This is a genomic window from Methanobrevibacter sp. (assembly GCF_015062985.1).
GTDB lineage: Archaea > Methanobacteriota > Methanobacteria > Methanobacteriales > Methanobacteriaceae > Methanocatella.
Map to the genome: position 1 here is coordinate 1 of NZ_SUTI01000001.1, position 57295 is coordinate 57295.

65 protein-coding genes (1 of these 65 cut by a window edge) are annotated in these 57295 nt (G+C 36.2%); 50 read left to right on the plus strand and 15 right to left on the minus strand.

Features of this window, described 5'->3' with window-relative positions; genetic code table 11:
* The 12 genes from E7Z77_RS00005 to E7Z77_RS00060 form a co-directional block, all read left to right on the plus strand.
* Positions 1–2229: Cna B-type domain-containing protein (locus tag E7Z77_RS00005; RefSeq protein WP_292748762.1), on the plus strand; the 2229-nt coding region annotated here is incomplete at its 5' end.
* A gap of 93 nt (positions 2230–2322) precedes the next feature.
* Positions 2323–3165: a GHMP kinase gene (locus E7Z77_RS00010; RefSeq protein WP_292748764.1), complete on the plus strand. Its 843-nt coding sequence runs from the start codon at positions 2323–2325 to the stop codon at positions 3163–3165.
* On the plus strand, positions 3158–3673 hold the full coding sequence (locus E7Z77_RS00015) for an SAM-dependent methyltransferase (RefSeq protein WP_292748767.1): 516 nt from the start codon (positions 3158–3160) through the stop codon (positions 3671–3673). Before E7Z77_RS00010 ends, E7Z77_RS00015 begins: the two co-directional genes overlap by 8 nt.
* Before the next feature lie 181 nt (positions 3674–3854).
* Positions 3855–4649, plus strand: a complete 795-nt coding sequence (locus E7Z77_RS00020) for a 2-amino-3,7-dideoxy-D-threo-hept-6-ulosonate synthase (protein ID WP_292749154.1) — start codon at positions 3855–3857, stop codon at positions 4647–4649.
* Between the two features lie 8 nt (positions 4650–4657).
* Complete coding sequence (locus E7Z77_RS00025; protein ID WP_292748770.1) at positions 4658–5788, plus strand: 3-dehydroquinate synthase II; 1131 nt, start codon at positions 4658–4660, stop codon at positions 5786–5788.
* A 9-nt stretch (positions 5789–5797) separates the two neighbouring features.
* Complete coding sequence (thpR, locus tag E7Z77_RS00030; RefSeq protein ID WP_292748773.1) at positions 5798–6355, plus strand: RNA 2',3'-cyclic phosphodiesterase; 558 nt, start codon at positions 5798–5800, stop codon at positions 6353–6355.
* Between the two features lie 4 nt (positions 6356–6359).
* On the plus strand, positions 6360–7724 hold the full coding sequence (gene cca / locus E7Z77_RS00035; protein ID WP_292748776.1) for a CCA tRNA nucleotidyltransferase: 1365 nt from the start codon (positions 6360–6362) through the stop codon (positions 7722–7724).
* A gap of 4 nt (positions 7725–7728) precedes the next feature.
* Entirely contained in the window at positions 7729–9105 is a 1377-nt protein-coding gene (locus E7Z77_RS00040) for an MATE family efflux transporter (RefSeq protein WP_292748777.1), read from the plus strand.
* Positions 9106–9392: 287 nt separating this feature from the next.
* Positions 9393–9944, plus strand: coding sequence for a DUF2284 domain-containing protein (locus tag E7Z77_RS00045; RefSeq protein ID WP_292748779.1), 552 nt, complete (start codon positions 9393–9395; stop codon positions 9942–9944).
* A gap of 9 nt (positions 9945–9953) precedes the next feature.
* Complete coding sequence (gene npdG / locus E7Z77_RS00050) at positions 9954–10640, plus strand: NADPH-dependent F420 reductase (RefSeq protein ID WP_292748781.1); 687 nt, start codon at positions 9954–9956, stop codon at positions 10638–10640.
* A gap of 10 nt (positions 10641–10650) precedes the next feature.
* The gene (locus tag E7Z77_RS00055; protein ID WP_292748783.1) at positions 10651–11139 is read left to right on the plus strand and encodes a hypothetical protein; all 489 of its coding nucleotides are present in this window, start codon (positions 10651–10653) and stop codon (positions 11137–11139) included.
* A 149-nt stretch (positions 11140–11288) separates the two neighbouring features.
* The gene (locus tag E7Z77_RS00060; protein WP_292748785.1) at positions 11289–11681 is read left to right on the plus strand and encodes a zinc ribbon domain-containing protein; all 393 of its coding nucleotides are present in this window, start codon (positions 11289–11291) and stop codon (positions 11679–11681) included.
* Here the strand turns inward: E7Z77_RS00060 and E7Z77_RS00065 are convergent.
* Positions 11678–12304, minus strand: coding sequence for a CatA-like O-acetyltransferase (locus E7Z77_RS00065; protein WP_292748787.1), 627 nt, complete (start codon positions 12302–12304; stop codon positions 11678–11680). The genes E7Z77_RS00060 and E7Z77_RS00065 overlap by 4 nt on opposite strands.
* 74 nt (positions 12305–12378) lie before the next feature.
* Here E7Z77_RS00065 and E7Z77_RS00070 point away from each other — a divergent pair, with 74 nt between their 5' ends.
* Both E7Z77_RS00070 and E7Z77_RS00075 read left to right on the plus strand, forming a co-directional pair.
* Complete coding sequence (locus tag E7Z77_RS00070; protein WP_292748790.1) at positions 12379–13710, plus strand: FAD-dependent oxidoreductase; 1332 nt, start codon at positions 12379–12381, stop codon at positions 13708–13710.
* Between the two features lie 21 nt (positions 13711–13731).
* Complete coding sequence (locus E7Z77_RS00075) at positions 13732–14712, plus strand: Mrp/NBP35 family ATP-binding protein (RefSeq protein WP_292748793.1); 981 nt, start codon at positions 13732–13734, stop codon at positions 14710–14712.
* Here E7Z77_RS00075 and E7Z77_RS00080 read toward each other — a convergent pair.
* Both E7Z77_RS00080 and msrA read right to left on the minus strand, forming a co-directional pair.
* Positions 14699–15094, minus strand: a complete 396-nt coding sequence (locus tag E7Z77_RS00080; RefSeq protein ID WP_292748795.1) for a hypothetical protein — start codon at positions 15092–15094, stop codon at positions 14699–14701. The two genes, E7Z77_RS00075 and E7Z77_RS00080, sit on opposite strands and share 14 nt — an antisense overlap.
* 11 nt (positions 15095–15105) lie before the next feature.
* Positions 15106–16023: a peptide-methionine (S)-S-oxide reductase MsrA gene (gene msrA / locus E7Z77_RS00085; protein WP_292748798.1), complete on the minus strand. Its 918-nt coding sequence runs from the start codon at positions 16021–16023 to the stop codon at positions 15106–15108.
* A gap of 96 nt (positions 16024–16119) precedes the next feature.
* On the opposite strand from msrA, the gene E7Z77_RS00090 reads away from it, so the two are divergent.
* Positions 16120–16317, plus strand: coding sequence for a hypothetical protein (locus tag E7Z77_RS00090; protein ID WP_292748801.1), 198 nt, complete (start codon positions 16120–16122; stop codon positions 16315–16317).
* A gap of 8 nt (positions 16318–16325) precedes the next feature.
* Entirely contained in the window at positions 16326–16592 is a 267-nt protein-coding gene (locus E7Z77_RS00095) for a hypothetical protein (RefSeq protein WP_292748805.1), read from the plus strand.
* Here E7Z77_RS00095 and E7Z77_RS00100 read toward each other — a convergent pair.
* From E7Z77_RS00100 to E7Z77_RS00115, 4 genes are all read right to left on the minus strand, one after another.
* Positions 16584–16862, minus strand: a complete 279-nt coding sequence (locus E7Z77_RS00100) for a hypothetical protein (RefSeq protein WP_292748808.1) — start codon at positions 16860–16862, stop codon at positions 16584–16586. The genes E7Z77_RS00095 and E7Z77_RS00100 overlap by 9 nt on opposite strands.
* The gene (locus E7Z77_RS00105) at positions 16863–17306 is read right to left on the minus strand and encodes a hypothetical protein (protein WP_292748811.1); all 444 of its coding nucleotides are present in this window, start codon (positions 17304–17306) and stop codon (positions 16863–16865) included.
* Between the two features lie 2 nt (positions 17307–17308).
* A complete protein-coding gene (locus E7Z77_RS00110) occupies positions 17309–17797 on the minus strand; it encodes a hypothetical protein (RefSeq protein ID WP_292748813.1) in 489 nt (162 codons plus the stop codon).
* Between the two features lie 198 nt (positions 17798–17995).
* On the minus strand, positions 17996–18943 hold the full coding sequence (locus E7Z77_RS00115; RefSeq protein WP_292748816.1) for a ketopantoate reductase family protein: 948 nt from the start codon (positions 18941–18943) through the stop codon (positions 17996–17998).
* Between the two features lie 189 nt (positions 18944–19132).
* Between E7Z77_RS00115 and E7Z77_RS00120 the strand changes: the two genes are divergently transcribed.
* Positions 19133–20575, plus strand: coding sequence for a zinc ribbon domain-containing protein (locus tag E7Z77_RS00120; protein ID WP_292748819.1), 1443 nt, complete (start codon positions 19133–19135; stop codon positions 20573–20575).
* A gap of 231 nt (positions 20576–20806) precedes the next feature.
* Positions 20807–22540: a Na+/H+ antiporter NhaC family protein gene (locus E7Z77_RS00125; protein WP_292748821.1), complete on the plus strand. Its 1734-nt coding sequence runs from the start codon at positions 20807–20809 to the stop codon at positions 22538–22540.
* A 172-nt stretch (positions 22541–22712) separates the two neighbouring features.
* On the opposite strand, the gene E7Z77_RS00130 is transcribed toward E7Z77_RS00125, so the two are convergent.
* Positions 22713–23420, minus strand: coding sequence for a PD-(D/E)XK nuclease family protein (locus tag E7Z77_RS00130; protein WP_292748824.1), 708 nt, complete (start codon positions 23418–23420; stop codon positions 22713–22715).
* Positions 23421–23507: 87 nt separating this feature from the next.
* Here E7Z77_RS00130 and E7Z77_RS00135 point away from each other — a divergent pair, with 87 nt between their 5' ends.
* Genes E7Z77_RS00135 through E7Z77_RS00145 form a run of 3 tightly spaced genes read left to right on the plus strand, consistent with a single transcriptional unit; the run spans position 23508 to position 24849 of the window.
* Positions 23508–24008, plus strand: coding sequence for a hypothetical protein (locus tag E7Z77_RS00135; protein ID WP_292748826.1), 501 nt, complete (start codon positions 23508–23510; stop codon positions 24006–24008).
* A gap of 27 nt (positions 24009–24035) precedes the next feature.
* Positions 24036–24578, plus strand: coding sequence for a flavodoxin family protein (locus E7Z77_RS00140; RefSeq protein WP_292748828.1), 543 nt, complete (start codon positions 24036–24038; stop codon positions 24576–24578).
* Between the two features lie 34 nt (positions 24579–24612).
* Positions 24613–24849, plus strand: coding sequence for a 4Fe-4S binding protein (locus E7Z77_RS00145; protein ID WP_292748831.1), 237 nt, complete (start codon positions 24613–24615; stop codon positions 24847–24849).
* Here the strand turns inward: E7Z77_RS00145 and E7Z77_RS00150 are convergent.
* Both E7Z77_RS00150 and E7Z77_RS00155 read right to left on the minus strand, forming a co-directional pair.
* The gene (locus E7Z77_RS00150; protein ID WP_292748833.1) at positions 24842–25645 is read right to left on the minus strand and encodes an NAD(+)/NADH kinase; all 804 of its coding nucleotides are present in this window, start codon (positions 25643–25645) and stop codon (positions 24842–24844) included. The two genes, E7Z77_RS00145 and E7Z77_RS00150, sit on opposite strands and share 8 nt — an antisense overlap.
* 169 nt (positions 25646–25814) lie before the next feature.
* Entirely contained in the window at positions 25815–26111 is a 297-nt protein-coding gene (locus E7Z77_RS00155) for a putative quinol monooxygenase (protein ID WP_292748835.1), read from the minus strand.
* 121 nt (positions 26112–26232) lie between these two features.
* Between E7Z77_RS00155 and E7Z77_RS00160 the strand changes: the two genes are divergently transcribed.
* The 3 genes from E7Z77_RS00160 to E7Z77_RS00170 are packed head-to-tail and all read left to right on the plus strand — an operon-like array spanning position 26233 to position 28388.
* Positions 26233–26925: a hypothetical protein gene (locus tag E7Z77_RS00160; RefSeq protein WP_292748837.1), complete on the plus strand. Its 693-nt coding sequence runs from the start codon at positions 26233–26235 to the stop codon at positions 26923–26925.
* Position 26926: 1 nt separating this feature from the next.
* Positions 26927–27928: a GGGtGRT protein gene (locus E7Z77_RS00165; RefSeq protein ID WP_292748839.1), complete on the plus strand. Its 1002-nt coding sequence runs from the start codon at positions 26927–26929 to the stop codon at positions 27926–27928.
* Between the two features lie 40 nt (positions 27929–27968).
* The gene (locus E7Z77_RS00170; protein ID WP_292748842.1) at positions 27969–28388 is read left to right on the plus strand and encodes an NUDIX domain-containing protein; all 420 of its coding nucleotides are present in this window, start codon (positions 27969–27971) and stop codon (positions 28386–28388) included.
* Positions 28389–28528: 140 nt separating this feature from the next.
* Here E7Z77_RS00170 and E7Z77_RS00175 read toward each other — a convergent pair whose 3' ends face one another.
* The gene (locus tag E7Z77_RS00175; protein ID WP_292748843.1) at positions 28529–29326 is read right to left on the minus strand and encodes an amidohydrolase family protein; all 798 of its coding nucleotides are present in this window, start codon (positions 29324–29326) and stop codon (positions 28529–28531) included.
* A 115-nt stretch (positions 29327–29441) separates the two neighbouring features.
* Here E7Z77_RS00175 and E7Z77_RS00180 point away from each other — a divergent pair, with 115 nt between their 5' ends.
* On the plus strand, positions 29442–29831 hold the full coding sequence (locus E7Z77_RS00180; RefSeq protein ID WP_292748845.1) for a zinc-ribbon domain-containing protein: 390 nt from the start codon (positions 29442–29444) through the stop codon (positions 29829–29831).
* A 16-nt stretch (positions 29832–29847) separates the two neighbouring features.
* Here E7Z77_RS00180 and E7Z77_RS00185 read toward each other — a convergent pair whose 3' ends face one another.
* A complete protein-coding gene (locus E7Z77_RS00185; protein WP_292748846.1) occupies positions 29848–30498 on the minus strand; it encodes a hypothetical protein in 651 nt (216 codons plus the stop codon).
* A 195-nt stretch (positions 30499–30693) separates the two neighbouring features.
* On the opposite strand from E7Z77_RS00185, the gene E7Z77_RS00190 reads away from it, so the two are divergent.
* The 10 genes from E7Z77_RS00190 (at position 30694) to E7Z77_RS00235 (ending at position 39180) form a co-directional block, all read left to right on the plus strand.
* The gene (locus E7Z77_RS00190; protein ID WP_292748848.1) at positions 30694–31644 is read left to right on the plus strand and encodes a malate dehydrogenase; all 951 of its coding nucleotides are present in this window, start codon (positions 30694–30696) and stop codon (positions 31642–31644) included.
* 109 nt (positions 31645–31753) lie between these two features.
* Positions 31754–32197: a D-aminoacyl-tRNA deacylase gene (gene dtd, locus E7Z77_RS00195; protein WP_292748850.1), complete on the plus strand. Its 444-nt coding sequence runs from the start codon at positions 31754–31756 to the stop codon at positions 32195–32197.
* A gap of 73 nt (positions 32198–32270) precedes the next feature.
* A complete protein-coding gene (locus E7Z77_RS00200) occupies positions 32271–33164 on the plus strand; it encodes a hypothetical protein (protein WP_292748852.1) in 894 nt (297 codons plus the stop codon).
* A 9-nt stretch (positions 33165–33173) separates the two neighbouring features.
* Positions 33174–33749 carry a zinc ribbon domain-containing protein gene (locus tag E7Z77_RS00205; RefSeq protein WP_292748854.1) on the plus strand — a complete coding sequence of 192 codons (576 nt, stop codon included), beginning with the start codon at positions 33174–33176 and terminating at the stop codon, positions 33747–33749.
* Positions 33750–33758: 9 nt separating this feature from the next.
* Positions 33759–34901 carry a toxic anion resistance protein gene (locus E7Z77_RS00210; RefSeq protein WP_292748856.1) on the plus strand — a complete coding sequence of 381 codons (1143 nt, stop codon included), beginning with the start codon at positions 33759–33761 and terminating at the stop codon, positions 34899–34901.
* Positions 34902–34939: 38 nt separating this feature from the next.
* The gene (locus E7Z77_RS00215; protein WP_292748858.1) at positions 34940–35359 is read left to right on the plus strand and encodes a hypothetical protein; all 420 of its coding nucleotides are present in this window, start codon (positions 34940–34942) and stop codon (positions 35357–35359) included.
* Between the two features lie 187 nt (positions 35360–35546).
* Positions 35547–36005, plus strand: coding sequence for a pyridoxamine 5'-phosphate oxidase family protein (locus E7Z77_RS00220; RefSeq protein WP_292748860.1), 459 nt, complete (start codon positions 35547–35549; stop codon positions 36003–36005).
* Between the two features lie 12 nt (positions 36006–36017).
* Positions 36018–37094 (plus strand): acyltransferase, encoded by a 1077-nt coding sequence (locus tag E7Z77_RS00225; RefSeq protein WP_292748862.1) that lies wholly within the window; start codon positions 36018–36020, stop codon positions 37092–37094.
* Between the two features lie 26 nt (positions 37095–37120).
* On the plus strand, positions 37121–38515 hold the full coding sequence (locus E7Z77_RS00230) for a glycosyltransferase family A protein (protein ID WP_292748865.1): 1395 nt from the start codon (positions 37121–37123) through the stop codon (positions 38513–38515).
* Between the two features lie 5 nt (positions 38516–38520).
* Positions 38521–39180: a uracil-DNA glycosylase gene (locus E7Z77_RS00235; RefSeq protein ID WP_292748867.1), complete on the plus strand. Its 660-nt coding sequence runs from the start codon at positions 38521–38523 to the stop codon at positions 39178–39180.
* Between the two features lie 6 nt (positions 39181–39186).
* Here the strand turns inward: E7Z77_RS00235 and E7Z77_RS00240 are convergent, their stop codons facing one another.
* Positions 39187–39753 carry a hypothetical protein gene (locus E7Z77_RS00240; RefSeq protein ID WP_292748869.1) on the minus strand — a complete coding sequence of 189 codons (567 nt, stop codon included), beginning with the start codon at positions 39751–39753 and terminating at the stop codon, positions 39187–39189.
* A 119-nt stretch (positions 39754–39872) separates the two neighbouring features.
* Here E7Z77_RS00240 and E7Z77_RS00245 point away from each other — a divergent pair, with 119 nt between their 5' ends.
* The 8 genes from E7Z77_RS00245 to E7Z77_RS00280 all read left to right on the plus strand — a co-directional run bounded on the left by E7Z77_RS00245 (position 39873) and on the right by E7Z77_RS00280 (position 47481).
* Entirely contained in the window at positions 39873–40478 is a 606-nt protein-coding gene (locus E7Z77_RS00245) for a TetR/AcrR family transcriptional regulator (RefSeq protein WP_292748871.1), read from the plus strand.
* Complete coding sequence (locus tag E7Z77_RS00250; RefSeq protein ID WP_292748873.1) at positions 40475–41104, plus strand: N-acetyltransferase; 630 nt, start codon at positions 40475–40477, stop codon at positions 41102–41104. Before E7Z77_RS00245 ends, E7Z77_RS00250 begins: the two co-directional genes overlap by 4 nt.
* On the plus strand, positions 41105–41836 hold the full coding sequence (locus tag E7Z77_RS00255) for an NAD(P)H-dependent oxidoreductase (RefSeq protein WP_292748875.1): 732 nt from the start codon (positions 41105–41107) through the stop codon (positions 41834–41836).
* Between the two features lie 105 nt (positions 41837–41941).
* Positions 41942–42391, plus strand: coding sequence for a MarR family winged helix-turn-helix transcriptional regulator (locus E7Z77_RS00260; RefSeq protein WP_292748877.1), 450 nt, complete (start codon positions 41942–41944; stop codon positions 42389–42391).
* Between the two features lie 15 nt (positions 42392–42406).
* Positions 42407–43786, plus strand: a complete 1380-nt coding sequence (locus E7Z77_RS00265; RefSeq protein WP_292748879.1) for an MFS transporter — start codon at positions 42407–42409, stop codon at positions 43784–43786.
* 16 nt (positions 43787–43802) lie between these two features.
* Positions 43803–45194, plus strand: coding sequence for an MFS transporter (locus tag E7Z77_RS00270; protein WP_292748881.1), 1392 nt, complete (start codon positions 43803–43805; stop codon positions 45192–45194).
* Positions 45195–45291: 97 nt separating this feature from the next.
* Positions 45292–45672, plus strand: coding sequence for a hypothetical protein (locus E7Z77_RS00275; RefSeq protein ID WP_292748883.1), 381 nt, complete (start codon positions 45292–45294; stop codon positions 45670–45672).
* Positions 45673–45693: 21 nt separating this feature from the next.
* On the plus strand, positions 45694–47481 hold the full coding sequence (locus E7Z77_RS00280; protein WP_292748886.1) for a YhgE/Pip domain-containing protein: 1788 nt from the start codon (positions 45694–45696) through the stop codon (positions 47479–47481).
* Between the two features lie 24 nt (positions 47482–47505).
* On the opposite strand, the gene E7Z77_RS00285 is transcribed toward E7Z77_RS00280, so the two are convergent.
* Positions 47506–48027 carry a YgjV family protein gene (locus E7Z77_RS00285; RefSeq protein WP_292748888.1) on the minus strand — a complete coding sequence of 174 codons (522 nt, stop codon included), beginning with the start codon at positions 48025–48027 and terminating at the stop codon, positions 47506–47508.
* A 294-nt stretch (positions 48028–48321) separates the two neighbouring features.
* Between E7Z77_RS00285 and E7Z77_RS00290 the strand changes: the two genes are divergently transcribed.
* Positions 48322–49776 carry an NAD(P)/FAD-dependent oxidoreductase gene (locus tag E7Z77_RS00290; protein ID WP_292748890.1) on the plus strand — a complete coding sequence of 485 codons (1455 nt, stop codon included), beginning with the start codon at positions 48322–48324 and terminating at the stop codon, positions 49774–49776.
* A gap of 11 nt (positions 49777–49787) precedes the next feature.
* Here the strand turns inward: E7Z77_RS00290 and E7Z77_RS00295 are convergent, their stop codons facing one another.
* Complete coding sequence (locus tag E7Z77_RS00295; protein ID WP_292748892.1) at positions 49788–50417, minus strand: hypothetical protein; 630 nt, start codon at positions 50415–50417, stop codon at positions 49788–49790.
* A 266-nt stretch (positions 50418–50683) separates the two neighbouring features.
* Between E7Z77_RS00295 and E7Z77_RS00300 the strand changes: the two genes are divergently transcribed.
* The 6 genes from E7Z77_RS00300 to E7Z77_RS00325 form a co-directional block, all read left to right on the plus strand.
* Positions 50684–51991 (plus strand): adenylyltransferase/cytidyltransferase family protein, encoded by a 1308-nt coding sequence (locus tag E7Z77_RS00300; protein WP_292748894.1) that lies wholly within the window; start codon positions 50684–50686, stop codon positions 51989–51991.
* 19 nt (positions 51992–52010) lie between these two features.
* Positions 52011–53663: a LicD family protein gene (locus E7Z77_RS00305; RefSeq protein ID WP_292748896.1), complete on the plus strand. Its 1653-nt coding sequence runs from the start codon at positions 52011–52013 to the stop codon at positions 53661–53663.
* A gap of 60 nt (positions 53664–53723) precedes the next feature.
* Positions 53724–54956, plus strand: coding sequence for a hypothetical protein (locus E7Z77_RS00310; RefSeq protein ID WP_292748898.1), 1233 nt, complete (start codon positions 53724–53726; stop codon positions 54954–54956).
* An 8-nt stretch (positions 54957–54964) separates the two neighbouring features.
* The gene (locus E7Z77_RS00315) at positions 54965–56026 is read left to right on the plus strand and encodes a histidinol-phosphate transaminase (protein ID WP_292748900.1); all 1062 of its coding nucleotides are present in this window, start codon (positions 54965–54967) and stop codon (positions 56024–56026) included.
* A gap of 87 nt (positions 56027–56113) precedes the next feature.
* Complete coding sequence (locus tag E7Z77_RS00320; protein ID WP_292748902.1) at positions 56114–56902, plus strand: GNAT family N-acetyltransferase; 789 nt, start codon at positions 56114–56116, stop codon at positions 56900–56902.
* 34 nt (positions 56903–56936) lie between these two features.
* Positions 56937–57295 carry the 5' portion of a hypothetical protein gene (locus E7Z77_RS00325; RefSeq protein WP_292748904.1) on the plus strand. It continues 133 nt past the right edge of the window, so only the first 359 of its 492 coding nucleotides appear in the window; the start codon lies at positions 56937–56939; the stop codon falls past the right edge of the window.

Here is a 57295-nt window from a genome sequence, read left to right on the forward strand (position 1 = left end):
AGTGTGAATGTTACTAAAGTTTGGAATGATAGTGATGATCATGATGGTTTCAGACCTGATAATGTGACCTTTGTGTTATATGCTGATGGTGTTGAGAACGCTACTATTGTTTTAGATGAAGGTAATCATTGGACTGGTAGTTTCACTGATTTGTCTATTTATAAAGATGGTAAAGCGATTGTTTACACTGTTGATGAATTGTCTGTTGCTAATTACACTAAGTCTGTAGTTAATGACAGTTTTGCAAACTATACTATCATGAACACTTATGTGGTTAATTTCACTAGTGTGAATGTTACTAAAGTTTGGAATGATAGTGATGATCATGATGGTTTCAGACCTCAAAATGTGACCTTTGTGTTATATGCTGATGGTGTTGAGAACGCTACTATTGTTTTAGATGAAGGTAATCATTGGACTGGTAGTTTCACTGATTTGTCTATTTATAAAGATGGTAAAGCGATTGTTTACACTGTTGATGAATTGTCTGTTGCTAATTACACTAAGTCTGTAGTTAATGACAGTTTTGCAAACTATACTATCATGAACACTTATGTGGTTAATTTCACTAGTGTGAATGTTACTAAAGTTTGGAATGATAGTGATGATCATGATGGTTTCAGACCTCAAAATGTAACTTTCGTGTTATATGCTGATGGTGTTGAGAACGCTACTATTGTTTTAGATGAAGGTAATCATTGGACTGGTAGTTTTACTGGTTTATCTATTTATAAAGATGGTAAAGCGATTGTTTACACTGTTGATGAATTGCCTGTTGCTAATTACACTAAATCTGTAACTAACAGCAGCCTTGCAAACTACACTATTACTAACTCACGTATTGTTGAGTATACTAGTGTTAATGTTACTAAAGTTTGGGACGATGAAGATGATCATGATGGTTTCAGGCCGGATAATGTGACTTTTGTGTTGCTTGCTGATGGTATTCCTGTTGATAGTGCTGTTTTAAGTGGTGCGGGTAATGTTTGGTCTGCTAGTTTCAATGACTTGCCTGTTTATAGTGATGGTAAAGTGATTGTTTACTCTATTGAGGAAATGAGTGTAGATAATTATAATTCTAGTGTAACCAATGATAGTCTTGCTAATTACACTATTACTAACTCACGTATTGTTGAGTATACTAGTGTTAATGTTACTAAAGTTTGGGACGATGAAGATGATCATGATGGTTTCAGGCCGGATAATGTGACTTTTGTGTTGCTTGCTGATGGTATTCCTGTTGATAGTGCTGTTTTAAGTGGTGCGGGTAATGTTTGGTCTGCTAGTTTCAATGACTTGCCTGTTTATAGTGATGGTAAAGTGATTGTTTACTCTATTGAGGAAATGAGTGTAGATAATTATAATTCTAGTGTAACCAATGATAGTCTTGCTAATTACACTATTACTAACTCACGTATTGTTGAGTATACTGGTGTCAACGTTACTAAAGTTTGGAACGACAATGACAATCAAGATGGTGTCAGACCTCTCAATGTGACTGTTGTATTGTTTGCTGACGGTGTTGAAGTTAACAGAACCGTGTTATCAGAGGGTAATGGTTGGAAAGCATCATTCAATGAATTGCCTGTTTATAACAATAATGGTACTGTCATAGCTTACACCATCGAGGAGTTAGAGGTTGCAAATTATACTGTCAGTATTTTTAATGACACCGCTTACAACTTTACAATTAACAATACTCATAAACATGTCTTTAAACCTGATATGAGTGTAAGCAAAATCTCATTAAATAAAACAGTATATCTTGGAGACCAAGTCGGATTCATCGTTGTTGTTACAAATACCGGTGATTGTGATTTAACTGGAGTTTATGTAATAGATAATGACTTTAGTGAAGGTATTGTTTTAGACCATGTGATTCTAAACGGCAATTGGACATTTGATGGTAAGGATAGATTTAGTTATATGAAACCTTTAGCTGTAGGAGAATCTGCAAACTTTACAATTTTCTTTAATACAACCAGTGTTGGATTCAAAGTTAATAATGTAACTGCAGGTAATAATATGACTAATAAGACAGTCAGCAGCACAAATAACACTACTGTTGTTGAAGAAGTTCCTGATCAACCAGTTGCTCCGGTTCATGATGTGCCTAAAGCAGCTAAAGAAGCAGTTTCTGAAAATAATGCTACCGGTAACCCATTACTGATGTTACTGTTAGCCCTATTAACATTATCTGTCAATGTGTCTAGACGTAAAAAACAATAAAAATTTAAAGTTATGTGATTTATTCACATAACGCTTTTTTTCTTTTTTAAAATTATAATAAATTTTAATAATTTCAATTAACAATTAATTAATATGAGTGTTTTTGTTCCGGGTCATATTACCGGTTTTTTTAATATTGAAAATCATGATTCCAAATTGAAAAATGGGTCATGCGGTGCAGGATTTTTACTCACTGAAGGTGTTAAGACAAGTATTGTCAAATCTGATAATTTTGCTTATGAAGTTAATCAGGGTGATGATACTGTAATAAATGAAGTCTTAAATATTTTAAACCTTGACGAGACTGATTTTAAAGTTATTCAGGAGATAACCCTTCCTATCGGTGCGGGATTCGGCACATCAGCCGCATCAGCATTAAGTTTGTCTTTGGCATTGAATGAATTTTTAGACTTGAATTATTCCCTAGAAATCTGTGGCCAGATTGCGCACATGGCTGAAGTCAATTTGGGATCAGGTTTGGGGGATGTCATTGGCCAAACGGGAAAAGGATTGGTCCTAAGAACAAAACCTGGAGCACCTGGAATCGGTGAAATCGAATCATTTGAAGAGGATGTTTATGTAGCCTGGAAAACTTTTGGCGCAATCGAAACATCTGAGATTATTCAAGACCCTAAACATAAGGAAATAATTTCCGAGGTTGGTTTGAAGTATCTGGAATTATTTGAAAAAGATGCCAATGTGGAAAACTTTCTGGCTTTTTCAAACAAGTTTGCACTTGAGACAAAATTAGCGACAGATGAAGTGAAAAATCAAATTAACTATTTTAATTCTATGGATGATATTTTAGGTAGTTCCATGGCAATGCTTGGAAATACTGTATTCGCATTTGCATATGATGAAGATGCATTCAAAAATCTGGACATTGAAGACTTGCATATAGATAAAATTAATAATATTGGTATTGTTTATGATTAAATTGAGTTATGATATAAAAGAATACAGGAGGCAAATCTCTGATTTGGTTAAAAATGGAGATACAATCATAGAATTGGGCTGTCATGTTGGTGGAACTACAAAAACCTTTCCTAAACAGTGCAATGTCATAGCAATTGACAATTCACCTGAATCAGTTGAGCAAATGAAGGGATTTGACAATGTAAGATTTATTTCAGGGGATGTTAGGCGCCATGAAGTGATTGCCGAGGTTTTTAAAATTGTTCAGTCATGTGATTTACTTTCAATAGATCTGGGCGGCGGATATCATCCGGATACGGTTTTTAAAGTGTTTTATATATGGTCATCCACTTTCAAACCGAAACATACACTAATTCGAAACAGGGGTCTTTTGGAATTTTTCAATTCAGTTGAAACCAGCGGTGAGGATTACAAATCTGATGAGGGTTATCTTGAAACATATCATGATTCAGGCATTCCTCCGTTAATCAAGGAGTTTGACTTGTGGACTCCATCACTTAAGGAATAGTTTTATTCGTGTTTTTGAAAAGATTTTCTAACATTTTCAGTTTTTAAAAGTATTTTTGTCAAGAGTTTTAATTTTTGTTAATTAATTTTGTAAAAATCTTTAATTTATTTCAAAATCTCTTAAATTAATATTTATATATCAGTTTGATGAAAAATATAATTCATAAGTATAACGAGGTTAAATAATGATAGGTAAGAAGATTCGTTTAGAAAGAATCATAAACAGAAATACTGGAAGAACTGTAATTGCACCAATGGACCATGGTGTATCAAGCGGTCCGATTCCAGGAATTATTGATATGGATGAAACTGTTGAAGAAATTTCCCAAGGCGGAGCAGACGCAATATTAATGCACAAAGGTATTGTAAAACAGGGACATCGTGGTTACGGTAAGGATATAGGTTTAATTGTACATTTATCAGCAAGTACATCCCTTGCACCGGATCCAAATGATAAAGTAACAGTAACAACAGTTGAAAAGGCAATCCAACTTGGAGCAGATGCAGTGTCAATCCATGTAAACCTTGGAAGCGAAACAGAAAGCCAGATGTTACAGGAATTAGGTGCAATAGCTGAAACTTGCGACTACTGGGGAATGCCTCTTCTTGCAATGATGTACCCAAGAGGACAAAAAGTTGAAAACGAACATGATGTGGAATTCGTAAAACATGCTGCACGTGTAGGTTCCGAACTTGGAGTTGACATAGTTAAAACAAACTACACAGGTGACCCTGATTCATTCAAGGAAGTTGTTGAAGGAGCAATCGTTCCTGTTGTTATCGCAGGCGGTCCAAAAATAGACACCGATGAGGAACTGCTTCAGATGGTTAAAGATTCCCTTGAAGTTGGAGGCGCAGGCGTAGCGTTCGGACGTAATCTTTTCCAAGCTGAAAATCCTGGCAAGATTACCCGTGCAATTTCAGAAATCGTCCACCATGATGCAGAAGTGGATGAAGCTTTAAAGTTCTTAGAATAGGTGGTTAGATGCAAAACAAATTCGCTTGGATAAGCACTCCTGATGAAGAATGGGATGACAAAAAAGAAATGATTACCACAGCATTGGAATCAGGAATAGACCATGTGCTTGATTTCGATGACATAGAACAAATCAGAAAACTCGGCAATGTTAAAATAATTGCAAATAATGATGATGCCGATATCTATCTGGTTGGTATTAATGGTGAAGGAGATGGCTTTGTTGAATTGAAAGAGGATTTCACAGATTCAACTGATATTGCAAATGCAAAAAAAGCAAAAAGCGAAGGAAAAACTGTATGTGCATATATAATAATCACAGATAAAGCTCATGAACAATTGGCCGTTAAGTTAGGTTCAATCGTAGATTACATAATTCTTGTTGGAACTGACTGGACAATCATTCCGCTTGAAAATATCATTGCAGACCTTCAAAAGGAGGATGTCGAAATCATCGCTGCTGTACGTGACTTGGATGGTGCCAAAGTTGCATTGGAGACATTGGAACATGGAACCGACGGAATCATATTTGAAGCAAATGAATTCAATACTATCAAGAAAATTGCTCAGGAAGTCGTTGAAGCGTCACAAACAAAATATGAATTGAAAATAGCTACAGTGACAAATGTAAAGCCACTGGGGTCAGGTGACAGAGTATGTGTCGATACAACAGACATGATGAAGCCTGGAGAAGGAATGCTGATTGGTTCATATTCCAAATCAATGTTTTTAGTGCATTCAGAATCTCTTGAAAGCGAATATGTTGCTTCACGTCCATTCAGAGTTAATGCTGGTCCTGTACAGGCATATGTGATGGTTCCGGGCAACAAGACAAGATACCTATCCGAGCTTGTAGCAGGAGATGAGGTGCTGATTGTAAATACCGAAGGGGAAACCAGAACAGCATATGTCGGAAGAAGCAAAATCGAAAGAAGGCCATTAATTCTGATTGAAGCTGAATATGAAGGTCAAATTATAAGAACACTCCTGCAGAATGCAGAAACCATCAGGATAGTCGATGAAAATGACAACCCATTATCAGTGGCAGACATAAAACCGGGAGATAAGGTAAAGGTCTACATTGAGTCAAATGCACGTCATTTTGGAATCGCTATTGATGAAACAATTATTGAACAGTGAGGTTAGGACATGTCACAGGTACGGGCATTTTTGGCTATAGATTTGGATGATGATTTAAAACCAAAAATTAACAGGATAATTAAAGAATTTAAACAGATTGATACACGAATCAAATATGTGGAATTAACAAACCTACATTTAACCTTGAAATTCTTCGGAGAAATTGATACTGCCGGTTTGGAATTGTTGGAAGAAAAGATAGCTAAGGTCGTATCTGAATTCAAACCATTCGATATAAAGATTAAAAGTTGCGGAGCTTTTCCAAACAATAACCATATTAAGGTTATATGGGTTGGAATTGAAGACGATTCCGTAATAAGGGATCTGCATGATAAGCTGGACAAGGAATTCAGCAGCTTAGGATTTGATAAGGACAAGAAATTCTCTACACATTTGACTATTGGCCGTATGAAATCCGCTAAAAATAAAAATCAGGTAAAGTCAACCATTGAAGAGTTCAGTGATGTTGAAATTGGCGAGATGACCGTAGGCAGTATTGCTTTGAAAAAGTCTACATTAACACCATCAGGACCAATATATGAGGATATAAAAGTATTTGAATTGTGATGTCATGGATTATAATTTAATATTAGATGATATAAAGCCGACAGAGGACGAAACAGAAAAGATTACAGAAGTCTCCTCAAAAATAATAAATTATCTTCAGGATTTATGTGATGAGGATAACCTTGGTGCAAAAGTGGCTTTGGTAGGTTCGGTAGCCAAAAACACCGCACTCAAAGGCAAATCCGACATTGACATTTTCATCGCATTTCCTTTGGATACGGATAAGCAATTCTTGAAGAATAAGGGTCTGGAATTGGCTCACAGCTGCTGTGATGAATTTCAAGTTGATGCTGAACATCATTTTGCATCACATCCGTATGTCACAACCGATATTGAAGGTTTCGAAGTAGATATCGTTCCATGCTATGCAATCGAAAACGGAGACCAGCTCAAGTCTGCCGTAGACAGAACCATTCTTCACACCAGATATGTTAAGGCCAATTTGGATGAAGGCCAGGAAGATGAGGTCCTGCTTTTAAAGCGATTCATGGCAATGACAGGAACATATGGTTCCGAATTTAAGGTTGGCGGATTTGCAGGTTATCTTTGTGAACTTCTGATTATTCATTATGGCACATTTGAAAATACTTTGAAAAATGCTATAAACTGGAAATATGGACATAGCATAGATCTGGAAGGATATGGAACTTCAAAGGATTTCAAAGACCCGTTAATAGTAATAGATCCGACAGATAAAAACAGAAACGTCGGTGCAGCATTAAGATTGGATAAGCTGGCCGAGTTCATCCAATCAGCACGCAATTACATATTTTCACAAAATAAGACTGATTATTTTTATCCATTAAAACGTGATTTGAATAAGGATGCTATTTTAAATGAATTCAAATCAAGAAACGGGGAAGTAATAGCCATCAAATTCAGAATCCCGGATATTCCGCTTGATACGCTGCATCCTCAACTTAGAAAGACAACGGAAGCCCTTGAACGCAAATTAAACAATGAGGAATTCAACGTATTTAAGGCAGATTACTGGAGTGATGAGCTATTGAGCTGTGTGATTCTTTTGGAAATGGCTTCATCAACTTTAAATGACATTAAGGTCAATGTCGGACCTAAAGTTTTCATCAGTCAGGCTTGCGAAAACTTTGCAGCTAAATATGGTCGTGAAAACTGTTATGTTCAAGGCGATTTTTTAGTTCACACCCAGAAAAGGGAATTCTGCAATGCCTTAACTCTCATTGAGCATATTTTCACTAGAGAGCACATAGGGTTAATCAAGGTTGGCAAAAACCTTAAAAAGAACATAATTGAAACTTATGAATTCATTGACATTTATGAGATTGATAATGAGGGATTTTTGGAATTTTTGGATGATTTCATAAAACCCGGTCAGCACATTGTAAGGTGAACTAATGGCACAAGACAAAACTGAAGAGATAGATTTAATCGTAAACCATCCCAAAAAGGCAATCAACAAGTTGGCATTACCTATCATTATCAGCAACCTGTTCATGACTCTCAACAATATTATCGATGGAATATGGGTTTCAGGTTTGGGGCCCGAACCACTTGCTGCAGTAGGATTTGTAACACCATTGTTTTTTGCGTTTGTAGGGGTTGCAAACGGTCTGGGTGCAGGTTCAAACAGCCTTATTGCAAGATGCATAGGCGCTGAAAAGTATCATGATGCCGGAAACAGTGCAATCCACTCCATAATGCTATGTTTTATCGTAACTGTCATTTCAACAGTTCTTATTCTGATTATTTTAAAGCCTCTGCTTATGATGATGGGTGCCGGAGAGGTAATCGGTCTGGCTTTATCCTACGGATACATTGTTCTTGGAGGGGTATTTTCACTCTTCATTCCGGCGATGCTGGCGGCAATATTTCGTTCTCAAGGAGAAATTGAAAGGGCATCCTATCCGTTAATGCTTACGGCAATAATAAACATGATTCTGGATCCGATTTTCATTTATGTTTTGGGTCTGGGCATTACCGGAGCGGCAATTGCAACAGTTCTTGCGGCAACACTTGCAATGCTTCCGATGATTTACTGGATGTTCTATAAAAAGGACAGCTTTTTGGAAATCAGGTTAAGAGAATATAAAAGGAACCTTTCAATCTATAAGGAAATATTGGTCGTAGGAATTCCGGCAAGCCTGGAACAGTTCATTCTTTCTTTCGTTTCAATCCTGATGAACTACTGGTTAACATTATTGTCCGGAACAATAGCTGTAGCTGCATATACCGCAACATGGAGGCTGATTTCAATTGGAATATCCCCTTTAATAGGTATTGGAGTTGCGGCATTGACAGTAGGTGGAGCAGCCTACGGTGCACGTAACCTTGTAAATCTGAAGACCGCTCTGAATTATGGCGTCAAGTTAGGTTTGATTTCATCAATAATCATCTGCTCATTCTTCTTTATATTTGCAGAACCGCTGTCATTCATTTTCTCATATTCTGCAAGCAGTTCCGTTTTGGCCTCCCGTGTGGTTGAGGCTTTAAGAATCTTATGTTTCTTCATATTGTTCATGCCGTTGGGTATAGTGGCAGGTAATATCTTCCAATCAATGGGAAAAGGAACAATCTCCTTAATCTTGACAATACTTAGAACATTCATTCTGGAAGTGGTGTTTGCAGCTTTATTCGCATTCGCATTTAATTTGGCCGATGTGGGCATTTATATTGGAATTGTCTGTGGTATGGCATTGGGTTCAATTGTAGGATATGCATATATCAATTACTATCTGAATAGGCATAAGAGTTATTTCAAACAGCAGGAGTAATATTTTTTATTCCTTATTTTAAATTTTGTAAAAAATTAGCGATATTATTTTTAACAGTTAATGTTTCTTTCATTGGATTTTCATATTGTGTGTATATTTTATATTTTTAAGTATAACATTTAAATCCAAAAGTAATATGATAATGATTTTTTTTGATTTTTTTTAAAATATTTTTTAAAATATTTATAATATTTTAATTTATGTTTAAAAAAAGGTTGATTATAATAAATTTTGTTGAATAATTTTTATCAAAAGTTTTATAATGTTCTTTTTAGAAAATATTAACTATGTCAGAGATTAAGAAAATCACAATCGATGTCGACGTTGAAGAGTTTTATGATGAGTATGTCGATTTTGAAAAAATCTCAAAATTATGCATTGAAGAGCAGGAAATGTTGGGGTACAACTGGAATTATCCTCCTTTTGATTTTGATGTTGATGAGATTTGGAATTCCTATAACAAGCTCAAGATAATGGCTTTTAAGATTGATTTTTCAGCCGAAGAACTTGAACATACATTTTCCGATGAGGAATTGGAATTTGTTTTAAAACGTTTTGAAAGACTTAAGGTCAAATTAATGAATGAAATTTACATGCTTGAAAACGAGGACTCCCTGGGACTGTATTTGGGCAAATGCAACTTATGCATGAGATGTACAAGGGAATTCGGAGCACCTTGTAAAATGCCGTTTAAAATGAGATATTCAATAGAATCTTTAGGCGGGGAAGTAGACAGGGCCGTTGAAGATCTGTTGGGATATAAAATTCTTTACGCTCATGATGGTAAACTGCCGGAATATCTTATATTCATTGGCGGTTTGCTTTATGATAAAAAATAGGTGATAAATATGATTGTAAGTGTAATCGGAGGAACCGGACCTCAAGGACTTGGAATTGCTGAAAGATTAGCTATCGCTGGTGTTGAAGTAATTGTAGGTTCAAGAAAAGAAGAAAAAGCATTAGAAGTTGTTGCAAAAGCAAAAGAAGACTTAGCAGACTATGACTTAAACATGACTGGTATGGCAAACGAAGACGCAGCAAAAGCTGGAGACGTATTGATTCTTACCGTACCACTGGCTGCACAAAAACCAACAGTCGAAGGAATCAAAGAATTCTGTACCGACAAAATAGTCATGGACGCAACAGTACCTTTAGAAACTGCAATCGGCGGAAAACCATTCAGATTCGTCGACCTGATGGAAGGATCAGCTGCAGAAAGAACTGCAAAAATCCTTGAAGGAACCGGAGCAAAAGTAATCTGTGCATTCTGTAACATATCCAACTCCCACCTCTCAAACATTCCAGAAGAAATCGACTGTGACTGTTTAATAGCAGGTGACGACAAGGAAGCAAAAGAAATCGCAGCAGAAATCATCGACAAAATACCAGGAATCAAAACAATAGACACAGGTATTTTAGAAAAAGCAAGAATAATCGAAAAAATCACCCCATTATTAATTGGATTAAACATCAAATACAGATCCCATTACGGTGGTTTAAGAATTACAGGTATTCCTGCACTAGATAAAGACTAATTTGATTAATATGGATTCATTTGAGGCATTAATTGGAAAACAGATAGATGATGTTGCCTTGAATGAATCAACAACTTTTTTTATTGCTCCATTGAAGTATCTATATAAGAATTGCGGCAGGCGCTATCCCGCAAGCAAATTCAAACTGGCTGATTTAGACTATTTTAATTTAATAGAGTTCAGCGAACTGTTTAAACATGACTCCATCTTGATTATCTGGTATGATGAGGATGGATTGATTACTGATCTGGAACACTATTACCTAAGCAATGATTTTGATGTGCTCTTTAAAGATTATTATATCATCAAAAAAGCCATTGACAATGGTGAAGCCCATAACCTGACCGAAGGGGACACCAGATACCTGGGCGCTTCCAGACTGAATGAAAAGGTTGAACAGCCTAACAGCGATAGGCTGGCCAATAAACGTGAACTTGTTTTGAAAAAGAGATATCTGCAAAAAATTATCAATGAAATGGGATTCAAATGCAATTTCTGAAGATTCATTGATTAAGGCATGATTTTCGGAATCATTATATGAAATTAACTCAATATTTAATAATATTGCCCGATTAGGGTTGTTGCTGAAAAAAAAAACAATCATTATGATGGTTCAATCGGATTGATATAATTAAAGGGGAGGATAATATGCCTAATTGCCCAAACTGCGGTGAAGAAGTTGAGGAAAGTTCAGTGTTCTGCCAAAATTGCGGAATCAAAATTGAAAATAAAGCCAATGAAGTAATTGCAACAAGAAATGTGTCTGTCAATCATCACTCATCCTTTGAAGAAAACAAGTATCTTGCAATGATAGCTTTCGGATATTTAACTCTTTTTATCCAGCTAATAGCTATTTTAGCCGCTTGGAGTCAGGTAAGAGTAATCAATTCAGATAGGATTATTCTATATCCGTTGTTATGTATAATGCTTTCATTTTTTGCTTCTTTCAATTTGGTCAAGCATGAAAAGACATTCATTCATTCAGTAATGGTTGCTGTCGTGTCTATCGTGTTATTCATTATAGGAATTATAGTAGTTTAATCAAATTGATTAAACTCCCTTTGAGCGTTTTCATAGAAATAACCCAGTTCACGCCCGTTGACGAATATATGGCTTACTGTGATTGACACGCTCATCTCATAATCATCGTTTACTTTTCCCCAGGTCACCAACGGCTGGATTGCGCTTCCGTCAACGACGCAATTTGTAAGCATATCAAAGTCAACCCATGGAATGCAGGACATATTTACAATATTTTCCAAATCCCTTTTTTCCATTTCAACAAAAAAGCCTTCCTTTTTTCCTGTCAAAATATCATTGGATAGGTTTCTGACATAATCATGCCATTCAATAATGTTTTCAAATTCCTGAGGAACTTTAACACGCATTTCCTTATATATCTTATTGTCTTCATCCATTATTGGACTGACTCCCTCAAGATAGTCATGTTCTATGGCTTCACCGTTGATTATTCTGCGTTTAAGCTCGGGAACGGAATTTGTCGCATTCATCAGACAGCCCAGACTCATTATGAAAAATGACTTGTCATTTTCACGGCACCACTTCCACAGTTTTTCAACATTTATTCGTGCGCTCATTGAATATCTGGCTGATAAGAAGTTTATAAATGGATTTTCATCTAAATTACATTCAATTTTTTTCATTCTATAACCTAAATCTTTTTATATTATTTTTTAATATATATTCTATTGTATAAATCATATATGGTTTTGTTATAATGAAAGTAGTAATTGTAGGTGGAGGAGCTGGAGGAATATCTACAGCTTCAAATATACGTAAATTAGATAAGGATATCGAAATTACAGTTCTCACAAGAGATAATAAGGTTGCATACTCTCCATGTGCCATTCCTTATGTACTGGCTGGAGTAATTGAAACTTTTGATGATATCGTTATGAGAACTCCTGAAGATTATCAAAATAAAGGCATTGAAGTTATAACCGAAGTTGAAGTAACTGCAGTCGATTCCGATAAGAAAACAGTCACATACCAGAAAGACGGCAAAAGCGTTGTCATGGATTATGATAAACTGGTCCTTGCAACTGGAGGCAATCCATTTGTTCCTCCGATGCAGGGCGTTGATTTGGAAGGCGTTTTCAGAATAAGAAACATTGATGACGGTATGAAAGTTCAGGAAGCTATGAAAGATGCAAAAAATGCAATCGTAACAGGTGCAGGATTAATCGGTATTGAAATAGCTTTTGCACTTAAAAATCAGGGATTGAATGTTATCTTAAGTGAAATGATGCCTCAAATCGTTCCTAGGTCAATCGATAAGGACATGTCAGATATTTTGGTAAAATACCTTGAAATGGAAGGCATAAAGGTTGTTTTGGGAAAACCGATTACAAAATTGATCGGTGAGACTAAAGTCGAGAAGGCATGTTTCGGTGATGAGGAAATTTATGACACTGACATGGTTATTATGGCAACCGGTGTAAGGCCGGAACTTGATTTGGCTAAAATGGCAGGATGTAATATTGGAAGATGGGCCATAATCGTCAATGACAGAATGGAAACTTCAGTAGAGGATGTCTTTGCAGTAGGAGACTGTGTCGAATCAAGAGATCTTATTTTAGGTTCAAATACCATTTCTCACTTAGGTACCACTGCAGTAAGACAATCAAAAACATTGGCACGTACAATCTGTGGTAAAAAATCCAAATTTAACCCTGTATTGAATTCAATGGTTTCCAAAGTAGGAAAATTGGAATTCGGTGCTGTAGGTTACACTACAAGTTTTGCTTTGCAAAATCAAATCAGACCTGTAGTTCAAAAGGTACAGGCACTTACAAGAGCTAGATATTATCCGAATGCAAAACCAATGGATATCAAAGTTATTTGTGATGGTAATGGAACCATTATAGGTTGTCAAATCATAGCGGAAGAAAGGGTGGCTGAAAGAATCGATACAATGACATTAGCCATTACTGAAGGTTTGACCTGCTTTGATTTAAGCAATATGGAATTTGCTTACGCACCACCTGTATCAATGGTTACAGATCCGTTAATCCTTGCTGTTGAAGAGGTAAGCAAAAAATTCAATTAAATAAAATAGGGAGATGATAAAATGGCAGAGCATGGACATGGTCATCACGGTCACGGAGGCCAAATGACTCCGGAACAACAAAGACAAATGATTGAGCAGGAATTGAGACTTGCTAAAAACTTAAGTCAAATTAAGCATAAAATCGTTGTAATGAGTGGAAAAGGAGGAGTAGGAAAATCCACCGTTGCGGCAAACATTGCTGAAACTTTACAAAAATTAGGATATAAGACAGGAATATTGGATGCTGATATCCACGGTCCGAACATTCCTAAGATGTTGGGTATTGAAATGCTTGAAAGTGAGTTCAACCAATACCAGTTCGATACTTTCAAGGAAATCACAGAATCTGCAATGGCTAAAGAAACATTCAACAATGACGAAGAACAGGCAGAATTCATAAAAGCAAAACAGGAAGAATACAGGCATGCAATGTTTCCGGTAGTTTTGCCGAGCGGTTTGAAAGTGATGTCTATGGCATTTTTGATTGACAGCATCGACAGGCCTATCATTTGGAGAGGACCTCAAAAAACCGGTGCAATCAAACAGTTAATTTCAGATGCACATTGGGGACAACTTGACTATTTAATCATTGACAACCCTCCTGGAACAGGAGACGAACCTTTAACCGTACTACAAACAATTCCAGATGCTGATGCGGTCATAATGGTCACTACACCAAACGTCGTATCACAAGAGGATGTTTTAAAATGTGTCAAGATGGTTGAATTGATGAATATCAAAAATATAGGTCTTATTGAAAACATGGCATATTACATTTGCCCTCACTGTGATGAAAAACTTTACATATTCGGTAAAGGCAATGGCGAATTGTTTGCTGAAGAGATGGAAATTGAATATTTAGGCGATTTGCCTATTGAAGAAAAAGTTTCCGATGCACCAAATAAGGATGCCGTTATTTCAGTGCTTGATCCTGATGATGCTGTTTCAAAAAGATTTGTTGAAATAGTTAAAGACATTCAGGACAAATTCACAAAAGACTAATGTTAAGGATATAGCTTACGCGAGCTATATTTACGATGTATCCTAAGAAATTAGGATCTTCTTTTAATTTTTTATAGCAATCCAGTTTTTCTATTGCATACTCTTTATTCTCATCCATCACATTAAGTGAAAAATACTGCATTCCTGTTTCATATTCATGTGCATCCGTAAAGATTGGAACCAGATATTCCCCGTCATTGGCATAAGGTATTTTAACGGGTTCGCCTTCTTCAATTGAAATGATGAATTCCTTATCTTTGATATATTCCTTTATTTGGCATTCAGTTTTTTCAATTGCACTTTCGTTTTGGTTTTCACTGTACATATAAATCATATTAATAAGATTTTTCAGTTCCGGATGTGTTATTTCTTCAATTTTCATTGTATCTATTTTTAATTTTCATTGTTATTTAATTTTTTCAGATATTCATCTACCTCATCTTTTGGAATGAATTTAAGGGCTGCAGAATTTATGCAGTATCTTGGAGAACCTCCCGGCCCGTCATGGAAAAGGTGTCCCAAGTGGGAATTTGATTTGGCGCTTCTGATTTCAATCCTTGTTGTACCATATGAAAAGTCTCTGCTCTTTGTTATTGCATTGTCATCGATTGCTTTTCTGAATGCCGGCCATCCGCATCCTGAGTCGAATTTGTCATCTGATGAAAACAGAACTTCACCATTAACTACATCCACATATACACCATCTTCAAAAAAGTCATCATATTTTCCGCTGAATGGTGCTTCTGTCATAGAAAGCTGTGTTATTCTATACTCTTCAGGTGATAGATGGTTGAATTCTTCATCATCTATTGAATTTAAATCAACATGGCAGTAGCCCTGCGGATTTCTTTCCAGATACTTTTGATGATAGGCTTCGGCTGGGTAAAAATTGCTTATTGCATGGGCTTCCACTGCAATTCTTTTTGAAGTTTCTTTCTGTTTTCTGTTCAGAAATTTCAGGACAATGTCTTTTTGGCATTCCTCCTGCCAGTAGATGCCTGTCCTGTACTGTGTTCCTATATCATTTCCCTGACGGTTTCTGGAAAACGGATCGATTATCCCATAGAAATTTTCCAGAATTTCATCTAAAGATATTATCTTTGGATTATAGGTCACCTTAACGGTTTCGGCATGCCCTGTTCTTCCGGTGCAGACCTTCTCATATGTTGGAGACAGGTCTCTGCCGTTTGCATATCCCACTTCTGTCTGGTTAACTCCTTTCAATCTGGATATGAATGCTTCAACTCCCCAAAAGCAACCTCCGGCCAGATATATGACTTGCAATTTTTCAAACATATTAATTAATTTCATTTCGTATTATTTAAATTTTAAAATCATGCCCGAATTTTTTTCATCATAAAACTTTTTTATTATTAAATTCATATCTAATAATGGAGGAATTAATCAATGTTTTATAGTACTATAATGAAAATTGATTCAATTGATAGATTAAGAGATATTAGAGATGCATTGCTTGTTGAACAAGGTATCAATCCTACTCGTCAAGGAGAACAAGCTATTAAAGTTGTAGTTGAAAGAATTGATGAAATTCAGGCTACACTGGACAAATCAGCTACAAAAAATTTAAATAGAAACAGAAGATAAGTGATTTTGTGATAAGACTAGTTACAAGCGGTAGGCGCTTACTTAGAAAAAGAATGTACAATCCGCCACATAAGCGTCATAGAAATTCCACATACTACCGTGAAAATAGAAATCTGGCCAAACCTCATCAAGAGAATTTTAGAAATATGAATGGTCCTCAAATAAAACGTAAAAAAAGACCTAAACGTGAGGTCATCGGCGGATTCAAAATGTCTTACAGGTATAAATATTACAATAATGATAACTCCGAAGAGAAAAGCGAAGAATCAGAATGATTCTTCCAACAATTCTTTTTTTGAAATAATTTTGTTTTTAGAGTGGATATCTAAAATAATGCCTGAAAAGGCATCGTCATTTTTTGAAAGCGCCCTGAACAATTCGCAGGACACTTCACAGGGTTCATAGTCAACAAGTTCCAGATATTCAAAACCCTTTTCATATTCTTCAGGGCTGGAAAATACGATAATCTTAAAATCATCAATGCTTCCTGTAACCAGGAAGTCCCTTTCGTGGTCTTCACCGATGGTTGGGCATATGAGTTTCATCTAAAAGCTCCCGTTTCTGTCCATGTTGAAGTTCTGAGAGTGGGGATTGATTACAAAGCCCTGGAAATATTCATCCTCATCAGCTATTTTTTCAATATCTTCAGGTGAGATTACCTTCATCTCCAGTTTGTCTAAAAATAATTTGGATATTTTAGCGCTTCCAACAGCATATTCCCTGATGTCTGTAAAGACAGGGATAATGTATTCCTTGCTTTCTTCTGTCAATGTCAATTTTACAGGCCTTTCAAGCTCGTCAATCAATGTGAAGTAGATCTCTTCGGGGTAAGCTTTAAGGATATTGCTCTTTACACTTTCAAGCTCGATTGCATCCTCGCTTTTAAGCTTTTTAACCATATTGGCATATATCTGAATGTAGTCCTTCAGTTGACTTTTAGAAGCTTTTACATTATTTTTTTGATAATCTTCGTAATCTTTAGGATTCATTTTTATTCACAGCAGTCGTGGACATCTTCGCCACCAATTACAAAGTCCCATTGAGGCGCGTTAATGGCAAGTCCAAGGAATTCTTCATCTTCAGCATAGTCTGCAACGATTTCACTGCCTATTTTTTTATCGCATATGAATTCGTTTTCCTCAAATTGCTCTTTGAAAGTTTCGATTGCTTTTTCAGCTTCTTCTTCATCAGTGTAAACAGGGATTACAAACTCTTCAGCTTCATCTTCCTCATCACTGATGATTAATGCAACGATTTCCTTTTCTTCGCTGTTTGCATTTGATACAATGATGAATTCTTCATTGAATACCTTGTGTTCGATTTCATGATAGATTTCACCAAGCTCTTCAAGCTGTTCGCTGTTTTCCTCTTCAAAGGAGTCATCGAGTTCATCTGTTTCATCGAGGGCAGCTTCGATTTTTTCATTTAAATCATCGTCAAGTTCTATAAATTTTTCAACTAAATCTTTTAATTCACTCATTATTTCACCATAAAAATTCAATAATCGTTAAAAAAAGTCATCTTTTTAAAAACAAATGAACATTCTCTTCCTAAACACCACTAAAGGAATACAAACGAATGCTCATTTCAACCATCACCATTGTTCATATTATAAAAAAATAGTATATAACAATATGAACAATACTATTTATGATTTTAACCTATATAAAGGTTAAGGTTATCTAAAATCACTTTCAATAGCTTTTATCTGGTTATAGATAATTTTATTTGTACTGACATCAATATTGTTTTTCTCGCCAAGTTCTATAACCTTGCCATTCAAGGAATCGATTTCAGTCTTTATTTTCCTTTTGATGTCCTGATGTGTTGATGAAAAATGATTATAGGTATCGGGAACAAGTTTTGAGTAGAACAACTTCTTGTAATCATCCGGATTATCCCATAATGTCGAATATCCAGATGCATAAATGACATCAAATATCTCATCGATGATGCTGTTCATAATCTCTTTTGAATATTCATTTTCAGTCAGCTTTCCATAGTTGACATCCAGAATGGCACCAAGGGGATTAAGCGCACAGTTGTATAGCATTTTGGCCCAAAGGTACTTCTCGATTTCATAGTTTATTTCGCATTTGATTCCTGATGAGGTTATCATTTCGGCAATTTCAGATAGGACTTTAGGGTCTTCATCTTGAAGTGATCCAAGCAAAATAGGTTCTGTATATACGGTCACTTCGCTGATGTGCCTTTCAGGTCTTGTGAAACCGGTAATCACACGTGCAACAAATACCTGTTCTTTAGGGAAATATTTCAGATAATATTCATCATTTCCAAATCCGTTCTGGAAAATAATTATTTTTGTATCCTCTTTTAGGATATCCCTGTTTTCATTCAGATTCCTGGCGATTTCCTCATTTGCCGTTGTCTTGCTTGCAATAAAAATATAATCGAAGCTGTTTTTGGGTATATCTCCATATTCTTCGAATACCTCAATATCTTCAAAGGAGTAATGTGTAAAGAGTCCTGTCCTTCTGATTCCATTTTCTCTGATGGCATTTGCAGTCTTTCCGGTCGCATAGATTGATAGGTTTGCACCCTGTGAAATGACGGAACTCGCAATTCCCAATCCTACACCGCCGGCACCGATAAGTAAAACATTCATATACATATTTTTAGCATATGTATTATTTTAATTTTTCATTCTGATTTTAGGCATTTCAAAATTCATATTTTTCGGTATTACTAAATTTAAATAATTTTTTTAGTCAAAACAAAATTTTCAGGCGAATACTTTAAATATGGGGAAGTTTAATATTAGTTTAATTAAATTTAAACTTACTTGAGGAAAATTATGCAAAAAGTCATTATTGAAAAAAAGGACAATTCCCAAAAGGCATTATTAAGTGAAGATTCCTTTGATATCATTTCAATTCTTAAGGAGGACTATACCTACATTTATGATGCAATCGAAGAGGAAAATTTCATCTTGAAATACAGCGAATGCAATCTGTTCAAGGAACTGGTTTATGAAAATCTTGTTGTAGGCTTCTGCACTTATGACTTTTCACGGGAGTTCATGACCGCTGCCCTGAGCAATATCTATATCCTTCCGGAATTTCGGGGCAATAGAATTTTTCTGGAGGAACTTGAGGATACGATGAGGAATTACAGCAAGCCAAGCATAATGGAGCCGACACGCTTGGTTGTCGAAACATTAATCAGCTATGGCTTTGCTCAAAAGGTCAATGACCGCATTGTTGTAAGCGCTATAGAATTCATTGTTCCCGGAAGCCATGTCCTATCAAATGCCCCTTACGATAATGACGAGTTGTCTACCCATTTTTATGATTTGGACATGTGTGCCTGTTTTCATGTACTGGATCTGGAAAAGGGGATAGTCGCATACAGTTCCCCTCTAAATTATGATATTGTCCATTATGACTGCATTGAAAATAGGCAGAAAATGGATGATGAATATTTTTCCAATATCAGGGAATCATTCTGCCAAAGTGATGTCGAATTCATGAAAGTCATTTTGGAATTGGAGGAAAATCTGCCAGTTAAGAATTATACAATAGATGAAATAATCGGTGAGGGTGATGAGATGTCAGAATATATCCAATCCCTGATAGATGACGGTCATGTAACTTATGAAAGGGCTCTTGAAATCAAACAGCAGATTAAAGAGGAATATGAATCTGGAATGATTTTAAATGAATCTTTGCTGATCAGGTTAGCTTACCTGTTCGAAAACAATATTGAGCCAACAATCAAATCACATGATGAGGTCTGCCCCTACTGTGGCATGCCAATCGACAGCCATGACAAATTCTGCCATTTCTGCGGCATCAATCTGGATTATGACATTGAACTGATGCAAGAAAATTTGATTAAATCAATAAACACCTCTAAAAGCGACTTCAAGGAGGACATCAGATTCATCATGTATAAATTCCTCAAGCTAATCGATGAGAAAATTGATTTTGAGTATGCAATTTTCACAATCGAAAATACCTATAACATTTCCTGGCCAAAGCTCAGTTACTGTTTGGAAAATCAGGGTTATCTAATTGATGATTCAATAACCGAAAGGGGATATGAATTTATGAACACACATCCTCTGCATTTCTGGGAAAAGTATCATATGGATATTGTCGACTACACAGACTTTGAAAATTATTTCTATAATCATCTGTACATGAATCACATTGACATATGCTTGACATATTTAGAAAATTTTGCAAAAGATGAATATGTTTTAGAAATTATAGAGAATATTAAATCTGATTTATAATCTTTAATTTTTTGAATGTTATCCTCTATGCTTTTAAAAATATTTCTACTTCATGATTAGTTGATTGTAATAATCATTAACCTTTTTATATTATCATAAACAATATTAAATGTATATGATAAGTTTATCGTTGAAAACTTTAAGTTTCCGATGGGCTTATTTGTTAAAAGTAGATAATTAATAACTTTTAATATTATTTTTTTTAATAAATGTAAGGAAAATGGTGTGATTATGAATTTGAATAGAAATATTAAATTGGGATTAATTGTTGCTATTACAATAATAGGATTATTTGTTTTATCCTTACTGATTTCCCAAGCACCAGCAGGTTCAGATAATTCTGCACGTTTCGGTATTTTAACACTATTGCCTCCTCTTATAGCTATTGGGTTGGCATTCATTACCAAGGAAACGATATTGTCTTTGTTTGTCGGTGTTTTTGTTGGGGAATTCATGCTATGCTGCAATGATTTAAACATTATTTCCACAATAACCAATGCATTTTTAGAAATGGGTTCTCAAGTGATTTCTTGTATGGCCGACCCATGGAATGCAGGTATTATTCTTCAATGTTTGCTTATAGGAGGTATTATCCAATTAATAACCAAAATGGGTGGAGCAAAAGCTCTTGCCGATGCTTTTGCAAAAAGAGCGGATACCCCTAGAAAAGCTCAACTGTTCACTTGGATTTTAGGATTATTTGTATTCTTCGACGATTATGCAAACTCATTAATTGTCGGTCCTATCATGAGGCCAGTAATGGACAAACTTAAAGTCTCTAGAGAAAAATTGGCATTTGTGGTTGACGCGACTGCCGCTCCTGTAGCAGGTATAGCAATCATTTCCACCTGGATTGGATTGGAAATCAGTTTAATCGCCGCCGGTTTCAAATCTGTTGGAGTAACTAATGTCACCGGTTTTGGAATATTTTTACAGACCATTCAATACAGGTTCTATAACATATTTATTTTATTTTTCGTTGTGATTTCAGCACTCACCTTATATGAGTTTGGACCAATGAAAAAGGCAGAACAAGCTGCCCGTGCTAGAAAAGATGATGAACCGATCATTGTTCCTCAAGCACCTGGATTTGATGAGGTTAAACCTGTTGAAGGAATTAAGTTAAGCGTATGGAATGCGATCATTCCTATTTCCACCCTCATTATAGGGGCTCTTATAGCATTCTATTGGAGCGGATACACTGCTATTTTAGGCGGACAAGATCAAGCTCTCATCACCTTAATGAAAACATCCCCATTATCATTCAACGGTATTTTTGAAGCATTATCCGCTTCCGACGCATCTGTCGCTCTTTTCCAAGCAGCGCTTCTAGCTTCAATTGTTTCTATCATTATGGCAGTTGGTGAAAAGATACTCACAATAGAAGATGCAATCTCCGAATGGATTGGGGGTATGAAAACCATTGTAATTACTGGAGTAATTTTGCTCCTTGCATGGTCACTTGGTGGTGTAATCGGCGATGTCGGTACAGCAAATTATCTTGTCGGGGTGCTGAAAAATACATTGCCTCAATTTATTGTGCCTTCATTAATCTTCATTTTAGGTGCACTGATTTCCTTCGCGACAGGAACTGCATACGGTACAATGAGTATCCTGATGCCTTTGGCTATTCCGCTTGCCTGGGCAGTAAGTACCGGTGATATGGGATTCACCATTGTATGTACCAGTGGTGTATTGACCGGAGCGATCTTTGGAGACCACTGTTCACCGATTTCAGACACAACAATTCTTTCGTCTATGGGAACCAGCTGTAACCACATTGGCCATGTTCAAACACAAATCTACTATGCAGTATATGTAGCATGTATTGCAATATTAATTGGTTACATCCCAGCAGGATTAGGCGTACCTTCCTACATCTGTACTCCTGTAGGTATCGTCGCAATGTATATCGGGCTTAGGATAATTGGTGAAAAAGTCGACTTTGAAGAAGTTGAGGCATAACCCTCACTTCATTTTTTTTTATTAATTTTCATTATAAATGGGCTTTCTGCAGCTCCCATTTTAATAAATCTAAAGAATTTGCAATGATTGAATTTACAATTTTTTAAAATGTGGTGATTTTCCCTTTTTTCTACAAAGATTTCAAAGCGATTTATTCAAGTAAAAGTGAAGGTTAATATTCGCCGCAAAGGTGTTTATAAGTGCAGTATCTGCATAAGAACTGTCTTTTGGCAGGGAAGTTATAGTTGTTGATTTCATTTCTGACATGATGCATTGTATCAACGGCATCTCGGATTTCATCGTTATTCAAATATTTACGTTTGTTGTCCTCATCACATATATCCAATAGGCGCAGACGACCGTTTTTTGTGAAGAACACTCCAACGCTTGAAACGTTCCTTCCGTAAACATTCTCAACAAGCAGTTTATAGTAGCACAGTTCAAGCCTGTATTTTGAAAACGAGCTGGATTTTGAAGTCTTATAATCAATTACAACAAGATTTCCATTTTCATCTTCCAAAATAATATCACATATTCCGGAAAACCTGTTTTCTTCATCAAGAAGGTATTCCTCCTGTGAAAAAAGCCTATAATCGTTTTCTATGAAAACCTCTTCAAAAAATGAACCTAAATTATCGATGTGTTCCGTTAGGTCATATCCAATGTTTTCTTCATGAGCAATCCTTAAAAGTTCATTTCTGATATCCACTCCGTCCAAATCATCTCCGAACTTGTCAGCGAACTTTTCTGCAACCAAATGAACGTCACTGCCCAAGGTCATATACTTGTTTTTGGGAACTTCAATTTCATCAATGTATTGAAATTTGAATTCAAGAGGGCATTTAAGATATGTGTTAACTTTGGATTTGGACAGTTTCATATTTATTCTTTTATTAGAACATTTTTAAATAAATTATGATTATTTTAAATACTTTAAATGAGATAATAATAAACAGGTGAATATATAATGAAAAAATTATATGCATTGCTAATAATTTTAGTTGTCATTTATCTGGGAATTAATTTGCTGCCGTTAGGCTTCAATTCTCAAACTTCAACCGATATAGCAAATAATACAACAATTGCAATTGGTGGAAGCAGTTTTGAGAAAATAAGCAATTTTACAGATAGTAAAGTGAATGATACTGTTGTAAGTTTAGTAGATGAAAGAAACAATTTGGTGATAAACGTTAGTGAAATAGATAGTTCTCAAAATATTACCGACATTGTTAATAATGCGTTCGCTAATGTGGGATACACATCAAATGATACCATAGACCAAAACGGTGTGACTTCTTACTTCATGTATATTGAAGGCGTATACGGCTATGATGCTGACATCTACTTCAGTAAAGATGGTAAAAATTATTTGATTAGTGGAGTTGAAATTCCTTATGAAAACAGTGATTACTTTATAAATACCTGTAAAGGAATTATTGATTCATTGAATGTAACTTCATCTAATTAATTATAAAATAATTCGGAGAGTAGTTAAATGAAAATAGTAGCACTTCAGGCAAGTCCGCGCAAAGGCGGAAACTGTGACGTATTGATGGACGAAATGATTAAAGGAATTGAAGAAAACGGAGGAGAAGTTGTCAAATTCTATTTGGAAAATGAAAACATCGCTCCATGTAAAGCATGTATGTACTGCGCTGAAAACCCGGAATGTGTACGTGCTGACGACGGAAACAAAATCCTTGATGAATTGGTGGCCGCTGACGGTGTAATATTTGCAACCCCTATTTACTACGGTCAAATGTCCGCTCAAGGTAAACTTATCATCGATCGTTTCTACAGCATAGGTCAAAATCCTGATAAAAGCTTATCTGGAAAAGCAGCATTGATATTTACTGAAAACCAGCCGGAAGAAACCTATGCAAATTATATTGAAATGACCAAATTCTCACCATTCACCTTTATGGGTTATGAAGTGATTGGTCATGTAGATGCTGGTAGCGCCGGTCCTGCTGGAATCGTAGCCGAAGAGCAGGAAGACAAATTAAAAGAAGCTTATGAGTTAGGTTTAAAATTCTAAACCTGCCCTTTTTCTATTTTTTTGGAGACTTGATATGGGTCTTGGTTCATTATTTAGAAGAAATAAGAATAAAAAAGAAGATGAAACTGCTGATTGCCATATTGACATAAACACGCAGGAATGTGACGGATGTGGTAAATGCAGCATTGCATGTCAAAACAATGTCTTAATGGTAGTGGATGACGTATCGGCGGTTCAGAATGCCCAGGCCTGTAAAAGCTGTAAAGTGTGTATGGCAATTTGTCCTAACGACTGCATTACCGTTAACTGATGTTTTCGCGTATAGTATCGATGAAGCTTCTATCTTCAAGCTTAATTATTTTTGTATGTTTTTCTGATTTTTTTATTCTGACGGTATCCCCGTTAAACACCTCAATAGGCAGCCCATCATATAATACGAAGGATGTTGTGTTGTCCCTGAGTTCTGTTAATCTGATTTCAACAGTGGACTTGTCGGACAGTACTATGCTTCTGTTGATTACGCTATGTGGTGCTATGGGTGTCAATGTTAAGATTTGTGCGGTCGGATCTGCAATAGGACCTCCGCAGGAGAGGTTATATGCTGTTGAACCTGTTGGTGTGCAGACCAGTATTCCATCTGCTGTGTAGGAATTTATAAGCTTACCGTCTACTATTGCATCAAATCTAACAACTCCAAAGGTATTTTTTGAAATTCCTATTTCGTTTAGAGCCTGCGGGATTTTTTCTATTTCGCCGTTTTTTCTTATTATCTCGCCTTCAAGCATCATCCTTTCTTCAATATGATAATCATTATTTAGAATTTCAATCAAGGATTTTCTAATGTTGTTTGAATCAATTTCTGTTAAAAAGCCTAATGTTCCCGTATGTATCCCTATTATAGGTTTTTCACAGGATAATCTTGCAGATTTGAGAAATGTCCCGTCGCCTCCAATTGAAATTATCAAATCGCATTCAGATATTTCAGTTGTGGTATCAATTTCAAGCTCCTTGGAAATTCCAATCAATTTTTCTCTGGTTTTTAAGGAGTTGGGATTGCTTTTATCCGCGTTGATGAATATTTTCATGGTTGAAAATATATGTCTCATATTAAATATTTTTTTCCAAGATATTTTAATCACTTTAAATTAATGATGCCTATTATAATTTTGAAGGTTATCTTAAAAACAGTTGATTTAGTTAAATGAATTTTTCATATAATAAAAAAGAATAAAAAAAATAGAGTTTTTAAAGTAGAATATCTATACATTAAAATAATTAAAATTCGATTTCATTAGCACCGATTACTTGGATGTCGGTATTTTCAACAAATTCTCCGCTTTCTTCTCCAAAGTTTAGGAAGTGTGGTGAATTCATATGTTTTTTAAGTGCTTCAGGACTTTCCCATTTTTCAACAAATGTCATTGAATCATCTTTGGATGATAACAACAATTGATAATCAATGTTTCCTTCTTCCTGTAGGGTTTCATATACTAATTCGTCGGCAAGTTCCATGATGCTGTCCTGACATCCTTCTTTTGGTTGAATTTTTGCTAATACTAAGATGAAATCCATAAATACTCACCTGTTTGATAATATAATTTTCATATTACTTAAATGGTTATAATTTTTTTCCAAAAATACATTAATTAAAAAGCAGATATATTAAACCAGCAAAAAATTTTGGAGAAAAACGATGATATATTCAACTGAAATTGAAAATATGTGTCTTGTTCGCAAAGGTGCTAATCACGACCCTGCTCCAATTCCTGAAGAGGGAAAATGGGTTAAAGCAAAACAGATATCAGACATTTCCGGTTTCACTCATGGTATTGGTTGGTGTGCACCGCAACAAGGATGCTGCAAATTAACATTAAACGTTAAAGATGGAATTATTGAAGAAGCATTAGTGGAAACATTGGGCTGTTCAGGTATGACTCACTCCGCAGCTATGGCCGGTGAAATACTCGTTGGAAAAACTATTCTGGAAGCCTTAAATACAGACCTTGTTTGTGATGCAATAAATACAGCAATGCGTGAATTATTCTTACAGATTGTTTACGGAAGAACCCAATCTGCATTTTCAGAAGGAGGCCTTCAAATAGGTGCTGGACTTGAAGATTTGGGAAAAGGCCACAGAAGCCAGATTGGAACAATCTATTCTACAAAAGAAAAAGGTCCAAGATACCTGGAGCTCACAGAGGGCTACATTACAGAAATCGGGCTTGACGAAGACAATGAGATTATCGGCTATAAGTACATCAACTTAGGAGTCATGTTGGACAATATCAAAAAAGGTGTTGAACCTCTTGAAGCAATTGAAAATGCAACAGGCCAATATGGAAGATTTGATGATGCCGTTAAAAAAATAGATCCAAGGAGTGAATAAAATGAGCTTATTTGAAAGTTATGAAAGAAGAATAGACCAGATCACTCCGGTGCTAGAAAAATATGGAATAAAAGATCTCGAAGAGGCAAAACAGATTTGTCTTGACAAAGGATTTGACCCTTATGAAATCGTTAAGGGTGTTCAGCCGATATGTTTTGAAAACGCATGCTGGGCATACACTTTAGGTGCGGCAATTGCTATAAAACAGGGATGTGTTAAGGCATCTGATGCTGCAAAAGCAATTGGTGAAGGATTGCAGGCTTTCTGCATTCCGGGAAGTGTGGCAGATGACAGGCAAGTAGGTTTAGGTCATGGAAACCTGGCTTCAATGCTTTTAAGTGATGAAAGTGAATGTTTCGCATTCCTTGCAGGTCATGAAAGTTTTGCAGCCGCAGAAGGTGCGATAGGTATAGCAAACTCCGCTAATGAAGTCAGAGAAAAGCCATTGAGGGTAATATTGAACGGTCTTGGAAAGGACGCAGCTTTAATCATCTCAAGAATCAACGGATTCACCCATGTTGAGACAGAATTTGACTACTTCACAGGTGAAGTTAAGGTTGTAAAGGAAAAAGCATACTCCGATGGTGAAAGGGCAAAGGTAAGATGCTACGGTGCGGATGATGTGCGTGAAGGTGTTGCAATCATGCATCTCGAAGGTGTTGACGTATCAATCACAGGTAACTCAACAAACCCAACACGTTTCCAGCATCCTGTAGCCGGAACATACAAAAAGGAATGCATCCTTCAAGGTAAGAAATACTTCTCCGTTGCTTCAGGCGGGGGAACAGGAAGAACCCTTCACCCAGATAACATGGCTGCAGGACCTGCATCCTATGGTATGACCGATACATTAGGAAGAATGCACTCAGACGCTCAATTTGCAGGCTCATCATCAGTTCCAGCTCACGTGGAAATGATGGGACTAATAGGAATGGGAAACAATCCTATGGTCGGAGCTTCAGTTGCAGTTGCAGTGGCCGTTGAAAAAGCAATGAAGAAATAAGGGAAAATTCTTCCCTTAAACTATTTTTTTAGGTGTCTATATGTCTACAATGTGGGGTTTGACAGTTCGAGGAATATGTGAATTCAATGGAAAAATTCTGCTTTTAAAGATTAGGTCTCGTTCAGCACATGATGCTGGAAGATGGGAGATTCCCGGTGGTAAAGTCAAGAAATGCGAATTTTTCGATGATGCTCTAAAAAGGGAATACATTGAAGAAACTGGCCTTGAAATTGATGTGGATTCATTATATAATGTTGTCAGAAAAGATTATACTGCATGTAAAACAAATGAGGATATCAAATCTATTCAGTTAATCATGAAAGTGACCTGTCAAAGCGATGATGTTGTCATCAGCGAAGAGCATGACGATTATGGCTGGTTTAGTTTAGATGAAATAGAAGAAATGATAGACAAAGATTTGCTGACACCGCCTGCCGCTGAGGCATTTGCTGCTCCATAAAAATATAATTTAATGTTATTTTCTTTATTTTTTTTTAAATAATTCAAAAAAAACTGTTTTTAATTAAAATATTATCAGATAGATAACGCATCTTTTTTAAGCATCTGAAGTAATAAAAAGAGGTTCAGAGGGATTGATGACTATTCAAGCCCCAATATCTTAGCGGCATTTTCATAAAGAATCTGAGAACGCTCTTCATCGGTCAAATCAATTTTATTGAAGTATTCCATTTCGCTGGTTGATTCCCACATGGGATAGTCAGTTCCCCAGAGAACCCTGTCTGCACCGTAGGCATGAATCAGATTCAATGCGGTTTGTGGTGTTAGGGCATATAAGCTTGAACTCAAATCAACATATAGGTTTGGTGTTCCTGCCAGTTTTTCGGTTGCCTCTTCCCACATGCTCCATCCCGCAAAATGAGCTCCGATAAATGTTATGTCGGGAAATTTATCCAAAAATGCCTTGATGTGTTCTGGATTGGAGTAATTGTATCTGAAATCTCCGCAATGGACAAGCATTGGAACATTGGCTTTCCTTACTGCATCACCTATTTTAAAGGCACGTTCATCATTCATTGCAAATTGCTGAAAATCAGGGTGTAGCTTAACTCCTTTAAGACCTAAACCAAGCAGATAATTCAAGTCTCCTTCAATGTCTTCACTGTCCGGATGAAGTGTTCCAAAACCGGTGAACAGATCTGGATGTGTATTTACTGCTTCAGCAATAAATTCGTTAATTGATTTCACTTGTTTTGGTGTTGTTGCAACTGAGTGGACAAGATAATGTGTCACTCCAACGTTATTTCCATCCCTTATCAAATCATCTAATTTGCCATTTAGGGACATGTCCAAATCGTAAAAATTCCTAATTCCAAGTACTGCTTTTTCTGCGATTTTTTCCGGATAAATGTGACAGTGAGCATTTATAATTTTTTGCATTTAGTTAAACCACCTTATAATACTGTTTATAATATTTAACTGTCCTAATATAAAATGTTTAATTAATCAGATACAGAATATATATTGTATCTAGAAAAATTAATGATGTGATAATATGAAGTTTTGCAGTGAATGCGGTTGTGAAAATCTGGATGAGGCGTTATTTTGTAAAAATTGCGGATTTGAGTTTAAATCAATGCCTGTAACTGAAGATAAACAGGATAATGAAATAAATGTGGTTGTAAATGAAAACCAGAATTCGATTTTATCCAAATTGTTCTATAAGCGCGATAAAAATACCGGTCAGCTTAGATTTGCAAAAACAAAATCCATCAGCATTGCTGTTTTTGTGTTTATGTTTATTTTTGCAATGTCCGTTGGGGCGGAAGGTGTTTCTTTTTTCATTGTAGTTTTTGCCGCAATAATATTCGGATTAATGTTTGCAGTTCCAACATTTCTCATCGGCACCGCTTTGGGATGGGCAATAGAAAGGTTGAATAATTAAAAAAAAGACGGTGAAATCAGTATAATTTTTCACCGGTATATAGGTTTTCTTCTGTATATATTCTGATTAATCTGTCGATTAAATTGTCATACATCAATCTGTAGCCTACAGCACCGCCCTGTGGTGTTTGCACATTATTCAGTGACTTGTCTGAAAATTCGCCGGAGTTGTTGATGATGTACCACATTCCGTGAGGAGTGTAGATGAACAGTTCCCCTTCCCCTTTGTCAAAACCGTTTTTAAAGCTGTCCTGAGGGTCATATATCTTGGTGGAATGAACAGCCAATCTGCTAAGGTTCTGCTCTGGTCTTGTACCGCCCTTTTCAAACAGCATCTTCAGCCATTCATAGGACTTGTCAATGAGATTTGCCTTTTTGATAGGGTCTTCGAAGGCTTCCTTGACTTTGTTCTGCCTTTTTTCCAGTGTGTTTGTAATTCCAAGTATTTCCTCTACTTTACTTACATCCTTTTCAAGGCATCTCCATCCTTCAGGTCTTCCGGTTACTTGAACATTTCCCTCTACAAAGTCCATTCTTTTGAATTTTCTGAAATATGGCTTTACTTTTTCAAATTCATCATCGGGAATTCTTTTGTTCAGACCGTAAAGGTATCCGTATTCATTTGCATCATAGCATTTTGTTTCAAGTTTCAATTCTTCATCCGCCATAGTATCAAACCTTGGTTAACTATTGATTCTTTTTAGATATATTTATTTTTGTAAATCTTATTTTATCCATTCGTAAAAAAGAAAAGTTGATTTTTTATGAATGATATTTAGAAAATTTTAAGATTTTTTATAATTCATTCACTAAAAATTTAAGATTACATATATTTTTATTTATAAAAAACCAAATATTAATTCATGGTTAAAGTTAGTATTATAGGTGCAACTGGTGTTATCGGAAAGACTGTTGCATTTACATTGGCACGTGAAGTCACAGTTGATGAGATTGTAATGTTTTCAAGGCCTCAAAGCATTGAAAAGGCCAAGGGTGAAACTTATGACATGTATGATGCTCTGGCTGCGGAAGATATTGACTGTAGGTTGACTCCTTCCTGCGATTACAATGACCTTGCAGGTTCTGCAATTGTGCTTATTGCGGCAGGCACTCCAAGACAGGAGGGTATGAAAAGATTGGATCTTGCCGTACCGAATGCAAAGATAGTCGCTCATTATTCTAAAAAGATTGCCGAATATGCACCAGATACAATTATCTTGGTTGCCACCAATCCGGTTGATGTAATGACAACCGTCGCTCTTAAGGCATCAGGATTAAAGAAGAAAAAGGTCATCGGTGTTGGAAACCACTTGGATTCTTTAAGATTGAAAAACTATTTCTCAAGATATCTTGACATTAACAGTTCTGAGGTTCACACAAGGGTTGTAGGTGAACATGGAGACCATATGGTTCCGCTCTTAAGTTCAACAACAATAGGGGGTATTCCCTTAAAGTATTTCATTGAGCAGGTTGATGTTGATGTGATGGGACTTGTAAATCAGTTGAGAAATGCCGGAAATACCATCATAACAAAAAAGGGAGCAACAGAATATGGACCGGCTTTTGCAATTTCAAACCTGATTTCAACAATCATCAAGGATTCTCATAAGGTTCTGACAGTAAGCTGTTATATGGATGCTGAAATTGCAGACGTTAAGGATGTTTCCTTAGGCGTTCCGGCAGTTATCTCAAAGCACGGAATTGCAATGATTGTACCTATTCACATGAATGATTTTGAGAAAAAAGAATTCCTAAAGGCTTCAGAAATTATTAAAATCGCTACCGATGAGGTATTTGAAAATTTGGATGAATGATTTTGCCGTTGCTGAAATATTCATGTCACTGTTGTTTTTATGAATCATTTCTGCAATTGGTTTCTTGGCATTTAGGAGAGCACCTCAATTTCTTGGGAGAGTTTGCAAAATGAAATTAGTAGTCCAGAGAGTGTCTAGCGCAAGTGTTGAAGTAGATGAAAAAATCGTCGGCCAGATTGATGAGGGTCTGATGGTTCTGGTGGGTTTCGGTGAAAATGACACTGAAAAGGAAGCAGATTATCTTTCAAAAAAACTGGTCAAATTAAGGATTTTTCAGGATGAAAACGGCAGGATGAACAGGTCAGTCCGAGATATCGGAGGGAAGTTGCTTTTGGTTCCCCAATTTACATTATATGCACACACAAAGAAGAACAGACCATCCTTCCACAGAGCACTTGCTCCTGATAAGGCAACTGAACTGTTTGATTATTTTGTCGAAAAATGCAGTGAGGAGGTTCCTGTCGAAACTGGCGAGTTCGGAGCGTATATGAAAGTCAGTTTGCTGAACAATGGTCCCGTCACCATCCTGCTTGAAAAGGAATTTGATGAATAGTAACAATTTAAATACATATATATAAATATAAGAACATATTAATAGTAGATAATCATTGGAGAATTGAATTGAAATGTCAGATGGAAACTCCAGAACTCATGAGATTAGAAGATTGACAACACCATTTACCTTTAAGAACTCAAAAGCATATGACGTTGATGGGAATGTGATTGATTGTGTTGAAAAGCTTTCCGAGATAAGGTTTCCCATTGAACCGAAAGAGGGCATATTGACCGATGATGAGATTCTTAAATATGCTGGTGACTCAAAGGCAGCTGCCAAAATCAGACTTAAAAGAGGTAGCGGGAGCTTTTCTGATGTATTCATTATAAATGACTCCCTTCCTTGGCTTTTAGCATTATATTATCTTATCGTAGTATGCACTGTTATTCCCTTCATCTATTGGGGAAACAAATTTGTAATGTTTATATTTTTGATATTGGCAATCCTTCCATTGGTATATCTATATAGGATAAGCAGTTCAGGTGCTTATGTTCAAAATAAACATGATATCAGCAAAACCCCTCAAAAACATCTAGTTAATGAGAGACATGACATTGAGGTTGAAAGTCTCGGATCTCTTAAGAAATATGAAAAGGAAGTCAATAATCTTAAGGTGCTGTTTGATGTCAAGGAGGGTGTTGTAAGGAGTCTGATAGAAAAGAGATTTTCTCCACCTCAGATTACCTATGACAAGTTCATATCACTTATTGACAGTTCACATAAGCTCTTCTACTCACAGTCCGATGCAGCATTGAACATTATCCATCTGGCTGCGGAAGATACTCCTAGAGTTGAAAATGAGCTTCATAGCAAAATAGACAATATGAAAGCCATCATTAATCAGATAGAGGACCTGACCAATGAATTGGTAATCAACATTAATTCCAAGGAAGAGTCAGAAGAGGATGTTAAAAACTTATTGGAGGATATGGAAAACTTAATAGATTCCGTTAAAGAATATTAGGTGTTTAAAATGACAAAAAATTGCCGAAAATGTGGATCTGAAGTACAGGATGACGCCAAGTTCTGTCCGAACTGTGGATATGATTTTGATTCCTTTAATAAGGGAGGAAATTCTGAAAGCAAGTTTAACTTTAGCATGCTTTTTGTGATTTTAATTATTTCCATTTTGATTATAGGTTCTATTTTCATTCTTACATCCGGTTTCGGAGGAGACAATAAGCCTCAGGAGGATAATGTAGACCATGTCATTTTAACCATAAAGGAAGTTAATGGTTATGATGTTATCTCTGGCAAAACCAGCTACACTCTTTATACTGAAGCATTGTTCGACAAGGTACCGTCCGATATGAATGGATACAATATCAAAACAACCTATTATGACAAGAATCATACCGTGATAGGAAGTGAGATAGAATACTTGTCATACGTGTATTATGATTCTGAATATCCGTTAAGCTTTGGACATTATACAACTTATAAGAAGCCGAATCCGGACTATGTAGTCGTTGAAATAATTAAAGATGGAAAGACAATCGACAATTATACTTCTCAAATTGATCAAGGAAAAATAAAATTTTTAAACTAAGGTGATAACATGGCTGAATTTTCATTAAATGTTGATGAAATAAAAGATGATGTTGAAACAACAATTAAGGAAGAAGAGAAAAAATTGGAAAACTCAAATCTTAAAAACCAAGCTCAAGATAATGCTGTTGCAATATTCGAAACTGATTTGGATAATCCGCAAGCAAGAGAAGCAATATTGAAACCATTGGACAATTTTGGTTTAAATGAAATGAGCAAATCCGCTTCTCACAATGAAATGCTGGCCACCAGATTTGTTGATTTGACAAAAGGTGGAAAAGAGGCTGACAGCATAGGTGAAAATCTCATTGAGCTCAACAGGCAGGTGAAGGACCTTGACCCAAGCAAAGTTGACTTTGCAAAAAAGGGAATGTTGGGAAACTTGATGAATCCTGTTAGAAAATACTTTGCTAAATATGAAAAGGCTGAAGTTGCAATTTCAGACATTGTCGCATCACTTGACAAAAGCAGTAAAGTCCTTCAAAATGACAATACAACCCTGTTGAATGAGGAAAATTACTTAAGGGAAGTAACCAATAAGCTTCTTGCCGACATCGAGCTTGCAAAGCAGATGGATCAGTCCATTGAAGCGCAAATCCAGACAGCTGAAATTGAAGGTGTGGCTGAAGACAAGATTGCCTTTGTTCGCGAAGAGGTGCTGTTCCCTCTCAGACAGAGAATCATGGACATGCAACAGATGATTGTTGTTAATCAGCAAGGAATCGTATCACTCAATGTAATCAGAAGAAATAACAAAGAGTTGATTAGAGGTGTCAAAAGGGCACAGAACGTTACCATTTCTGCTTTAAGAACTGGTGTAATGGTTGCAAGTGCACTTTATGACCAAAAAATTGTGATGGATAAGATCAACATATTGAATTCCACAACTGAAAACATCATTGAATCCACTTCACACATGCTTAAGGAGCAAGGAAGCGAAATTCAAAAGCACAGTGCTGAGACCATGATTTCCCCTGAAGTATTGAAAGCATCATTTTCAGAAGCGATTCAGGCCATTGAAGATGTAAGCACATACAAGGAACAGGCACTTCCTAAGATGAAGGAAACTATTGAGATGTTCAGCGATTTGGCTGACGAAGGTCAAAAAGTTGTTGAAAAAATTGAAACCAACAATGAAAATATTTTGGAATAGTGGGTTTTACACCTGCTAATTTAATTTTTAGGTAAAAGATGAATGCTATAGATAAGATATTGAGGTCATGGTGGGTTATTTTATCAGCCGTCATGTTCCTGAACGGTTTTGGATTCATTTACATTGGATTTAAAAACAACAATAAGAATTGGATTATTGAAGGGGTTATCTATGAGATTCCATGGATTTTCGGAGTAGCTTTCGTTTATCTCAAACCGTTATCCAGCATTTATATAATAATCTGCATCATATGTATTATGGTATCTATAGTAAGGTCAGTTTGGGTTGCAATAAAACTTTGTGATGTATATGATAATGAAGAAAAGTACAGGGTTCAAACCACTGTTGTAAATAATTCTAATATCACTTCACAAAATAATGATTTTCCTTGTGGAATAGCATGCTGCGCAGCCGTGTTTTTAATATTTTTTGCATATGGATTATTGTCACTTTTTTAGACTAAATCCATTTTCATATTTTACTATTTTTAAACCATAACCAAAAATAAAATAAGCTACTTTTTTTAAACTCCAAAATTAATGGGGTATCGTTTGTTGGTGCATATTTAAAAGTTTACGCGCCCTTATGAAACACTCTTAAAATATTTTTATAAGTTTCTTCTAATATATTCATATGTTCAGGCAAATGAGAAGACATAAACAGGAACTTTCAAAAGAGGAATGCATTAGAATATTAAAAGAGGAGCCTCGAGGAGTTCTTGCGTTATTGGGAGATGACGATTATCCCTATTCACTTCCAATGAGTCATGTATATGTCGACGGCAAAATCTATTTTCACGGAGCTAAGGAAGGCCATAAGAATGATGCCGTTCAAAAATGTCCTAAGGTTTCATACTGCGTCATGGATAAGGGTGTAAAGGAGAAGGACAGCTGGTGGTACACCTTCAAAAGTGTCATAGTTTTCGGAAAGATCAGAATATTGAATGATAATGATGAAAAAATTGACAGATTAACACATTTGGGCGATAAGTTCTTCCCGACACATGAAGAAACTGTTAAGGAAATCGACAGGCTTCTGGACAGGACTGAAGTTTTTGAAATCACTATCGAGCATATGAGCGGAAAGATAGTCAGGGAAAAATAAAAGGGCACGATAATGAAAAGCAAGCGCATATTCTACTATGATGCCCTAAGGGCAATGGCAATAATTGGAATTGTATTCTGCCATGTTTCCAATTTATTTGTTGCACAGGGCATAAACAGACCTGATTTTTATATTGCCGCATTTTTTGATTGTTTCAGGGATTTTTCAATACCTATTTTTATAATGCTAAGTGGTGCGCTATTAATCAATAGAAGGGATTCGCTAAAGGATTTTTTTAAAAAGAGACTGTCAAGGATATTCATCCCATTTGTATTTTGGGCTTTTTTATATATCATTTATTCTGATCGGATGATATATCATGGATTTTATCTGGATAAGGCAATAGATATCTTTTTCGGAACATCCGGCACTATTGGTGTTGCATTCTGGTTTATTTGGATGATTGTTGTTGTTTATTTCCTGATTTTCATTATAAATCAAATCATTGCGATGGGATGTAGGAGAGTAGAAGGTTTCGACAGTAAATTTATTTTCCTTTTAACAGTATTATCAGTAATTTTCATAGCGTTGTCAGATTTTGATTTCATCAATCCCATGAGCTCTAAAATTAACTATTTCCTATCATTTATTACATACATCATAATTGGTTATTTCATAGCCAACAATGATTATGTGGGAAGTAAATTAGGTCCGAAAAAGATGGTAGCTATTACATTAGTATTGTCTGTGGGATTCTATTTTTATTACATATTCGGCTTTGTCGTTCCGATGTCTATAGTGGAAAACCGCTTCGTATTCATGAATTATTTCAATCTTCTGCTGCTTATGATGTCAGTGAGCATATTTCTGCTCTTCAAATATCTTTCTAAAATCCAATTTGGAGAAAAAATTGAAAAAGGCAATTTTGGCTCTTTTATTACCGTGATAAGCCAGTACAGTTTTGGAATATATCTCTGTCATTATCTTTTCTTGTATGAGTTAAAAAGACATCTCGTAAGATTTTATGCCTATCAAAACCCATTGATATGGATACCTACCTTAGTAATTCTCATATTGGCCATTTCATTAATTGTGTTATTTATTTTAAATAGCATTCCTGATTTAAAGAGATTTTCCGGCAAAGCTTAAAAGTCAGTTGTTATATAAAATATTTTATGGAAAAGGAATTTGTATTTTCAATTATAATGCCGATTTACAATAGTGAAGAATATATTAGGCAAAGCATTGATTCAGTATTGTCCCAAACACTGGATTTCAGGCAACATGTCCAATTGATCCTGGTGAATGACGGCAGTACAGACAGTTCATTGGATATTGCTCTTGAATATCAGAGTCGATATCCTGAAAACATTGAGGTTGTCTCACAGGAAAACCAGGGACTGGGGGCCGCACGCAATACTGGTTTAAACTATGCTAAAGGAAAATACGTCAATTTTCTGGACCCTGATGATTATTTTTCAGATAATGCTCTGAAGGAAGTCAAGGAGTTTTTTGAAAAACATAATGACATCATTGACATAGTTTCGATAAGGGTCATGATGTTTGGAAGAAGAACCGGCGACCATCCTCTTAATTTCAAGTTCAAAAAGGACAGGGTCATTGATTTAACGAATGAACCTGCAAATCCCCAACTTGCCGTCAACTCTTCATTCATCAAATTGGAGGCCTTTGATAACTTAAGGTTCAGAACTGACCTGGTCACCTCTGAAGATACTAATGTCTCATGCAAAATTCTGCTTGACAAAAAAGCTTTCGGTGTATTGGAATCTCCAGCTTATTATTATAGAAAAAGGGAAGACAAAACCTCTCTGGTAGATACGGCTCTCGCCAAAAAAGGGTTTTTCACATACAGGCTGAAGAATCATTTTATGGATGTAATCAATTATTGCCTTGATAAGGAGGGGAAAGTCCCATTGTTTATTCAGTGCACACTTGCCTATAATATTCAATGGATGGTAACTCCTCAGATACCGGAATTCTCCACCGACGAGGAAAAAGAGGAGTTAATGCGCTTGTTCGGCAAGGTTATGAGCTACATATCCCCGGAGGCACTGTCATATAGGAATATTGTTTTCAACGATTTTTTAAGGAACTACTTAATCATAAAATCAAATGATGACCTCCATCGTGTTGTTGATACTGAGGGCAACGATGTTTTTATGAAGACCAAAGAAAGACTTCTTGATAAGCTAAGCAGACATAAGGTATGGGTAATAGATGCAGAAAACGTTGATGATAAGATAACTCTTTCAGCCTCTTTCAATTCAATGTTCAATCCCGACAATATTGCTTTTAAAGCCATTTTCTATGATGGTGGAGGAAACATTATGACTTCCGTTTCAAGGCCTTCCAAGAAGCATTCAGGGGATAATGTGGAATTTTTCTCTGAGACTCTTCAGCACATAATCTCTTTTGATTTGGACATCCCGAAAACAGCCGATGAGATTAGGATTGCAGTAGTATATGTCAGTGATGAGGGAGTTATAACCCAGTACCCTCAGGTAGGATTCACTGGAAAGGCTAAGGGATATGAATACCTTATAAGGTGATTTTTATGATTGGAAATGATTGGGATTTGCTTTTAAGTGATGAATTTCAAAAGGAGTATTTCGTTGAAATGATGGATTTCATCGATGAGGAATATGAAAACAGAACCGTATATCCTCCCTATGAGGACATGTTCAATGCATTCAAGTTCACTCCGCCAGATAATGTCAAGGTAGTTATCTTAGGTCAGGACCCGTATCATGAGGCAGGTCAGGCTCATGGCCTTGCTTTTTCAACACCCGAGGGCAGGGCGATTCCAAGATCTCTTAAAAACATTTTCAAGGAAATCAACAGTGAATTTTCATATCCAATTCCGGAATCAGGGTCTCTGGAAAAATGGGCAAAGCAGGGCGTATTTCTGCTTAATACCGTGCTGACTGTTGAAGAGGGCAATGCGAATTCCCACAGCAAATGCGGATGGCAGACATTTACCGATAATGTTATCAGAATATTGGACAGTCAAAATCAGCCTATTGTGTTCCTGCTTTGGGGAAAACAGGCTGAAAAGAAAAAGGAACTGATTATTAATCCGAATCATCTGGTTTTGATCACGTCACACCCGTCACCGTTTTCTGCTAGAAGAGGATTTTTCGGTTCAAATCATTTCAGGATGGCTAACGATTTTTTAAAGGATAATGGTGTCAGTGAAATTGACTGGAAGCTATAGTGATGATTAAATTACTATTTCATAGCTGGCTTTTCTGTTATCTCTCATTCTTGAATCCATTTCGACCAGATCATAAACCAAAGGATTGGCTATGAGCATCGACCATATTTCAAAGGTAACCCTTATAAAGTCTTCATTCAGTTTTATATGGTCATGGACAATAGGGCATTCATATGGAAATTCGCTTTCATCGAATATTAAATGAAATTCCCCTTTCTTGTTCAGGTGAGGTATCAGAGGAAATGTCCTGCATTGGATGGGGCGTATTGACCTGTCGCATTTTGGAGGATTTACGCATTTTACCAGATAAATTTGGCCTTTCCATGAATGAGGATATTTAATTTCGGATGAATCAATGAAATACAGCTCAAATTCATCGCTGTCTTCATACATAAGTTCCTCTCCGGGAAGCAAATACAACGCCAATTCTTCGTTTCTGTAGTCTTCCGCATCATAAACGCAGCATACTTCACCGCATAATTTTCCGCAGTCAAAATCGACTGGTGTTACCTCATCAAGCCTTTTATAAATTTTTTCAATGCTCTTTTTCATTTCTTCAGCAGTGATTTCCATATTATCTAATTAGAATATTGATTTTCAATCAGTTATATTTTTTACTTATTTGACTAACATTCGTTAGTTTTATATAACTTCAAGAGCAACATTAAACTAACAAGCGTTAGTGTGATGAAATGACAAAAAATAAGATTATGGATGTTTCAATAGATTTGTTTTCACAGTTCGGTTATGATGGAGTATCCGTAAGGCAGATTGCCTCAGAGGTTGGAATTCGTGAAAGCTCAATATATAATCATTTCAAAAGCAAGCAAGAAATATTGAAAGCTATTATGGATTATTATATTGAAGAGATGACTAGCGATGAAATACCAATGGAGCAGGCAGCCCTAAACCTTGATAGGGGATTTGACTATTTCTACAAGGCGGGCTGCGATGCATTTCTCAGCAAGCTCAAAGAGAAAAAGATGATGAAGATAACAAGACTGTTTTTCATAGAATCTTATCACAACGATGAGGTGAAAAACTTCTTAAAAAGGGACATCATCGATGCTCCCGTATACGGATGGATTGAACTTTTCAATCTGATGAAATCAAAAAATGTAATCAGAAAGGATTGTGACGTAAAGCAGCTTGCGGAGTCCTTTTTCTACTACGGCATGTTTTTGCTCTATGAGCATTTCATAATAAACTATCCTGAAGATGATGAAGTCTTTTTAAGGGAATTCCTTGAAAAAACCCAAAATCATGCTAAAATAATTTTCAACTCCGTGAAAATATGAAGGAAGGTATTAAATTGAATATAAGACTTGAAAAAGAAATGGATTATTTTGAAGTTGAAAACCTGGTCAGAAATTCATTTTGGAATATATATCGACCTGGAGCTTATGAGCACTATATTGTGCATAACTTAAGGGATGATGACAGCTTCATTAAGGATTTGGCATATGTTATTGAAAAGGATGGGATGATTATAGGCCATATCAACTATTCAAGAGGCAGAATCATATATGAAAATGACTGTGAAGAGGCAGTCATACTCGGCCCATTAGCTATTGACAGGGATTTCCAAAAGCAGGGACTCGGATCCAAACTTATAGAATATACGCTTAAATTAGCCGAAGAAAGTGAAGTTCCTTTTGTTTTCGTAGTTGGTGATGAAGGATATTACTCAAGATTTGGATTTGAAAGCGCTTCCAAATATGATTATTATCTCGAAGGGACAGATTGCAATGACGAGAATCCCTTTTTCATGATTAAGGTATTTGACATGGACAGTATTGGCAATGCAAAGGGGATATTTCACAATCCCGACGTTTTTGATGTTGATGAAAATGATGTTGATGAGTTTGATGAAAAATTCGAATATAAGGAAAAGTTAATTCTGGAAGGTCAATTGGGTGTTTAAATGAAATATGTAATAATTAACGGTTCACCAAGGAAAAAGAATACTTGGGCGGTTGTAAAGCAGGTCAAGAAGAATTTGGAAGGCGAATTTGAAGAGATTCATCTGTTGAAGAAAAAGATTCCGATGTGCAACGGATGTTTCAAATGCATTATGGAAGGTGAGGATGCATGCCCCCATTTTGATAGGGTCAATCCGATAATCGAAAAGATAAGGCAATCTGATGCAATCATCATTGCCTCTCCCGTTTATGCAATGAATGTTTCAGCACTGTTGAAAAACTTCTTCGACCATACAGCATATTTCTATCACAGGCCTGAATTTTTTGATAAGAAGGCATTGGTTGCGGTTACAACTGCCGGGGCAGGACAAAAGAAGGTGGCGAATTATATTGATGAAACATTAAGGCATTTGGGTGTCAATAATGTACATAAGATATCCATTGCATGTGGCGGCAAGGACACATTGGAGACAAAAAAGATAGATTCTGTGGCAGAAAAGTTCAGAAGGGATGTTGAATCCAATAAGTTGAGCAGTCCAAAATTTTCGGATATTTTATATTTCAATGTTTGGAAGGCAATGGCTTTATCAAAAGACCCAATTGAAGCAGATAAGAAGTATTGGTTTGAAACAGGTCTTGTCAATCATGATTTTGCACCAAATGTAAAGTTGAATGTTGTCAAAAAGGCAGTTTCCAAAGTATTGTTTTTCTTTATGAGAAAAGCCATCAAGTGAATCTTTTCCATAATTTTTTTATCATTTTCTCACTGTTGAAAAGTTAACTGTTTACTTAGAAACATTTATATCTTATATGAAACAGACTATCATTAAGGTGAGATTATGGAAGATGAAAGCTTTCAGGGGATATTTGACAATTCGCCATTCATTGCATGGATTCACAACATTTCCAAAAATCAGATGAAATATCTAAATTCAAAAATTAAGGACATGAATCTTGGCCATGAAATGAGGTATATAATGGCGGTTTATGACAATCAGGGAATATCCCAGGATGATCTGGTAGCTATTTTTGGCCAAAGCAAGGCAAGTATAGCAAAATCCGTTAAGAAACTGGAAGACCAGGGTTATATTGAAAGGAAAATCAATCAGGATAACAGAAGAAAATACATGCTTAATACAACTTCAAAGGCAAATGAACTGGTTCCCAAAATTAGGCAAATCTCAAAGGACTGGGAAAAGGAAGTCGGAATAACAGATGAAGATATTGAGCTTAGAAGAAGAATCAAGGAAATTGCCGTCAGCGGAATGAAGTTAGTGGAGGATTTGTAATTTCGTGGTGATAATATGAAACTGGATATTGAAACATCAGTGGTAATGGTATCGTTTCTCACATCGTTTTTTGCAGTATTCCTGTCTGCGGGCATAGTCATAGGTGTGCCATCAATTGCAAGTGAATTTGCAATGAACAATATCGTTCAAAATTGGATAATAACCATTGCTCTGCTTGTCGTGGCTGTGTTCACGCTCCCTGCAGGGCAGCTTTCCGGCAAATTCGGTGTTAAAAAATCACTGATAGCGGGAGTTCTTGTTTTTCTGTTTGCTTCTATAGGAGCATGTCTATCATTTTCTACTGAATCATTTTTATTTTTCAGAGTAATTCAAGGTATAGGCGGAGCATTTTCAAATGTTTCTGCAATGGCAATGGTTGTACAAGCCATCAATCCTCAAAATAGGGGTAAGGCTTTAGGGCTGACAGTGACGGGTGTCTATTTGGCAGGTTCTCTCTCGCCGGTAATCTGCGGATTTTTGGTTTATAACTTCGGATGGAGATCAATGTTTTACTTTACCATTCCATTCTTTGCAGTCTGCATAGCGCTCATGATTTGGAAGATTCCCGGAGACTGGAAAACCTATGAAAATGATAAGATTGATACAATAGGCTATCTGATATATGGAATTGGCATATTGCTGTTTATCTATGGATTCACAAGTCTTATGAATTTCATCGGTCAGGTTTGCGTACTGGTCGGCTTCATTCTGCTTGTCATATTCGGATATTATGAAACCAAAGCGTCCAGTCCAGCATTCAATATGAGATTATTCAAGAACATGAAGTTCACGTCTTCCAACATTGCGGCCTTATGCAGCTATCTCGCAATAGCTGCACTCACAACAATTCTCAATTACCATTTCCAGTATGTCAGGGGGTGGAATGCACAGATGTCCGGATTGATTTTGATTATTACTCCCATAATCATGGCATTGATGGCACCTAATTCAGGAAAACTGTCTGATAGGATTCATCCTCAAAAATTGGCGGCAATTGGGATGGCCATTGCAACATTTGCGGTTTTAATCCTGGTATTCCTTGATGCAGATACTCCAATTTATCTTATAGTCATTGCAATGATTTTGCAGGGTATGGGAATGGGACTTTTCACAAGTCCAAATACGAATGCAATAATGAGTTCAGTTCCACCAAAGGAAACTCCTAACGCCTCTGCGGCACAATCTGCAATGAGAACAATAGGCCAGACTATGAGTTTGGGCCTTTTGACACTTATATTCGCTTGGATTATGGGCAGTCTAAAACTTTCTTCACAATATGCAGATATGATTGTCCAAAGCTCACAGTTAGTTTGCCTGATATGCTTTATAATCTGCATAGTTGCGGTTATAGCATCTTTGGCAGGTATTCGTTCAAAAGATTCATTTAATATATAAAAAAGAGGGAAAAATCATGAAAATAGAGTTTGAAACATATGTAGTTTTTGTATCATTTATCACTTCATTTTTTGCAGTGTTTTTGTCAAATGGTATAATAATTGGTGTTCCGGCCATTGCACAGGACTTTGCAATGAATAACGTCATACAAAACTGGGTTCCCACAATATTTTTCCTGGTGGTGGCGGTGTTTACTGTCCCGGCAGGTCAGATTTCAGGGAAATTCGGTGTCAAGAAATCGTTATTGGCAGGAATTATAGTATATTTGATAGGTTCAATAGGTGCATGTCTTGCGTTTTCAACTGAATCCTTTTTGATATTCAGGATTGTTCAGGGTGCAGGCGTTGCATTTTTAAACGTATCCGCCATGGCAATGGTGGTTCAGGCTGTCAAACCACAAAACAGAGGTAAGGCATTAGGTTTCACTGTAACTGGAGTTTATCTTGCAACATCACTTTCACCTGTTATCTGCGGATTTTTGGTGCATAACCTTGGTTGGAGGTCCATGTTTTACTTTGTCATACCTTTCCTGGTATTATGCATAATTCTGATGATTGTCAAAATTCCTCAGGAATGGAAAACATATGAGAAAGATAAAATCGATAAGGTCGGATCTGTATTGTATGCAATAGGAATATTGGCCTTTATCTACGGATTCACCACACTGATTACTCCGATGGGAAAGGTATTGACAGTTTTAGGATTGGTTATTCTAGTTATATTCGGAGCATATGAATTGAGACAAATCTCCCCTGTATTCAATATGAATTTATTCAAAAATAAAAAGTTCACTTCATCCAATATAGCTGCATTATGCAGTTATCTGGCAATAATGGTAGTTACAACAATTCTGAATTATCATTTCCAGTATGTAAGGGGATGGGATGCGCAGATGTCCGGTTTGATATTGATAATCACTCCGATTATCATGGCGGTAATGGCTCCTAATGCGGGCAAGCTTTCGGATAGAATTCATCCGCAAAAGCTGGCGGCAACAGGAATGGCCATTGCGGCAGTAGCTCTTATAATACTGACATTTTTAAACAAAGACACTCCGGTGTATATAGTTGTTTTGGCGATGATTTTGCAGGGTATTGGAATGGGATTGTTCTCCTCACCGAACATGAACGCAATCATGAGTTCAGTTCCGCCGAAAGATGCGCCTACAGCATCAGCATCACAGGCAACAATGAGGACAATAGGTCAAACTATGAGTTTAGGTCTTTTAACCCTCATATTCGCTTGGGTAATGGGCAATTTGGAATTGGCTCCGCAATATGCAGATATGATTGTGAGTGCTTCTCAAATAATCTGTTCAATTTGTGCTGCCGCATGTATCCTGGCTATATTTGCATCATTAATAGGAATAAAGTCAAAAGATGAATTTAATGTAAAAAGGCCTGATTAATCAGTCTTTGATAATGTTATTGGTCAATTTAGTTGAAAAATATTTAAATAATTAATTTATAAAATATTATTGATTGATAATTTTTAGGGGTGGTTTTGTGGCAAATCAGAAGATGGAAATTGAATTGACGGAAGAACAAGCTAGAAAAGTTGAAATTTTACAATCAAATGGCATCAGTGTTGGTGAAGCTATTGATATGCTGTTTGAAGTAAAAGAAAAAGCAATTTCCATAAGAAAAGAAATTCTCGATGCTAGAATTTCAAATGCGCAAAAGGAAAAAGAAGAATTGGAAAACAAGATAGCCAATCTTGACAAATCCATTTCACTTTTAAATAAATTAAATGATGATAATTTAGACCTTGAAGAAAAACATAGGATTGTGGAAAACGAACACGGTACTGGTGATGAAAGTTATGAAATGAAAATCCAAAGGGTTAAACATAATGTTAGCTGGGCTAAGGATTTTTTCAAATTTTAGTCATGACATTGGGTGAAATTCATGAAAGATAGCAGGAAATTTACACGGGAAGGAATAAACGAATTTCGTTTGAGCAGTAGGAGGAACATATCAGAAATCATTAAAAGGGACATAAGGGCATCATTCACAAACCCTATAGTCATACTGTTTATCGTTGCACTTTTAATATTGCCTTCATTGTATGCTTTAATTAACATATATGCATGTTGGGATCCGTATGAAAATACGGGCAATGTCCAGTTCGCAATTGCCAATGAGGATAAAGGTGCAACATATCAGGGTGCGAAGCTTAATGCGGGTAATGATTTAGTATCAATGTTAAACAACAATACGGATTTCAATTGGGTTTTTGTGGGTTCGGATGAGCTGAAAAAAGGCGTGCATGATGGAACGTATTATGCGGGCATAATTGTGCCTTCTAATTTCAGTGCATCGATTGTATCGATTACTTCCGATAATCCTCATTCTGCAGAATTGGAATATTATGTTAATGAAAAGGCAAATCCCGTTGCTGCTAAATTGGCTGACAGTGCTGCAAGAGCAATATATAATAATGTAAATGCGGAAATTGTTGCTTTTATTAATGTGGCCGCTTATGGTAAACTTGGAGAGCTACAGTCAGGTTTGGCTTCAGGTGCATCTGAAATGTCAAGCGGAGCGGTATTGCTGTCAAATGGTGCAGGTCAGGTGTCAAGCGGAGCAGGTCAGGTGTCAAGCGGTGCTCAGGAATTTTCAGCGGGTGCCAATCAATTGAGTGAAGGGGCAGACCAGGTGGCCGGCGGAACTCAAATCGTTTCGGATAAGGCTCAAGATGTTTCAAGTGCTGTCAATGAAGCGGGAACTTTAATCAAAAATTCAACATCCAGTCCGATAATTCATCAGGAAGTCGACAAGATTGAAGGTAGAGTTTCACAAACCGCTCAAAATCTCTCCACCCTGAATAGTGGAGCTCATGCAGTTGCAGACGGATCACGTCAGTTATCATCTGGCGCCGACCAGTTGGCCCAAGGTACTTTAAGTTTAGCTGCAGGTGCAGAATTGCTTGCAAATTCTGCCGCTTCTGCATTGTTCATGGCTTCCAGTTCATTATCCGGCGCTGCTGCTGATTTGGATTCAGTTACCGGTTTGAATGATTCTCAAGTTGGCGAATATTTCTATTCTCCAGTTAAATTGGATAAACATGAAGAGTTCACAACCAACAATTACGGTTCACAGGTATCCCCATTCTATTTGGTCTTATCAATGTGGGTTGGAGCCCTTATTACATCCGTAATATTTGATGTAGGTTCAAGTATAGGTACCAAATACAGACCTCATGAGGTATATATTGGCAAAATAATCTATTTCAACATTTTAGCGATTTTGCAAACAACAATAACATTGATTGGATGTTATCTCCTTAATATTGATATCCATAACCCTATAATGTTTATTTTGTCATGTTACTTTGTTGCAGTAATGTTCATGGCATTGGTATACTCATTTATTTCAATATTGGGCCAAGTCGGAAAGGGAATAGCAATTATCCTATTGGTGTTCCAGATTTCTGCTACAGGAGGTATTTATCCTGTTCAAATTATGAACAAGATTTTTGGAGTACTGTATCCATACTTGCCGATGACTCATGGTATCAATATCGTTCGTGAAGCGCAGCTTGGATTAATATGGAAAAATTACCTGCCATCATTTACATTCTTGCTGCTTATGGGAATAATTGTGGTTTTAATATCCATTATCCTTAAGCAAAGATTCGATAAGCGTACAAAATATTTCGAAGATAATTTGGAAGAGTCCAATTTATTCAATTAAATTGGATTTCCCATTTCTTTTTTTTTAAAATTTTCTAAAATCTGCTTTGATCAGTCCAAACAATGAAATCAAACCTATAAGTGCGGTAACACTTTCTATTGTTGCTGATGCAAAGTCATAAATCGCAAGGAAATAAACAATATAAATCGCACTGTTTATGATAAAGCTTGTTTTTATGCTTTTGATGGTCTTGAGATAGTAGTTGGACAGTGTGATTTGGATGATTGCGATTATGGGCAGAAATCCGATTATGCCCATGGTATTGACCATGCAACCGATAACCACTGAAATGATTATGAAAAATATGGTCCATCTAAATGTCAATTTGTCATAGTAGACCATCGCATTTCTTGAAGCGGCAATGGCCATGGTAGTCACTCCGGTCCATGAGAGGAAAAATACGGAGGATATCATTAGGATAAAGGCATTCAGAAATTGGTATTTATAGGCTTCCTTCTCATCATTGACCCACATGCTCAGTATGATGAAAATGCCCGCAACCAGGGAGATGATATTTCCTATGACGATGTTTATAGCTATATTCATATTATCAGATAAAATAAATTAATTTTGTTTAAATAAATCTAAATTGACTTAATCAATCTTAAAGTTTAGAGCCCGGCGATTAAAATCCGTTCCTTTACCTGCGATTGGTATGCCAGGTTCATATTTGCGATGTAATTAAACCAAAAAAAAGGGTTAGTATTAATCCAACATTATAAAAACTCCCCTCAACTTTAATCTTTATCATAATCAATATAAAAAACTATCAATCCCCCCAATTTCTTTAGATAAAAATTTATACTCTTTAATACATATTTTAAGTTTGGAGGTAAAAATATGGATTATGATGTTATTTATATCGGAAGCGGAAACGCCGCCTGGCAAGGAGGCCGATTTTTAAGAAAGGCAGGCCTTAAAATATTGATTGTTGAAGAAAGTTTATATGGTGGAGCATGTGCAAATAGGGGTTGCAATTCAAAGGCTCTGCTTGATGCGCCTTATGAAATCAAGGCATTGGCCGATAACTTTGAAGGCGTTGGAAAGTCAGGCAATTTCGATGTCAATTGGTCAGATCTAATGGAATATAAGAGAAAACGCATTGCGGGAATGTCAATATTTCTGGACAATAAATTTGATGAATATGACCTGGACGTTGCCCATGGAAAGGGAGTCATCCTGGATGAGCATACAGTTCAGGTGGCAAACAGGAAATTCACAACCGATAAGATAGTAATATGCACTGGTTTGAAACCTTACATTCCGGATATTAAAGGAAAGGAATACCTCCATGACAGTACAGACTTTTTAGATATTTCAGAACTTCCAAAACATACCATAATCATAGGTGCAGGATTTGTCGGAATGGAATTCGCGTCAATACTTGCAGAAGCGGGCCTTGAAGCCGATGTCATCATAAGAGGGGACATGGCATTGAAATATTTCCACCAGCCATATGTCCAGAATGTAATCGAAATCCTAAAGGAAAAGAATATCAGATTCCATTTCAACCAGACAGTCAGGGAAATTGTAAAAAGCGATGATGTGGAAATTGAAAATCCCGAAAGCAAAGTTCTCAACGTTTCAAGTGCAATGAATTCCGATGAACTGTTAAGGGATCCGGAATCCAAAATAGACAATGAAGCTCATGAGAATGCATTCACCGTCAATTGTGAAAGCGGACTCAGCCTGACAGGAGATTATGTAATTGCAGCAATGGGACGTGTCGCCAATGTGGAGGACATAGGACTTGAAAACGTCGGATTGACCTACACAAATAAGGGAATCAAGGTAAACGGACATCTCCAGACTGAAGTTCCAAACATTTATGCATCAGGTGATGTAGCAGATACAGGAATCCCAAAGCTTGTAACAGTCGCAATCCATCAGTCAAAATATCTTGCTAAGGAATTGCTGGGTGAGGCAGATGAAATAACCTATCCTGTTGTTCCTGCGGTCGCATATACAATACCTAGAATTGCAACTGTCGGTATGCCTGCTTATGTTGGCGAAAAAAGCGAAGACCATGAAGTTCACACTATAAAATATGGAAGATCATATTCTTTGGAACTTAAAAATGACCTTACCGCTGAGGTGAAGGTTGTAGTGGACAGGGATTTAAACATTGTCGGCGCCGAGATATATGCTGCGGATGCTGAAAATGTCGCCAACATGTTTGCATTCATTATAAATAAAAAGATAACTCTTGAAGAGCTTGATTACATGATTTATGCATTCCCTTCAAGCAGTTCAGTATGTTTGTATAAGCTGCACAATATACATTATGAGCTTTAGGTATAGTATTTCTATACCTTAAACAATTTTTCAATCAATTGCTCTTCACTTTTGTAGAAGTCGAATTTCAATATGTTCATAAGTATCTGAGGAGCTCCCAGCAGCTGTGATGATGCAAAAAGAGGCATGAATATTTTACATGCCCCCTGTTCAACACAGATTCTTAAAGTTTCAGGCAAATTTTGTGATTGTTCGGTACTTAGTATAACTGAATTGTCTTCCAAATCAATGTTATTTTCAATGGATTGTTTTGCTACCATTTCCTGTAAAGAAAAATTATCAGGTTCACCATCACCTGTTAAATTATCGATGCGGGTTTCATTATTTTCAATGGATAATTTGAATATGTCCTGCCCGTCAACGAAATACACTTCACCGACATCAATGGAATTTTCCAGAAGGGTTCCGATTTGAAGGGTATTTTCAACCTTTTCAGGTTCCTCTTCTGTCTTTTCATCACTCTTTTTACTGGATGTGAATAAATCTCCGAAATCAGGAGTATAATCTATCACTGATTTATATTGGATTTCTTTGCTTGATTTTTCTTCCTCGCCAGCTATTTTCTTGAGGAGTCGAATGATTTCTGTGTTTTGCTTTTCAATGTTTTTGGTAATTTCAATTAATTCGGATAAATCTGACATGATTAATTTTATGGCATTCGTATCTATTATAATTTTCAATTTGAATTCAGTCTAAAGAATGTCCCTATTCTTTCATCATATGAACATATGTTTCGAAAATATTTCAGAATTCATGGATTAATATTCTTATCTTATTGAATATTATTTTAGTACATAAATTTATAATATAATTAAAAATTGGGTATTTATAGTAACTTTTAATAGCTTTAAATTATAAAATTATAATATACTTTGTATCCTCAACTAGGGTATTTGAGAGGTTTTTCATGAAGAAAATTATTACATACGGAACATTTGATTTATTCCATAAAGGACACTACAATATTTTGAAAAGAGCAAAAGAGTATGGAGATTATTTAATTGTTGGTGTCACTGGTGAAAATTATGATATTGGTCGTGGAAAGTTAAATGTTCATGATTCACTTGCAACAAGGATTGAAAATGTCCAGAAGACAGGTTTTGCAGATGAGATTATCGTTGAGGAATATCTCGGTCAAAAAATTGGTGACATCATCAGATATGACATCGACGCATTTGTCATTGGTGATGACTGGAAGGGCAAATTCGATCACTTGTCAAAATATTGCAATATGGTTTATATGGAAAGGACAAAAGGCATTTCCAGCACCAAGATTAGGGAAGAAACTTTTAATCAATATGATATTGGTATCATTTGCGATTATCTTGACGATAATGAATTAGTTAAGGAAGCCAAATTGGTTAACGGTTTTGAAGTTAAGAATATATTCTGTGAAGACAAGAACCTGTTAGCTGCATTTAAGGAAAAATATGCAATAGAAAATTCTTTTGATACTTATGAAGACATGATTCAGGCTTCCGATATAGTATTTGTCAGATGTGCCATTTCAGATAGGGTTGAATATATCAAAAAGGCATTGAATGCAGGAAAACATGTTATCTACGACTGTCCGGCAACATTCAACTCTCAAATAATGAAGGAATTGTTTGACCTTGCAAAAGAAAATAACGTAATATTGATGGAAAACATCAAGATGGTTCATATTTATGTTTTTAACCAGTTGTTATGGATGACACAGGCAGGATTAATAGGTGACATCTTAAGCTTCAACTGTTCAATATCAAAAAACGACTCAAGTCGTTCTAATCTCTTTTATGATTTAAGTACAACAACATTGCTTCCAATGCTAAAGATTATGGGATGCGACTATGAAAAGGCTGACATTCAGGTGAATAAGGATGGTGATGAGATAGAATTCGCATCAATGAACTTTGTTTATCCTAAAGGAAGAGCCCTAATAAACGTTGGTGATAAGATACGTGTAGACAATCAGCTGGAGATAATCGGTACAAAAGGAACAATCCGCATGAGGGGGGATTGGTGGAGATGCAAAAGCTTTGAGCTCCATACTCCCGGTTCAAATGATGTGCAACTGTTCAATACCAATTTTGAAGGTAATGGATTCAAGTATCTGGTTAAGGCGATGTCTACAATGTTGGAAAACGGGCGTGTTGATACGAAGAGTATAACTAAATCTGAATTAATCAAGATTGTTGAAATTTTAGAAAATTTGAAAAAAACTGATAAGGATTAAGGCGTAGGGATGAAAATTTATGAATGAAATGCATGAAACTTTATTAAATCTTTTACTTGAAATTGATGATATTTGCCGGGAACATGGAATTACATATTTTTTATCAGGTGGAACCGCTCTCGGTGCGCATAGGAATCAATGTTTCCTTCCTTGGGATGATGATATTGACCTGTTTATTCCCCGTGATGACTGGGACAAACTGTACAAGCTAATCAGTGAGCATCCGGAGGTGCTTCCTGAAAATAGGAGTTTCATATGTTGGGAAAACGATGATTTGCACAGGAATCCGATTCCACGTTATGTTGATACTTCAACCACAATGATGTTTCATTCACAGGCCATTTCCGCCAAATTATGCGGAAACCAGATTGAATTTTTTGTTTTAGATCCAATCCCAAATGTTGAAGATGGTCAAAAAGAACATTTAAAACAAATGCAAGCATTTCTTGAAATATTTTCCCCGCACTTCTTTGTTTCACAGAGTGTCCTCCTAGAAGAGTATGATGAACACAAGAAAATTGTTCTTCAATATTTGGAAGACATTGATAAAAGAGGTTTTGACGTAGTAATGCCTGAGCTATACGATAAATTATATTCCTATCCCCTTGAAAAAGCGGATTATGTCTGTATACGCTGGGGAATTCATATGTTTTTACATAAATCCTCATTTTATAAGGGAGAGCGCTATGTTGATTTGGAAGGACATCGCATTCCTGTTGCTTCCGATTTGGAACATGCACTGAGGATTGATTATGGGGATTCATGGATGTATATTCCGCAGGGTGATGGTCAAATCTCACACAATGCTATGATAGTAGACCAAAGCCGTCCTTTCAGTGAATTTACAAAGATATATCTAAAACATGTTAATCAAAAGGCAGTCATGAAAGCTTATGAAGAAAACAAAAAGAACAGTGTTGAACTGTGGCCTTATAGAAAATATATTGACTTAGAAAGAAATCAGATAAGGGGTTTGGTTGATAAAAAGAATATTGAAAGGACTGTTGAACTTAACAATTATGACCTGAACCAAATGATAGAAGACAGGGAATTCGAATTATTGGATGAGCTATTTAAGGATTATTTCACACATCAGTTTTATGCCGTTCCCAAAAGATATTTAAGCCTTCATGATATAGGAAACGACTTATTAAAGGTAATTGTTAAATATAAGATTAGACAGGGATTGTATTTCACTGGCCGAAATGTTTTGGATATAATTGAATATAACAAGCCCCTCGATGATGAACTGCAGCATTTGAAGGACATTTGCGAATATTGCAGAACATTGTCCGTAGCGATTTATGATGATTTCGATGTTGAGACTGTAGAGAAAACATTGGAAAATGTATTTGACGATTGCAAGGATTTAATTGATACATATAGGGCCAGATTATGGCTGATGGGCAAAAAAGCTAGTGTTGATAAAGATTATGAAGAAATGATTGATGTGGCAAAAGAAATGTTGGCCGAATATCCGGAAGATGGTGAAATCATGGCATATGTTGCAGGAGCATATTATATGTTGGGAGATAAGGAAAACGCCACTAAAATGTATGCCGAAGCAGTTGAACACACCAGAAACGGATTCGTATGGCAATTTGCTAAAAAACATGTTGGCATTGACAGAATGTTGGAGGAGGAAATCTATGTTAATAGCGAATCAGAATAAAAATGGAGCATGTAACTTTCAAAAAGAGCATGTTGATTTAGAAATGATGGGGGAAAATTTATGTTAACCAGAAGGGATATACAACTTGATTTGCTTCAAAAACTGAATGAACTATGCCAAAAAGCTAACGTAAAGTATGTATTGCATGGCCAGTCTGCATTTTTAGCTTATAAGGAAGAGCCGATTGACTATATGGGTTCATTTGAGATATTGATGTGCCAATCCGATGCGGAAAAGATAGCTGACATATTGGATGATGACAAATATTATTTTGAGGATTTCAGATCCAACCCCAAGTTTGATGAACATTACATGATGTTCGGATATAAGGAATCCCTTGACTTGAAAATCAAAGACCTGAATTTCATGAAATCAAGGAATATCGATAACCATTGCATCCGTATCAACATTCGTTTCATCGAGCATCCTGTTGAAAAAGGCTATAAATTGGAAAACTACAGGAGACTTTTCTGGAAATTCAGATTTTTAAATGTCACAACTGATGAGTTATGGTACTTAAAAAAATTTAAGGGTTTCATTAATTTCATATATGGAATTATTGGTGAAGAGAGAATTACCAATCACAGATACAATTCAAAAAGGAAATTCTATTCCATTGATACCTGGGATGATATCCAGAATTATGATGTCATCAGGGTTGTTGGAGCAGGAAACATTAAACCGGAAATATTCAATGATATAGTTCCTAAGGAATTGGATGGTGTTCCATCATTTATCTTTAAAGATTTCCATTATTACGCTTCACATTATTACGGGCTTAACTGGGAGGAAAAGAAATGGGCCAATTCCCAGGGAACCACCAGCAGTCTGATAAGTTGGGATGAATTTTCCAAGGATGAAGATTTCAGGAAAAGCATGGAAAAGAATCAGCAATACTTCGAATACACATATGCAAACAGTACCAACCTCAATGAAAATAAGATTCTCAAATTCATCAAAAGATTCACATTCCCTGAAAGCACAAAAATCTATAATAATTTACTGATAACAAGAAATTTTAAGCAGAATGTGCTTCAAAGTGGAAGTATCCTGCACAACCGTGATGATTACATAGAGCAGAAGGACGAATTGATGCAATTGTATAAAGAAGGAAATTATGAGGAATTGGAATTCAGGATGAAACCTCTTATAAGATCAATGAGAAGCGGGGTTAACTTAGGTTATACCTATTCCGTCGATGCGGATATTGACCAATTGCTGGACAGCTATTTAAGGGATACCGGCGAGGAAAAGTTAGCCGATCAGATTATACAATTGAGACAGGACGTATAAGTGGTTAAATGTATTATATAAATGAAAATGTAAAAGATTTATACAGAATTTTCGATCAAAATTCTAGGGATGGATATATACGCATGGATTTAAATGAGAATCCTGTAGGATTGTCACAGGATTTCATTAATGAGGTGCTCTCAAATGTCACTCCGGAATTTGTTGCAAAATACCCGGAACAATTGGAGTTTACTAAAAAGCTTGCTAAATTTATAGGCGCTGAAGTAGAGAACATCTGTTTAGTCAATGGCTCTGCCGAAGGTGTTCGCTATGCCATTGAAGCTTATAGCAGACCAGGTGGAAAAGTATTATCAGTAACTCCATCTTATGCAATGTATGATGTATACTGCAACATGTATGGCAGAGAAAGTGTTCATGTGCATTATGATGAAAACCTTGAAATGGATATTGACAAATTTATCGAAGCAATCGATGATGATATCGATTTGGTAATTGTTTTAAATCCTAACAATCCTGTCGGTGACGTATATTCATATGAAGAGATGGACAGAATTGTTGAAGCCTGCAAAGAGCATGAATGCACATTATTGATTGATGAAGCTTATTTCTATTTTTATCCAAATTCATTTATCAGATATGCTCTTGAAAATGAGCATGTGCTTCTCACAAGGACATTTTCAAAGGTATTTTCCCTGGCGGGGGCACGTTTGGGATATGTTGTCGGAAGCCCTGAAGCTGTATCATACGTGCAGAAGCTATGCACTCCCCATAATATAAATGCTTTTGGAATGTTATTTGCCCAGGCAATCATGGAAAAGGAAGGAATGATTGATGAGTTGGTTGAAAAGCAATTGAATGGTAAGCAGCATTTAATTGATACCCTTAAAGAAAAGGGATATACAGTAAGCGCACAGGAGGGCAACTTCATTTTCATCAAGCCAAAACATCTTGATGCTTCTCTAATCGTTCAAAGAATGAAGGATGAAAAGAAAATTCTGATTAAAGTTTACAAGGATGTTTCCAATTTAGGGGACTGCTTGCGTGTTTCCATAGGTGAAGTTGAAGTAATGGATATCTTCATTGAAGCTTTAGAGGATATCGATCAATAATATCATGGCCAATTAATCAAATTATTTTTTTTATGAACTGAATACTTTAGAAAAGATATTTAATATTTACCGAATATATTAATATCCATGATAGAAAAGTGTACTTCTGAAGACATCGATAAAGTGCTTGATTATATCCATGACGATTATGGAAAATGCCTGTATATGTACATTGACTTGATAAAATATGGATTGGACAATGAAAACTTCAATGTTTGGATTCAAAACAGTGATGAAGGAATATGTGCAATATTAAGCAAATATTATAATGGAATTCAAATTTATAGCAGATCAAATGATTTTATTGTAGCGGAGATTATTGATTTCATTGAAAATCATAACCCCTCCATGGTTTCCGGAATGAGCGATACAATTGAAACAATTGAGGATTTCCTGCCCGAATACGAAAGTGAAATAGGAACTGTAGCAAAACTTCAGGAATTAACTTATTCTCCGAATCCGGATGCATATTTAGCACCGTTTGAAGAGCTGGAAGAGATTGCAAAAGTAATAGCTGAAGACGAAAATCTTGGAAAACCATATGGCTATGAGCTATTGTATGAACAGTATTGTGAAAGGAAAAAAGATCATTTCGGACGTAATTATATTTTGCGCGACAAGGATACGGATGAAATTATCTGCCATGCTGCAACCTATGCGGAACTGCCGAATTTAGGAGTATTGAGCGGGGTTCTCACAACTCCAAAATACAGGGGAAAAGGATTTTCTAAAGGTACACTGGCTGCACTGTCAAAGGAGTTGATTAGTGAAGATAAGGACATCTTTTCATATTTCTATATTCCTGCGGCTGAAAGGATGCATTATGGAATTGGTTTTGAAAAAATTGGGGATTGGGAAAAATTAACAAGAAAATAGCTTAGATAATATTTTATTTTTCCCGATGATAAATATGAATATTAGAAAAGCGCAAAGCGATGATTTGTCTGAAATAATGAGAATTTATGGAAGTGCACAGGATTTCATGATCGAATCCGGAAATCCCAACCAATGGGGGCATGAATATCCAAGTGAAGATTTAATCAGGGATGATATCAGATATGGTACATGCCATCTGGTTTGCTGTGGCGATGACCCTCATGGAGTATTTGCTCTTTTCAGTGGAGATGAACCGACATACAGTTATATCGAGGATGGCGGATGGCTTAATGATGATGAATATATTACAATACATAGGATTGCAAGTGATGGGGAGGTCCATGGAATATTGCGATGTGTCATAAGCTATTGCAAAGGCATTTCAGACAACAT

Bases quoted from the DNA above. Each gene is read 5' to 3' on its own strand.
- E7Z77_RS00010 (WP_292748764.1), top strand. From the start codon at position 2,323: ATGAGTGTTTTTGTTCCGGGTCATATTACCGGTTTTTTTAATATTGAA.
- E7Z77_RS00015 (WP_292748767.1), top strand. From the start codon at position 3,158: ATGATTAAATTGAGTTATGATATAAAAGAATACAGGAGGCAAATCTCT.
- E7Z77_RS00025 (WP_292748770.1), top strand. From the start codon at position 4,658: ATGCAAAACAAATTCGCTTGGATAAGCACTCCTGATGAAGAATGGGAT.
- thpR (WP_292748773.1), top strand. From the start codon at position 5,798: ATGTCACAGGTACGGGCATTTTTGGCTATAGATTTGGATGATGATTTA.
- cca (WP_292748776.1), top strand. From the start codon at position 6,360: ATGGATTATAATTTAATATTAGATGATATAAAGCCGACAGAGGACGAA.
- E7Z77_RS00040 (WP_292748777.1), top strand. From the start codon at position 7,729: ATGGCACAAGACAAAACTGAAGAGATAGATTTAATCGTAAACCATCCC.
- E7Z77_RS00045 (WP_292748779.1), top strand. From the start codon at position 9,393: ATGTCAGAGATTAAGAAAATCACAATCGATGTCGACGTTGAAGAGTTT.
- npdG (WP_292748781.1), top strand. From the start codon at position 9,954: ATGATTGTAAGTGTAATCGGAGGAACCGGACCTCAAGGACTTGGAATT.
- E7Z77_RS00055 (WP_292748783.1), top strand. From the start codon at position 10,651: ATGGATTCATTTGAGGCATTAATTGGAAAACAGATAGATGATGTTGCC.
- E7Z77_RS00060 (WP_292748785.1), top strand. From the start codon at position 11,289: ATGCCTAATTGCCCAAACTGCGGTGAAGAAGTTGAGGAAAGTTCAGTG.
- E7Z77_RS00065 (WP_292748787.1), bottom strand. From the start codon at position 12,304: ATGAAAAAAATTGAATGTAATTTAGATGAAAATCCATTTATAAACTTC.
- E7Z77_RS00070 (WP_292748790.1), top strand. From the start codon at position 12,379: ATGAAAGTAGTAATTGTAGGTGGAGGAGCTGGAGGAATATCTACAGCT.
- E7Z77_RS00075 (WP_292748793.1), top strand. From the start codon at position 13,732: ATGGCAGAGCATGGACATGGTCATCACGGTCACGGAGGCCAAATGACT.
- E7Z77_RS00080 (WP_292748795.1), bottom strand. From the start codon at position 15,094: ATGAAAATTGAAGAAATAACACATCCGGAACTGAAAAATCTTATTAAT.
- msrA (WP_292748798.1), bottom strand. From the start codon at position 16,023: ATGAAATTAATTAATATGTTTGAAAAATTGCAAGTCATATATCTGGCC.
- E7Z77_RS00090 (WP_292748801.1), top strand. From the start codon at position 16,120: ATGTTTTATAGTACTATAATGAAAATTGATTCAATTGATAGATTAAGA.
- E7Z77_RS00100 (WP_292748808.1), bottom strand. From the start codon at position 16,862: ATGAAACTCATATGCCCAACCATCGGTGAAGACCACGAAAGGGACTTC.
- E7Z77_RS00105 (WP_292748811.1), bottom strand. From the start codon at position 17,306: ATGAATCCTAAAGATTACGAAGATTATCAAAAAAATAATGTAAAAGCT.
- E7Z77_RS00110 (WP_292748813.1), bottom strand. From the start codon at position 17,797: ATGAGTGAATTAAAAGATTTAGTTGAAAAATTTATAGAACTTGACGAT.
- E7Z77_RS00115 (WP_292748816.1), bottom strand. From the start codon at position 18,943: ATGAATGTTTTACTTATCGGTGCCGGCGGTGTAGGATTGGGAATTGCG.
- E7Z77_RS00120 (WP_292748819.1), top strand. From the start codon at position 19,133: ATGCAAAAAGTCATTATTGAAAAAAAGGACAATTCCCAAAAGGCATTA.
- E7Z77_RS00125 (WP_292748821.1), top strand. From the start codon at position 20,807: ATGAATTTGAATAGAAATATTAAATTGGGATTAATTGTTGCTATTACA.
- E7Z77_RS00130 (WP_292748824.1), bottom strand. From the start codon at position 23,420: ATGAAACTGTCCAAATCCAAAGTTAACACATATCTTAAATGCCCTCTT.
- E7Z77_RS00135 (WP_292748826.1), top strand. From the start codon at position 23,508: ATGAAAAAATTATATGCATTGCTAATAATTTTAGTTGTCATTTATCTG.
- E7Z77_RS00140 (WP_292748828.1), top strand. From the start codon at position 24,036: ATGAAAATAGTAGCACTTCAGGCAAGTCCGCGCAAAGGCGGAAACTGT.
- E7Z77_RS00145 (WP_292748831.1), top strand. From the start codon at position 24,613: ATGGGTCTTGGTTCATTATTTAGAAGAAATAAGAATAAAAAAGAAGAT.
- E7Z77_RS00150 (WP_292748833.1), bottom strand. From the start codon at position 25,645: ATGAGACATATATTTTCAACCATGAAAATATTCATCAACGCGGATAAA.
- E7Z77_RS00155 (WP_292748835.1), bottom strand. From the start codon at position 26,111: ATGGATTTCATCTTAGTATTAGCAAAAATTCAACCAAAAGAAGGATGT.
- E7Z77_RS00160 (WP_292748837.1), top strand. From the start codon at position 26,233: ATGATATATTCAACTGAAATTGAAAATATGTGTCTTGTTCGCAAAGGT.
- E7Z77_RS00165 (WP_292748839.1), top strand. From the start codon at position 26,927: ATGAGCTTATTTGAAAGTTATGAAAGAAGAATAGACCAGATCACTCCG.
- E7Z77_RS00170 (WP_292748842.1), top strand. From the start codon at position 27,969: ATGTCTACAATGTGGGGTTTGACAGTTCGAGGAATATGTGAATTCAAT.
- E7Z77_RS00175 (WP_292748843.1), bottom strand. From the start codon at position 29,326: ATGCAAAAAATTATAAATGCTCACTGTCACATTTATCCGGAAAAAATC.
- E7Z77_RS00180 (WP_292748845.1), top strand. From the start codon at position 29,442: ATGAAGTTTTGCAGTGAATGCGGTTGTGAAAATCTGGATGAGGCGTTA.
- E7Z77_RS00185 (WP_292748846.1), bottom strand. From the start codon at position 30,498: ATGGCGGATGAAGAATTGAAACTTGAAACAAAATGCTATGATGCAAAT.
- E7Z77_RS00190 (WP_292748848.1), top strand. From the start codon at position 30,694: ATGGTTAAAGTTAGTATTATAGGTGCAACTGGTGTTATCGGAAAGACT.
- dtd (WP_292748850.1), top strand. From the start codon at position 31,754: ATGAAATTAGTAGTCCAGAGAGTGTCTAGCGCAAGTGTTGAAGTAGAT.
- E7Z77_RS00200 (WP_292748852.1), top strand. From the start codon at position 32,271: ATGTCAGATGGAAACTCCAGAACTCATGAGATTAGAAGATTGACAACA.
- E7Z77_RS00205 (WP_292748854.1), top strand. From the start codon at position 33,174: ATGACAAAAAATTGCCGAAAATGTGGATCTGAAGTACAGGATGACGCC.
- E7Z77_RS00210 (WP_292748856.1), top strand. From the start codon at position 33,759: ATGGCTGAATTTTCATTAAATGTTGATGAAATAAAAGATGATGTTGAA.
- E7Z77_RS00215 (WP_292748858.1), top strand. From the start codon at position 34,940: ATGAATGCTATAGATAAGATATTGAGGTCATGGTGGGTTATTTTATCA.
- E7Z77_RS00220 (WP_292748860.1), top strand. From the start codon at position 35,547: ATGAGAAGACATAAACAGGAACTTTCAAAAGAGGAATGCATTAGAATA.
- E7Z77_RS00225 (WP_292748862.1), top strand. From the start codon at position 36,018: ATGAAAAGCAAGCGCATATTCTACTATGATGCCCTAAGGGCAATGGCA.
- E7Z77_RS00230 (WP_292748865.1), top strand. From the start codon at position 37,121: ATGGAAAAGGAATTTGTATTTTCAATTATAATGCCGATTTACAATAGT.
- E7Z77_RS00235 (WP_292748867.1), top strand. From the start codon at position 38,521: ATGATTGGAAATGATTGGGATTTGCTTTTAAGTGATGAATTTCAAAAG.
- E7Z77_RS00240 (WP_292748869.1), bottom strand. From the start codon at position 39,753: ATGGAAATCACTGCTGAAGAAATGAAAAAGAGCATTGAAAAAATTTAT.
- E7Z77_RS00245 (WP_292748871.1), top strand. From the start codon at position 39,873: ATGACAAAAAATAAGATTATGGATGTTTCAATAGATTTGTTTTCACAG.
- E7Z77_RS00250 (WP_292748873.1), top strand. From the start codon at position 40,475: ATGAAGGAAGGTATTAAATTGAATATAAGACTTGAAAAAGAAATGGAT.
- E7Z77_RS00255 (WP_292748875.1), top strand. From the start codon at position 41,105: ATGAAATATGTAATAATTAACGGTTCACCAAGGAAAAAGAATACTTGG.
- E7Z77_RS00260 (WP_292748877.1), top strand. From the start codon at position 41,942: ATGGAAGATGAAAGCTTTCAGGGGATATTTGACAATTCGCCATTCATT.
- E7Z77_RS00265 (WP_292748879.1), top strand. From the start codon at position 42,407: ATGAAACTGGATATTGAAACATCAGTGGTAATGGTATCGTTTCTCACA.
- E7Z77_RS00270 (WP_292748881.1), top strand. From the start codon at position 43,803: ATGAAAATAGAGTTTGAAACATATGTAGTTTTTGTATCATTTATCACT.
- E7Z77_RS00280 (WP_292748886.1), top strand. From the start codon at position 45,694: ATGAAAGATAGCAGGAAATTTACACGGGAAGGAATAAACGAATTTCGT.
- E7Z77_RS00285 (WP_292748888.1), bottom strand. From the start codon at position 48,027: ATGAATATAGCTATAAACATCGTCATAGGAAATATCATCTCCCTGGTT.
- E7Z77_RS00290 (WP_292748890.1), top strand. From the start codon at position 48,322: ATGGATTATGATGTTATTTATATCGGAAGCGGAAACGCCGCCTGGCAA.
- E7Z77_RS00295 (WP_292748892.1), bottom strand. From the start codon at position 50,417: ATGTCAGATTTATCCGAATTAATTGAAATTACCAAAAACATTGAAAAG.
- E7Z77_RS00300 (WP_292748894.1), top strand. From the start codon at position 50,684: ATGAAGAAAATTATTACATACGGAACATTTGATTTATTCCATAAAGGA.
- E7Z77_RS00305 (WP_292748896.1), top strand. From the start codon at position 52,011: ATGAATGAAATGCATGAAACTTTATTAAATCTTTTACTTGAAATTGAT.
- E7Z77_RS00310 (WP_292748898.1), top strand. From the start codon at position 53,724: ATGTTAACCAGAAGGGATATACAACTTGATTTGCTTCAAAAACTGAAT.
- E7Z77_RS00315 (WP_292748900.1), top strand. From the start codon at position 54,965: ATGTATTATATAAATGAAAATGTAAAAGATTTATACAGAATTTTCGAT.
- E7Z77_RS00320 (WP_292748902.1), top strand. From the start codon at position 56,114: ATGATAGAAAAGTGTACTTCTGAAGACATCGATAAAGTGCTTGATTAT.